The organism is Rhodanobacter glycinis (assembly GCF_006438785.1).
GTDB lineage: Bacteria > Pseudomonadota > Gammaproteobacteria > Xanthomonadales > Rhodanobacteraceae > Rhodanobacter > Rhodanobacter glycinis_A.
The window spans coordinates 110,893-165,446 of record NZ_RCZB01000007.1 but is presented as its reverse complement, the minus strand read 5'-3'; the positions used below and the strand labels follow the sequence as shown (position 1 = coordinate 165,446).

Below are 54,554 nucleotides of genomic sequence, written 5' to 3'. Positions count from 1 at the left end.
ATTCATTTCCGGCTCCTTGGCAGGGTGGGGAAGAGCTCGCGGCTCGCTGATTGTGAAGACGCGGCCCATGCTGTAGCGGGCCTCGCGCCCGCCACCATCGGCCCGGCAATGTATCGCCGGAGTGCGTTAAAGACGGATGAATTCGTCACGCTGGAGAGGCACCGACTACCGCAGCGTGTACTCTTTGTAGCCAGCCCCCGGCGGCACCGCCTTCCCATCGACCCGACCCAGCGAACGAGTCCCATGCAAGCCATTGAAACCCTGATCGACGACGCCTTCGAGCGTCGCAACGCGCTGACCCAGACCGAAATAGAGACCCATCTGCGACCTGCCGTCAGTCAGGTCATCGAGCTGCTGGAATCGGGTGAGCGCCGTGTTGCCGAACCGGACGGCCGTGGCGGCTGGACCGTGAACCAGTGGATCAAGAAAGCGGTGCTGCTGTATTTCCACATCAGCGACAACCAGGTGGTCGATGGTGGCCCGGCGCTGGCGTTCGACAAGGTGCCGCTGCGCTTCGCCCACGGCAACGATGCCGAACTGCAGCAGCTCGGCGCGCGCGTGGTACCGGGTGCGCTGGTGCGTCGGGGCGCTCACATCGCAAAAGATGCGGTGCTGATGCCCAGCTACGTCAACATCGGCGCGTACGTCGGTGCCGGCAGCATGATCGACACCTGGGCCACGGTCGGCTCCTGCGCACAGATCGGTGCGGGCGTGCACCTGTCCGGCGGCGTCGGTATCGGCGGCGTGCTGGAGCCGCTGCAGGCCAACCCCACCATCATCGAGGACAACTGCTTCATCGGTGCGCGTTCGGAAGTGGTCGAGGGCGTGGTGGTGGAGCGCGGCAGCGTGATCGGCATGGGCGTATTCCTCGGCCAGTCCACCCGCATCTACAACCGCGCCACCGGCGAAGTGGGCTATGGCCGTGTACCGGCCGGCAGCGTGGTGGTGTCCGGCAGCCTGCCGGCGAAGGACGGCAGTCACAGTCTGTACGCCGCGATCATCGTCAAGCAGGTGGATGAGAAGACGCGCAGCAAGACCAGCATCAACGAACTGTTGCGGAGCGGCGAATGAATCCCGTCGTTTATGGACTGCCGAATTGCGACACCTGCAGGAAGGCGCGCAACTGGCTCGCCCGCTTCGAGGTGGTGCACGACTTCGTCGACTACCGCGCGAACCCGGTACCGGCGGCCACGCTGAAGGACTGGGCGGCGAAGCTCGGCGGCTGGGACAAACTGGTCAATAAATCGTCGACGACCTGGCGTAACCTGCTGCCACAGCGCAAGAGCCCCGGCAGCGATCCGGAGTGGACGCTGTTGCTGAAGGAATACCCCGCGCTGATCCGCCGCCCGGTGGCGGTGCTGCCCGATGGCTCGGTGAGCGTCGGCTTCACCGACAACGGCTTCAAGAAACTGTTCGGGCGCTGAGATGCCGATGCGGCTTTCCAAAATTCTGCTGATGGCGGCGATCGCGTTGTGGCTGGCGCTGGTCGCGTTCGGCAACATCACCGACTACGGCAGCAACCTGGCCTTCGTGCAGCACGTGCTGGCAATGGATTCGATCTTTCCCGACGCCAGTATTCATTACCGTGCGATCCATTCGCCGTTGTTGCAGCACGCGGCCTATGTGCTGATCATCGCCACCGAAACGCTGGCTGCCGTGCTATGCGGGACCGGCGCATGGCGCATGTGGTCCGCGCGCTGTTCGTCGGCGGCGATGTTCCATCGGGCCAAGCACCTCGTCATAGCCGGCCTCACGCTCGGCCTGCTGCTCTGGCTGGCCGGCTTCATGGCGATCGGGGGCGAATGGTTCGGCATGTGGATGTCCACTTCGTGGAACGGGCTGGCGAGTGCATTCCGCTTCGTCGTGGTGCTTTTCGCCGCATTGATCCATCTGGGCCAGCGCGAAGACGAACTCGATGAGTGAGGTCGGGCCCGGTTCGCCGGTGTACCGATTCCGTTGCTACGCTTGCGTCCATTACTGCCTCGTGGTCATCCACCATGTCCGATGTGCTCGAACTCGCTTGTGAGCTGATCCGCCGCCGCTCGGTGACGCCGGTCGATGCCGGCTGCCTGCCCCTCATCGGCGAACGGCTGGTTCGCGTGGGGTTTCGCGTCGAACATCTGCGTTATGGGGAAGTCGACAACCTGTGGGCGACCCACGGCAGCGGCGGGCCAACCCTGGTCTTTCTCGGCCATACCGACGTCGTGCCGAGCGGGCCGGAAGCGACGTGGCAAAGTCCGCCGTTCGAGCCGACCATCCGCGATGGACGTCTATACGGCCGCGGCGCCGCCGACATGAAGGGCTCGGTGGCAGCGATGGTGGTGGCGCTGGAGCAGTTCGTGGCTGCGCATCCGGATCATCGTGGCCGGGTCGGCCTGCTGTTGACCAGCGACGAGGAAGGTCCGACCAATCTCGACGGCGTGCGCCGCGTGGTCGAGCACTTGCGCGCCAGCGGCGAGCGCATCGACTGGTGCGTGGTCGGTGAACCATCAGCGAAAGAGAAACTTGGCGACCTGATCCGCGTGGGCCGCCGCGGCTCGCTGTCCGGCTCGCTCGTGGTGCGCGGAGTGCAGGGCCACGTGGCCTACCCGGAGAAAGCGCTGAACCCGATCCACGCGTTCGCCCCTGCACTGGCGGAACTGGCCGCCGAGCGCTGGGACGAAGGCAACAGTGATTTCCCACCCACCTCGTTCCAGGTCTCCAACCTCAACGCCGGCACCGGCGCCAACAACGTGATTCCCGGCGAGCTCACTGCGTGGATCAACTTCCGCTACTGCACCGCCAGCCGCGCGGAAGACCTGCGCGCACGTACCGAAACCATCCTGCAACGACACGGCCTGGACTTCGCACTGGACTGGAACCTTTCCGGCGAACCGTTCCTGACTCCGCCCGGCGGCGTGTTGCGCGAAACCGTAGTGGCGATCTGTCGCGAACTGTGCGGCATCGACCCCGAACAAAGCACCGGCGGAGGCACCTCCGACGGCCGCTTCTTGGCGCCGATGGGTGCAGAAGTGGTGGAGATCGGTCCGGTCAACGCGACTATCCACAAGGTCGACGAATGCGTGGCGCTGGAGGAACTGGAGCAGTTGCCGCAACTCTACCGCACCGTTTGCGAGCGTCTGCTGGTCGAGACCTGACCGGGCGTGGTCCCTTGGTCGGCGGCTGCAGGCCGCTGTCGCGGTGTCCGCGTCAAATGGATCAGCGCATCAGGGTTGCTGCTTGCCGTCGACATCCGGCCGAACCATCCGTAGTGCGGTGTCGTCCGATTGGGCGTCCTTGAGTCCCTTGCGGAAATCGGCGATGGCGCTGCCCAGGTCGCGGCCGGCGTTGCGCAGCTTGCCGGTGCCGAAAACCAGCAATACCAGTACGAGCAGCACGGTCCAGTGCGAAAAGCTGTTCAGTCCAGGCATGCTCCGGATTTCCTGTTACGGCTGTGGGGAAGTGCGGGCCGACCGTTCGGGCAGCGCCGGCGGAAATGGCAGGTGCGGGCTTGCCGGCAGACCGGCGGATGCCGTGGGTCCGGCAAGGCATTGTGAATCGTGGCCGCTGGCTGCGGCCACCTGGGAGGGGCACCGATAGTCCAGTGTGGCCACCAGCGCCGGCGTGATCTCGTCGAAACCGAGCACGGCACCGCCATGCTCGCGGATGAAGGCCGCCGCCGCAGCGCGGGTGGCGAACGGCGCCAGGGTCGGTCCCATCGAGCCGGGGAGCGGCTGCCAGGCCACGTAGGACGAGCGGCGCGCATCGATGAAACTGATCGCGGCGTGGGCGGGCTGCTGCCAGTCGATGCGCGCGCTGTCCTGCACGAACAGTTCCTGCAGGTCGGCCTGGTTCTCCGGTTGCAGCACGTAGGCGAAGAAGTCGCGGGTGGAGTCGAACATCAACGGCTTGACGCGGCCGGTCACCCAAGCCTCCGCGCGCGGACCGGGCGAGCCGTCAAGGTACATGCCGCACACCGCGCAGGTGTCGTCCGGATGGATGTCGACGGCATGCTGCGCGGGGGCGGGGTTGCCGTCGCAGCCGGCGAACAGGGCCAGGGCGAGGGCCAGCGCCACCGCACGGAAGCTCATCGCGGAAAGGGTCATCATGCGGGTTCTCCTCAGATTTCCTTGCGCCGGAACGCGAGCATCGCCCACGCGAACGGCGCCACGGCCCAGCCCAGCAGTACCAGGCACAGCAGGGCGGGCGAGTAGGTGTGGTGGGCGGTCATGCCGGTCAGCAAGTCGTTGCCGGCGCCGTCGCCCAGCGCGGTGAGGTTGACCAGCCGGAATACGTCGACCGGGTTGAGCAGCAGCAGGTAGGGATACACCGCGCGCTCGACCGGGTTGCCGCCGCTGACCACCAGCAGCGCCAGCAGCGCGAGGTCGAACAGCACCACGCTGGCCAGCCAGCCGATCAGCGCCAGGCCGGCGGCGCGGGACTTGTCGGCGGTCTGCACGCTGATCAGGCAGGCCATCCCGACGAAGCAGGCACCCAGCAGCGAGGCGCTGAGGATGAAGCGGCCGATGTGCAGCCACGCCTGCAACGTCTGCGCGGGCGGCTGCATCAGCTGCATGATCGCCACCGCCAGGCCGAAACCCGCCAGCGTGGCGGCGGCCAGTGCGCCGCAGTGGCCGAGGAACTTGCCGGCGACCAGCTGGCCGCGCGCCAGCGGATAACTGAGCATCAGCAGCAAGGTGCCGTCGTCGCGCTCGCCGACGATGGTGTCGTAGGCGATCAGCAGGCCGATCAGCGGAATCACGAAGGCGCCCAGCGTGGTCAGGCTGGCCAGCGTGGCGTCGAACGAGGTGAAGCCGACCCGGCCGGCGGCGGCACTGCCGAACCAGGCGATGCCCAGCGCCAGCAGCGCGAACAGCACGGTGAGCGCGACCGTCCAGCGGTTGCGGAAGTCGTCGCGGAACTCCTTCCAGGCGACGATGAAAATGCTGTTCATGCGCGGGCCTCCGCGGCGGGGTGGGGACCGGCGCCGAGCCAGTCGTACAGCTGCGCCAGTGTCGGCTCGCGTACGTCGAGGTCGGCGATGGCGGGGTTGGCGAGAAGTTCGCGCAGCGTGCGCAGCTTGGCCTCGCGCGGCACCTGCAGCTCCAGTCGGCCGTCGGGCCGCGACTGCGCGGCCAGGCCGCGCGCGGCCAGCTGGGTCATCAGTTCGGCGCCGGCGTTCTCGTGCGGACGCAGCAGCATGTGGGCGGGCAGTGCCGCCTGTTCGCCGAGTGCGGCGAGGCTGCCGGCGGCGAGCAACTTGCCCTGGCGCAGGATCAGTGCACCGTCGATGTGCGGCTCCAGTTCGGCCAGCAGGTGCGAGGAAACCAGCACGCAGCGGCCGTCCGCGCGCAGCTCGCCGACGATGCGGTACAGCTCGCGGGTGGCCTGCGGATCGAGGCCGGTGGTCGGTTCGTCAAGCAACACCAGTTCCGGCGAACCGAGCAAGGCCTGCGCCAGGCCGAGGCGCTGGCGCATGCCCTTGGAGTAGGTACCGATGCGCCGGTCGGCAGCGTGCGCCAGGCCGACGCGTTCCAGCAGCGCCTGTGCCTGGGCGCGCGGCGCCTGCTTCAGCCGGGCCAGGTAGTCGAGCAGCTCGCGCCCGCTGAGGTTGGCGTAGAAGGTGGCGCTCTCGGGCAGGTAGCCGATGCGCCGGCGCAAGGCGTGCGCGCGCCACGGTGACTGGCCGAGTACGTCGAGGCGGCCACCGCTGGGTGCGATCAGGCCGAGGATCAGCTTGATCAGGGTCGACTTGCCGGCGCCGTTGTGGCCGAGCAGGCCGATCACCTGGCCGCGCGGCACGCAGGCGCTGACGCCGTCGAGCGCGGCGAGCATGCCGTAGCGCTTGGCCAGTGCCTCGAATTCAATCGCGGGGTTCATGGTCGGGCCGGAAGGAAGTGGGGGCTTGCATGAGCGGGTGGCTGTCCTGCACCGATGGCGGCGTGAATACCGGGAACGCGCGCTGCACGTAGCGCATCAGCAGCACCGCGGGGCTGGACATCAGGTTGCGTGCGGAGGGGTATTTCCACAGCAGCACGTCGACGCCGTCGTTGGGGCGGAACGGGATGTCCCCGATGCCGTCGGCGTCCAGGTCCCAGCCGAGGTAGTCGCTCCAGAAGTTGCCGCGGCTGTGCGCCGACCACTCCTGGGCGAGGTTCTGCACGTACTTCACCTGGATGCGGTTGTCCACGAAGCGGTTGCCCCACAGGCGGTTGTTCTCCGAACCGGCGGTCACGTGGATGCCGATCTGCGAGTCGGCGGCGAGGTTGTCGTGGATGGTGTTGAACTGCGACAGGTAGACGAACAACCCCTTGCCTTCGGTGCCGTCGATCAGCCCGCCCTGGGTGTCGCGCTGGCCGTTGATCCGGCGTATCTGGTTGCCGGCGATCTCGCTGTGCGAGATGTAGTTGAGCAGGAAACCGTAGGATTCGTCGTCCTCGGCGGTGTTGCCGATCACCTTGAGGTGATCGGACGACATCAGCGCATAGCCGGCCAGGTTGCCACGGCTGACGTTGTCCAGCAGCAGGTTGTGTTGCGAATACATGTAGTGGATGCCGTAGCGCACCTCGTGCACCACGTTGCGCGCGATGGTGTTGTGCGGGCTGACGTAGACGTAGATGCCGTCGCGCGAGTCGGCCACGTCGTTGCCCTCGATGGTGCAGCCGGTGTCGTTCCACATGTGGATGCCGTCGCCGCGGTCGGCCACGCGCAGCGAGCGCATGCCGCGGATCACGTTGTGCGTGACCCGCACGTTGGCCGCGCCGTCGAGGTAGACGCCGAACAGGCTCTCCTCGATGCGGTTGCCCTCGAGCGTGACGTCGCGCGCCTGGCGCTCGACGAAGATGCCGGCGTTCATCGCGGTGAGATCGGTGCCGCTATGGCGGATGGTCAGCCCGCGCACGGCGACCTGCGCGGCGCCGATGCGCACCACGTCGCCTTCGCCGCCGCCATCGAGAACGGCGCCGGGTTCGCCGACGAGGGTGACCGGCTTGTCCAGCCGCAGGTGCACCGGGTGCACGCCGGCCGGCACGCTGATGGTGGTGCCCGGCGGCGCCGCAGCCACGATCTGCTCCAGCGACTCGCGCGCATGCACCGGCGCCGCCGGCAGCAATGCCAGCATCAGGAACGCGAGGAAACGAAGTGCATGCATGGGAACGGAGATCCGCTCGTGCCGCCGCGCGCTGCGCGGCGGCACGACGCGGCTCAGGCCTCGACCAGCATCCGCCCGCTCATCTCCATGTGCATCGCATGGCAGAAGAACGTGCAGTAGTACCAGAACACTCCCGCCTTGTCGGCGGTGAAGGTGGCCGAGGCGGTGGCGCCCGGACTGATCTCCATGTTGATGCCGTAGTTGACAATGCAGAAGCCGTGGCTCACGTCCTCTACCGCATCGATGTTGGTCACCACCACGGTGACTTCGTCGCCTTTCTTCACCGTGAAACTGCCCATGCCGAAGATCGGCGCGGCCGAGGTCATGTACACGAACACCTTGCGGCCCTCGCGGATGACCTTGCTGTCGGTAAGCACGTCGATGCCGTGGCGCCTGGCCATGGCCACCGTCTCGGCGAAGAACGGATCGTCGCGGTCCCAGCTCTTCTTGACCTTGTCGATCAGCAACCGCCGGTGCAGCAGGATCACGTCGTGCGGCTCGGCGTACACCGGGCCGTCGGCGACCAGCTTCATGGTCTCGCCGGAAATGTCGATCAGCTGGTCATTGTCCGGATGCAGCGGGCCGGTGGGCAGGAAGCGGTCCTTGGAGAACTTGTTCAGCGACACCAGCCAGCGCCCGTCGGCGTCGCGCGTCTCGCCCATCGAGGTGTGGCAGTGGCCGGGCTGGTACGCCACGTCGATCTTCTGGCGCAGGTAGTTGACCTTCTTGCCGGCGTGGGCGGCGATCGCGTCCTCGATGTTCCACTTGGCGATCTGGCTGTCGATGAACAACGTGGTATAGGCGTTCCCGCGACCGTCGTAGGCGGTATGCAACGGACCCAGGCCCAGCTCGGGCTCGGCCACCACCGTGTCGCGCGGGTCCTTGAGCTTGCCGGCGAAGCAGTCGTCGATGCGGCTCCACTCCATGACGGTGACGGTGGGCGAGAGCTTGCCGTTGGCCACCACGTACTTGCCGTCGGGGCTGGCGTTGATCCCGTGCGGGTTCTTCGGGATCGGGATGTAGAGGATGAGCGACGAGCCGTGGCGGCCGTCCAGCACCGGCACCTTCGAGCTGCCGATGGTCTTGAAATCGCCCTTCTTCACCGCCGCCTCGATGCGCGCGATATTGAACACCACGGCCCAGTCGCGCTCGGCCTGCATCGTGCCGGGCAGGTCCATGCCGCCCTCGCTGTTGTAGCAGGTGGAGATGGCGTACTTGCCGGCGTAATCGGCCTCGGTGTTGTCCAGGTTGCCGTCCACCAGCACCTGCCAGACGACCTCCATGGTGTCGCCGTCGAGCGCGCTGAACATGGTCTGGTATTTCTTCGGATCGTCCAGATCGCGGCCATCGTTCGGCGCCGGGACCAGGAACTCGCCGTTGGCGAACACGTAGCCGGTGCGCGGCGCGCGCTGCACGCGCAGGCCGTGGATCGCCTGCACATTGGGCACATTGGTGATGCGGTCGGTACGCATCACGTCGCAACGGATGCGCGCGACGCGGGTGTGCGCCTTGTCGTTGATGAAGATGTAGCGGCCGTCGTAGTGGCCGTCGGTCTGGCTCATGTGCGGGTGGTGGCAATCGCCGCCGGGCGGGAAGTTCGGCCCGAGCACGCGCTTGCTCTCGTTGGTGACGCCCCAGCCGATGGTGAAGTCGGGGTTGAACACCGGGATGCGCATCAGCTCGCGCATCGAGGGCACGCCGACCAGGCGCACCTCGCCGGACTGGCCGCCGCTCCAGAAGCCGTAGTACTCGTCGAGCTGGCCGGGCGGCACGTGGTCGGAGGCGGCTTCGTGCTCGCCGTGCTCGCGCTGGCGTTCGCCATCGTGTCCGGCGGCGGCACCTTCAGCGCCGCCGTGATCACCCTTGCGACCGCAGCCCGCCAGTGCCAGTCCCGCCGCGCCGGCCAGGCCGGCCAGCGCGCTGTTCTTCATAAAGTTGCGACGCGCGGGGTCGGTGCCTTCCGCGTCAGCTTCGGGTTTGTTCTTCGATTCGTCGTGCATGGCTTTTCATCCGCAGAGGCAGGTGACGTGGGATCAGTCGGCGACGGGCGCCGGCTCTCGGGTTTCCGGCGCGTTCGCCGGGGTAATCAGTGCGATCGGCGTGGGCAACGGTCGTGCGGCGCGTTCGCGCTTTTTGCGTTGCTGTACCACCGGCGGACACTTGTGGTCGTTGACGCGGGTGACCTGGCAATCCAGGCAGTAGTGGCATTCGTTGAAGTCGATGCGGCCATCCGCGTGGATCGCCTTGACCTCGCACTCGTTGGCGCAGACCTGGCATGGGCTGCCGCACTCGGGGCGTCGGCGCAGCCATTCGAACAATCGCCAGCGTCCGGACACGGCCAGTCCGGCACCCAGGGGGCAGACATAGCGGCAATAGAACTTGTGGTTGAACGCGGATACGCCGATCAGCAGCACCGCGTAGAGTACGTAGCTCCACGAGCGCGCGAAGTGCAGCGTGAACGTGGTCTTGAATGGCTCGATCTCGGCGTAGTGCTCGGCCGTGTTGAGCGACTGTAGCGACATGCCGAACAGCACCAGCAGGATGACGTACTTGAGCGCCCACAACCGCTCGTGCACCACGCGCGGGAACTCGAACTGCGGCACGTGCAGCCGCTTGGCCGCCTTGTTCACCAGCACCTGCAGCGCACCGAACGGGCACAGCCATCCGCAGTAAACGCCGCGTCCCAGCAGCAGCAGGGTGGCGGCCACGAACACCCACAGGATGAAGATCAGCGGGTCCATCAGGAAGGTTTCCCAATGGAAGCCGTGCAACACCGACTGGATAAAGGTGAAAATGTTCACCACCGACAGTTGCGCCAGCCCGTACCAGCCGATGAATACCAGCGTGTAGATCAGGAAGCCCACGCGCAGGCGCTCGAGCAGCAGCGGACGCTTCACGATCCAGTCCTGGAACATCAGGATCAGCGTGAGCACGGACAGTCCCGCCAGCAGCACTGCGATGTCCAGCCGGCGCCCGTGCCACACCTTCACCCACAGCGGCGCGTCGGCCGGCAATGCGTCGGCAGCCGCTTCCGGGCGCGTGGTGTAGACCGCCGGCATGCGGTAGTCGCTGGTGAAGGTGTGGTAGATGCTCTGCAGCGGGCCGACCTGGCGGTTCACCATCAGCTGCAACGTCCACGGCCGGGTCGCATCGAAGCCGCTGCCGCTGTTGCGCACGATGAAGATCGCCTGCTCGGCGAACGCCGGCTTGCCGCGCAGCGGGGTGTCGTTCATCGACACCAGGTCGGTATCCTTGAACAGCACCAGCTTGCCGTCCTGCAGCAGGTGCACGCGGTCGAAGATGCCGCCGCGCACGTAGCCCAGTCCCTTGAACGAGTAGATGCCGTTGGCCATCACCGCGATCGCGGTGTCGCCGGGCTTGAGCTGTTTCATCAGCTCGGCGTGGGCCGCGGCCCCCAGCAGGTTTCTCCCCACCGTGGGCGGGGTGACGTCGGCGAAGTACAGATCGATGAAGGTGTCCGCGCCATGGCCGGCGGCCGGCGCGGTGGGGTCGTCGATCAGGCCGCTCTCCGGCTGGCCCTTGAACGCGTCGGTGACCGCCTGCCGGGCCAGCTGCAGATGGTCGATCGCGCCGTTGCCGGTCAGCGCCTGCCAGTCGGCCGGCACGAAGTAATCGCCGCGGACCTGCGCGGCGGCCGCGCCGGTGTCGGCCGCGCCGGCGATCAGCTTGCGCGAGGCGGCTACCTTCAGCGCCGAGTTCATGATCGTCTCGTTGGCGACCATCGAAGTCACCGTGGCGCTGCTGATCGCGTCGATGCGCACGCTGCCGCTGCCGCCGCCGCCGACCACGATACGGTCGTCCACGCGATGGCCGATGTAGCGGGCCACGAAGTCGTACAGTTTCTGCACCGGGATGCCGACCAGCAGGATCGGCTCGTGCTGCTCCAGCACGCGGGCGTCGCGGATGCTGCCGTCAGTGCCGATCGACATCAGGATGTTGATCGGCGCGCCCGAATAGGCCGGCACCGGCGCCACCATCACCGTCTCGAACGCGTAGCCGATGACCTTGTCGCCGCGATACACCGCCGCGGCGGGCGGGGTACCCTCGATGTCGCCGAAGCGGGTGGCGCCGGGGAATACCTCGTGCAGTTGCGGATGCTTCGCATCGATGCCGGCCAGCGCGACGGGCGCCAGCACAAGCAGCGACAGCACGAGCAGCAACTGCGCCACGAAAGAGCGGGTGCGCGCGACGCGCATCACGCCAGCTCCGCCGTGCCGGCGATCAGCGGCAGTTCGCGCGAGCGCCAGCGCTTTTCGCCGGTACGCGAGAACGCCAGCCACTGGTGATCCTGCGCCGCCATCAGCGCGGACAGCTGCGGCAGCTCCAGCGAGAACGCCGCCGTGCTCATGCCGTCGGCCAGCACCGAGCGCGGCGCCACCACGGTCACGCTGGAATAGCTCTGCGGCGAATAGCCGGTGCGCGGATTGACGATGTGGAACAGGCGCCGATCGGTGGAGAAGAACACGCGGTAGTTGCCGGAGGTCGACAGCGCCGCGTTGCGCACCCGCACCACCGCCGCCACCCGGCTCACGTCGCGCGGGTCGACGATGCCGACGTTCCAGTGCCGCTGCGGATCGTTGCCGCAGATCGCCTGGATGTCGCCGCCGGCGTCGATCAGGCCGTACTCGATGCCCGCCGCGCGCAGTGCCGCGATGCCCTGGTCGACCACATGGCCCTTGGCGATGCCGTCCAGCGTCACCGCCATGCCCGGTCGCAGCAGCCGTGCGCCGCGCGCGTCCAGCGCCAGGTCACGCCAGCCCACCAGTTGCTCGCGACGGTCGATCGAATGGTGTTCCTGCGCGTCGATGCCGGACACGCCACGCAAGGTTTCGAAATAGCGCAGCACCGGCAGCACGGTGACGTCGAACGCGCCGCCGGTCAGCGCCGACAGCGACAGCGCCTCGCGCAGTACCGCGTGCAGATTCGATGGCACCAGCGCCAGCCGGCCGTCGCGATTCAGCCGCGACAGCGGGCTAGCCGGGTCGAAGCGGGTCAGCTCGGCAGCCGTCGCGGCCATCCGTGCGAAGGCCGCCTCGATCGCCGCGCCCGCCGCCTGCACGTCGTCGGACAGGCAGGTGACCGCCACCGAGGTCTGCATCAGCGTGCGCTCGCGCCGAACCTGCCACAGGTTCTGCTTGCGCTTGAGCACTGCCCAGCCGCCGCCGGCCAGCAGGCCGCCGGCCAGGGCGAGTTGCCCGGTCTGTTTCAGCCAGCGCCGGCGCTCGGGCGAGCGCAGATCGCTGGGGTCGGAGGAGCGATGCATGGGATGCTTCCCGTGGTGGTGAGCGTGTGCGTGCTTGACGCGATGTGCGAGGGTTCAGGCCGCGCTGGCGGCCACTCGTGGCGGAGGTTGCGCGACGGCATCGCCGCGCCCGGCCTCGCGCACGCCAAGACGCCGCTGCAGCGCCGGGCTGGTGGTCGTGTACTGCAGGTTCACCTTGTCGCCGGGATGCAGGTGCGCATGCGCGGCGAACGCGCACAGCGCCGCCTCGTGGAAGCCGGAGAGGATCAGCTTCTTCTTGCCCGGATAGGTATTGATGTCGCCCACTGCGAAGACGCCGGGCACGGAGGTCTGGAACGTCGACGGATCCACCACCAGTTGCTGGCGTTCCAGCGCCAGCCCCCAGTCGGCAATCGGGCCCAGCGCCGGATGCAGGCCCCAGAGCACCACCAAGTGCGAAGCCTCGATGCGCTGGACCATGCCGCTGCGCGTGCGCACGCGTACTTGGGCCAACGCCTCGTCGGCAGTCTCCAGCCCGACGATGTCACCCTCGCACAACTGCATGCGGCCTTCGTCGCACAGCGCATGCATGCGCGCCACACTGGCCGGCGCTGCGCGGAAGCTGGATGAGCGATGCACCAGCACCAGGCTGCGCACCCGGTCGACCAGGGCCAGCGCCCAGTCCAGCGCTGCATCGCCACCGCCGGCGATCACGATGTCCTGGCCGTCGAACAGTGCCGGCTGCGCCACCTTGTAGTGCAGCGTGCGGTTTACCAGCGGTGCGGCTTCGGGCAGGTCGAGCGTGCGCGGCGCGAATGCGCCAAGGCCGCCGGCGACGATCACCGCACCGGCGTCGAACGCGAGCCCCGCGCTGGTGCGCAAGCTGAAGCGGCCGTTCGCGATGTGCTTGAGCGAGGTGACGGTGTGACCCAGATGGAACTGCGGCGCGAACGGACGGATCTGCTGCTGCAAGCGCTCGATCAACTCGCGCCCGCTGCACACCGGCACTGCCGGGATGTCATAGATCGGCTTGTCCGGGTACAGCTCGATGCATTGCCCGCCGGCATGCGGCACGGCATCGACCACGTGCGCATCCAGCCCGAGCAGACCCAGCTCGAAAACCTGGAACAGGCCGACCGGGCCCGCTCCGACGATGACGGTGTCGCAGTTGATCATGGGACGAATCCGCCTTGTTAATGGCGCGGATCATGCGCGCGCACTAAGGCGATACCTTTGACTTCAGTCAGACGAGCCCCGATCACCTGTGTGGTCGAATGCCGCACAGGCATGACCGGGTCCATGTTTCCGAGCCGGGGAGCCAGCCAGCGTGTCAGCGCATGGACGGGCGCAAGGTCAGCGTGTGCTGCGTCTGCCCCGGCAACAACGGAGTGGGCCGGCCTTCGACCCAGTCCTCGTGTCCCGCGCCGAAGTACGGCGACAACGGGTGGTCGCTCTGGCCGCCGGGCATGTTGAGGATGCCGTGGGCTTCATGGCCAGGCGACACGTCCAGGTGTTCGGAGGCGCCGAAGCCGGGCGAGGCGACGTGCGGCATGTTGTTGTCGCCGGGGATGGGCTGATCGGGCATGTCGATGAAACGGCCGAGCCAGGATGGCAGTGCGGCGGACAGCGGGTGGCGGATGCCGGCGCGGTTGCGTTCGCCCCAGTTGCGTGCGGCGAGGCCGCCGGGTTGCCGGCCTAGTTCGGCCACCACCTGACGGGCGGCATCGGTGAGCAGGGCGTGCCAGTCGGGGTATTTCGGATCGAGCAGATGCGCGGGCCGGGCGCGGACCAACGCCCATACGGCCGCCTCGGCGCTGTTCTCGCCGGGCCAGCTGAAGTCCGGGTAGCGCTGCTGCACCTGCGCAGCGAACGGAGCCAGCACGGCTTCGCCGACATGGTCGCGGAATGTGCGCACCAGCCGGTAATCGACGCTGTCGACGGCGGCGCGTTCCTGCCATTGCGCGATGAGCCGGCGCAACTGCTGCAGTGATCGGTCGGTGCTGTCGGCCAGGGTGTCCTGCAGCAGGCGCTGCCAGCGGGTGAGAAACACGGCGCGATCGTCCATCTGAATGTCGAGCAGGTTGCCGGGCGTGAAGCTGGCGCGAGTGTGCAAGTCATCGCGGATCTGCTGCGCGCGGGCACCGAGGTCGTGGCCGCCGTTGCCGAGCAGGGCCAGCGCTGCACCGTCGACGGTGCGGTTGTTCGCTGTCCATAGCCGTCCATCTGCCGGGTTCTCGATGCGCGGATAGTGCGTGGGCGATGCCCAGCCCTGCCAGCCGTTGCCCGACTGCGACCAGTCCGATGGCAGCAGCGGGTCGATGCTGGTGCGCAGCGGAATGCTGTTGCCGGCGAGCGTCCAGCCGATGTTTCCACCGCTGTCGGCGACCAGCAGATTCTGCGGCGGCATGCCGAGTTGTGGCGCCAGGTTCAACGCGCCGGAAACATCCGATGCGTGTTCGAGCTGCATCAGCGCGAGGTTGTAGCTGCGTGGACGGCCGGCGATCCATGCCAGCGCCAGCGGCGTGCCATCGACGTCCTTGCCCATGATCGGCCCCCAGCGGGTGTCTTCGACCTCGAGGATGACGTCGGGCCTGCCCTTGACGCGGATGTGCTCGGCGTGGCTTTCGATCGCGGCCCAGCCGTCCGGCACCTTGTAGCGCGTGGGGGCGGTGGAATCGCGCCGCACGCGCACCCAGTCCTGCCAGTCGCCGTAGCTGTTGGTGAAGCCCCACGCGATCTGCCCATTGGAGCCGACGATGATCGCCGGCGTGCCCGGCAGGCTGACGCCGTTGACGTCGCGCTGGCCGTTCGGTGCGGTGGGGTCGGGATAGCGCAGCCGGGTGCGAAACCAGATGTTGGGCACGCGCAGGCCCAGGTGCATGTCGTTGGCGAGCATCGCCGCGCCGCTGCTGGTGAGCGCACCGCCGATCGCGAAATTGTTGCTGCCGGGACGGGGTGCGTCGAGCGCCGGGGTGAGTGCGGCGGCCAGCGCGGTGGAGGATGCTGCCGGCGTGCGATGACGCAGGTCGAACACGTCTGCCGCGGGAATCACCGGCGAGCGCGACAGCCGCCCGCTCAGCGGCGCTTCCCAGTCGGGATCGGGCGCAAGCAGGAAATCCACCAGTGGTCCGGGCAGCGTCGCGCGCATCTGCGCCATGTGCAGTTCACGCTCATTGCGGCCATCGCCGTTCAAGTCCAGATACATCGCCGCGATCACCAGCAAGCAATCTTCCGAACGCCAAGGCTGCGGCTGGCTGCCCAGCAGCAGGTATTCCCACGGCCGCACGCGCAGGTCGGCGAGGCCCGCATTGACGCCGTCGCGATAGCGGTCGAGTTCGTGTTTCTGCGCTGGCGGCAGTTGCGCGTACGCCGCTTCGACCACCGCGCGCAAGCGATGGCGGCGATGGTTGAGGTCGACCTTGAGTGCGGCCGGGCCGACCAGTGCGGACAGCTCGCCGGCCGGCATGCGGCGCATCAGGTCCATTGCGAAGAAGCGTTCCTGCGCGTGCACGTAGCCCAGTGAATAGCTGATGTCGGTGCGGTTCTTTCCCTCGATGGTGACCGTGCCCAGCGCGTCGCGGCCGATGCTTACGGGGGCCGTCAACGCGGTTGCCTGGCGCGTGCCGTCGAGCCGGGCGCGGCTGCCGGCGAGCAGCCACCAGCCCGTCACAAACGCAGTCAGCAGCAACGCCAGCAGGGCAATCAGCAGCGCGCGCAGGATGCGCCAGCGCCGCGCCGTGACAGGGCCCGACATCAGGGCTTGGCGAACACGGCGAAGATGCCGGCGTAGGGTTTCACCATGAACGCCGGCGCGCCGGCGTAGCCTTCGCCGTCGACGTACAGCTGCGAGATGCTGCCGTCCAGGTAGAGCGCGTCGCGGCAACCGAGCTTGTCGCGGAACAGCCGTCCAAACGTGTGGAAGTTCACTGGCGCCTCGCTCACTGCAAAGATCACCTCGGTGGGGGTTTTCACGCAGACGCCGCTGCGCCATTTGAGGCTGGACGAATCATCGATGAACTGATCGTTGAGCTTGCCGTCGATCAGCAGCATCGGGCCCGACTGGGTGGCCCACTGCGCGCTCTTGCCGGCGGCCTTGAACGCGGCGCTGGTGCGCACCGCGGCATGGCCGTCCGGATACACCGCAAACACGCCGTTCGGCAGCAGCGAGAAATTTCCCGACGCGGGATTGCCGTGCGCCAGGTTCAGCGGCACCACCGTCTTGCCGTCCTCCACGTGCAGGCCCAACGGCGCAAATTGCCGGTCATAGATGCCGGCGTTGGCAGCGAACAACAGCCGCTGGCCGCGCGCCTCGCCCCATTGGCGCAGTGTCTCGATGCTGCTGAATGGCTGGCCGTTCTGCGGGTCGCGCCAGTGCAGGCTCAGGTGTTCACGCTTGAGATCCAGATGCACGACGCGGTAGTTCTGGCCTTCGAACGCCAGCGTGCCGCTGTCCAGCGCCCGCGCGGTGGGTGCGCAGCCGGGCATGCCGGTGAGCAGCAGCAGCGACAACAGCGCATGCCATGACCAGTGCGCACGACCGGCTCGGGGTATGAGTGAAGCGAGTGAATGCATCCGTCGATGGTCGCCGCCCTGTCGCGCGCGTGCAAGCCCGGCCGCGCCGCACGTTCAGGCCGGAGACCTGCGCGGAACGGCCGCTGCCGTTAAACTCGGTTTTTTGCGGTGCTTTCGCCATGCCCTACACCCCGATCGTGGCAACGCTCGGTTACGTGCTGTCGCCCGACCGCAGCGAAGTGTTGATGATCCATCGCAATGCGCGGCTGGATGACCAGCACCTGGGCAAGTACAACGGACTCGGCGGCAAGATGGAGCCGGGCGAGGACATCGCCACTTGCATGCAGCGGGAAATCCTGGAGGAGGCCGGTATCAGCTGCGAGTCGATGCAGCTGCGCGGCACGCTGAACTGGCCGGGTTTCGGCAAACACGGCGAAGACTGGCTCGGCTTCATCTTCGCGATCGATCGCTACAGTGGCACGCCGTTCATGAGCAACCCCGAAGGCACCCTGGAATGGGTCGCGCTGGAGCGCCTGCTGACTTTGCCGATGTGGGAAGGCGACCGCCATTTCCTGCCGCTGGTGTTCGATGCCGACCCGCGTCCGTTCCATGGCGTGATGCCATACAAGGACGGGCGCATGCAGTCGTGGTCGTACAGCCGGCTGTGAGTGACGGCGCCAGAATCATCCGCATCGTCGCCGCGGTGATCCGCAATGAAGCAGGGCGCAGCCTGCTGGTACGCAAGCGTGGCGCCACGATGTTCCAGCAGCCCGGCGGCAAGCGCGATCCCGGCGATGCAGACGAGCTGGCCACGCTGGCTCGTGAGCTGCGCGAGGAACTGGGCTGCGAACTCGTCGCCGGTTCGGCCCGCCTGCTGTGCCATTGCAGCGCGTTGGCGGCGAACGAGCCGGATCGCCGGGTCGAGGCGGCCGTCTATACGGTGAATGTGCGTGGCGAGATCGCGGCGCGGGCCGAGATCGAGGAGCTGTGCTGGATCGATCCGGCCGCGCCGAACGTACCGGTTGCCCGGCTGAGTCGCGAGCACATCCTGCCGCTGTTGCGGGGCGCCTCCATGTAGGAGGACACCTTGTACGCGACTGCTTCTGGCCGGAATTTACCGAAGAACAATCACACGGGATTCTGCAGGCCGGTGCCGCGGCGCGATCGCCGCGGCACCGACAGCACTCAGGGCTTGAACACGGTGAACGTGCCGTACGGTTTCAGTTGTGCGTCGATCGCCTTGGCATCGCCGACGACCACGATGCTCTGGTCCTTCGCGGCGAAGTACTTGCGACCCATCGCCTGCACCTGTTCCGTCGTCACCTTGTTTGCCTCGGCGACGTAACTGCCGAGGAAGCTCGGTGGCAGGCCATCGACCCAGTAGTTCGCCAGGGTGCCGATCAGTGCGCCCTGGATCTGGTTGCGCAGCAGGTAGATGCCGCCGACCAGGCGTTTGGCGCCGGTGAGCTCTTCTGCGCTGGCCGGCTGGCTGGCCATGCCGTCGTACAGCTTGGCCAGCTCGGCCAGCGTGGCGCCGGTGACTTCGTTGCGCACGTCGACGCTGGCCAGCGTGCTGCCGCCGACGCGGTTCGCGCTGAAACGCGACCACGGGCTGTACGAGTAGCCCTTGTCCTCGCGGATGTCCTGGGTGATGCGGCTGGTGAAGCCGCCGCCGAGGATGGTGTTGGCCACGGTCAGCGGAATGTAGTCCGGGTCGTTGGCCGGCACCGCCGGGCGGCCGTAGCGGATGTTGCTCTGCACCGCGCCGTCGCGCGGCACCAGCAGCCGTTGTGGCGCCGCCTCGCGTGGTGCCGGCGCGGTATCGGCCAGCGCCTTGCCAGTGGCTTTCCAGCCGCCGAACTGCTGCTCGACCAGACGGAACGCCGCGTTGGCGTCGATGCGCCCGACGATCACCAGCAAGGCACGATCCGGCCGGAAGCGGGCATCGTGCAGCGCCCTCAGCGAGTCGGGCGAGGCCGCCTGCACGCTGGCTTCATTGAGCGAGTCGCGCGAGTACGGATGCTCGCCGTAGGCGGCGTGGCCGAAGGCGCGCTGTGCCTGCCAATCCGGATCGGCCTCCTGCACCTTCAGCCCTTGCAAGGCGTTGGCCTTGGCCAGGGCAACCTCGTTCGCCGGAAAGCTCGGGTGCAGCGCGGTGTCGGCGACCAGTTCCAGCAGTTTCGATGCGTGCGAAGCCAGTGCGCTGGCGCGGATGTTGATCGAGTCGTCGCCCGTGCCGGCGCTGTAGTCGCCGCCGATCGCCTGCAGCGCCTCGGCGATATCGCGCGAGCTGCGGCTGGCGGTGCCCTCGTTGAGCAGACGCGCCATCATCTCCGACAGGGCCGGCGTGGCCGCCTCGTCGGCAGCAGTGCCGCCGAGCACGGCCAGCGCCACGTTGACCTTGGGCAGACCGTCGCGCGGCACCACCCATACGGTAAGTCCGTTCGTCAGGGTGCGCTGGGCGATCTGCGGCGTCGGCAGCGGCTTGTCCGGACCGTAGGCGGGCAGATCCTTCGGCAGCGGCGTGGCGGCCTGGGCGAATCCGGCAAGCGCCAGGCCGAGGGCGAGGGCAAGCGTCTTGAACGTCGTGTTCGTCTTCATGGCGGTCCTCACTTGGCAGATGTCTTGGCGGCGGGAGCGGGCGCGGCAGCCGCGGCGACCGGGCGACGCACGATCACACTGCGGTTGGCGTCGGTGAGATAGGCCCGGGCGACGCGCTTGATGTCATCGGAGCTCACCGCCTCGATCCAGCCGGGCATCCGGTTGGCGACGTTGGCATCGCCCCACAGCGTCTGCAGCTTGGCCAGCGTGTCGGCGCGGCCGAGGAAGGATTCCAGCCCGCCGTACCAGTCGGACAGCATCTTGGTCTTCACGCGGGTCAGGGTGGCGTCGTCGACGCCGTCGCTGGCGACCTTGCCGATCTCCTCGTTGATTGCGGCCAGCACCTGCTCCGGCGTGGCATTGGGCTTGTACAGCGCGAACAGCCCCAGCAGCGTCGGGCCGGCGTAGTCGCTGCCGTCGCCCAGCGGGAAGTTCACGCCGCCGTTGATGTTCAGCAGCAGCTCGCGGCCCTTGACCAGGCCCTGGTAGAAGCGTGAGGCATCGTCGCCGACCAGCAACTGCGACAGCACCATCATCGGCACCTGGTCCTTGCTGCCGCGTGCGGGCATCTTCCAGCCGATCGCAAGCGCCGGCACCTTGGCCAGTGCATCGGTCTGCTCTCCATGGCGCGGCTTGGTGTTCAACGGTTCGGCGACGTCCGGCCGCGGCGGCAGCGCGCGCGCAGGCAGGCTGCCGAAATACTTCTGCGCCAGCGCGAAGGCCTGCTCCGGGGTGACGTCGCCGGCGATGCCGAGTACCGCATTGGCCGGCTGGTAGAAGGTGTCATGGAAGGTCTTCACGTCGGCGATGCTGGCGTGGTCCAGGTCCTTGAACGAGCCGTAGCCGTCATGATTGTTGGCCCACTTGTCGAACGCGAGGCGGTTGAGGTCGGTCCAGTAGAACAGGCCGTAGGGCTGGTTCTTCACGTTGACGCGGATCTCCTCCTTCACCACGTTCTGCTGGTTGGCGAGATTCTTCGCGCTGAAGTCGAGCGACTTCATGCGGTCCGCTTCCATCCACAGGATCGGCGCCAGCGCGGACGAAGGCGCGGAGGCGATGTAGTTGGTGTAGTCGGCGCGGGTGGAGCCGTTGAACACGCCGCCGCCGCCCTGGATCACGCGTTCGAAGGTGCCCTTGGGCGCGTCGGGCGTGCCTTCGAACATCAGGTGTTCGAACAGGTGGGCGAAACCGGTGCGGTTCTGCGGTTCCAGTCGCATGCCGACGTGGTAGACCATGCTGATGCCGACGGTGGGTGAGCTGTGGTCCTCGGAAACCACTACGGTGAGCCCGTTGTCGAGCTTCTTCACCGTGACCGGCAGCTTCCAGGTATCGGTGTCGGCTGCGTGGGCGGCGAAGGCCAGGCATAGCCCGGCGACCAGTACGGATAGTCCTGAAGCGCGCATCTACGTCTCCTTGTCAACGCGAACGGAAGCCCGATCCTCCTGCGATCTGCCAGAGTTCACAAGTGACGAATGGGGGAGGAGGAACCGCCGCGCACGGGGGATTCCTGCCGCACAGAAGCACGGCGATACGCGAGATCAGGCGACGTCGGCGATCCAGGCCGGGCTGCTGAACTTGGTCTGTGCGAGCGCTTCGGCCTGGACAAGTTCGTCGGCGCGCACGTGATCGTCGGCGAGCCCGTGCAGTCGGCGGAAGGTGGCGATCATCCGCGCGATCACCGCTTCGCGCGGCAGGCCGGTCTGGCTGCGCAGCGGGTCGACCCGCTTGGCGGCGCTGGTGGTGCCCTTGTCGGACAGTTTCTCGCGGCCGATGCGCAGCACATCCAGCATCTTGCTGGCGTCGATGTCGTAGGCCATCGTCACGTGATGCAGCACTGCACCGCCGCGATGCACCTGCGCCGCGCCGGCGATCTTGCCGCCCTCGGAGGTGATGTCGTTGAGCGGCTGGTACCAGGCCTTGATGCCGAGTTCGGCCAGCGCCTCCAGCACCCACGCATCGAGAAAGGCATACGCCTCCTGGAACGACAGCCCCTTGACCAGCGACTGCGGCGCGTAGATCGAATAGGTGATCGTGTTGCCCGGCTCGATGAACATCGCACCGCCACCGCTGACCCGGCGCACCACTTCGATGCCATGGCGCGATGCCGCGTCGGCGTCCACTTCATTGCGCAGCGACTGGAAGCGACCGATCACCACCGCGGGTGCAGCCCATTCCCAGATGCGCAGGGTCGGCTTGCGACGACCGGCACCGACCTCGTGGGTCAGTACATCGTCCAGCGCCATGTGCAGCGTCGGTGATTGCGGAATCGTGTGGATCAGCTGCCAGTCGTGGTCGCGCCAATCGGTACGCATCATGCTTCGGCTTCCCTGTGCAAGGCGCGGCGCACGGCGACCGCGATGGCTTCCGGCGAAAGACCATACATCATCACGTCGGGCGGCATGGCGTCGCGCACGGCGTTGGTGAGCTCCGTTTCGGTGGCCTGTTCCGGCTGGCCTTCCAGTGTGGCGTTGATGGTATGCAGCGCGCTGTCCGGTTCGAGGAAGAAATCACCACTGAGATGCACGTCGGCGAGGCGGCCGTCGCGTACCTCCAGGTCGATCACCACCAGCTTGCCGCCGGGCATCTTGTATTCGCCGTGCATGGGTTGTTCCCTGTTTGCGCCGCGCCGCCCGTTCAGTGGCCGCCACGGCCGTGGAAGTTGCCGGTGCCGCCGCCGATCGAGATGCTGACGCCGCCGGTGGGGTGGTCACAGCTGCCGAACGCCTTGGTGAGGTTGACCGTACCGGTCTGGTAGCTGCCGCCGACGTGGTTGCCGCTGACCACGCCCATGCCGACGCTGCCATGAACCTGCGGCTGGTTGTAGCTGTAGTCGTCGCAGTCGGCGGTCGCGGCAGTGGCGGTGTCGTTGTTGCCCATGCGGCCGCTGGTATCGCCGTAGTACACGCCGGGTGCAGCGCTGGCTGGTTTGGCCGCCGTCGAACTGGCCGCCGGCAGGTCGCTGGGTGGCAGCTTGAGGTTCAGCGGCTTGGCCGTCTGTGCAGATACCGTAGCCACCAGCAAGGTGGTCGCGAGGGCGGTGAGGTGCCGTTTGATGTTCATGCGTACTCCGGGGTATGACGTGCTCAACGCGCCAGTGCGCGTTGACGTGCACCTCCACCTTCGAAGCGTGTGGCGGCAGGAAGTTCCTGCCGCCACACTTCAGCCGGTGGTTTCGATCCGTTCCACCCGGCGCAGCCCGCGCGGCAGTACGCCGCCGCGGGTGGCGCGGTTGCCGCCGTACTCGACCAGGTCCGCCCACTTCAGGGTGAGCTTGCGTTGGCCCGCATACATGGTGACCTCGCCCTTGCCCTCACTGACCACGGCCACGCCAGCCACACGCTCGTCGCCGCTGACGAGCTTCGCCTTGGGGATCTCGATCAGCTTGTTGCCCTTGCCCTTGTCCAGCTCGGGCAGCTCGGCCACCGAGAACATCAACAGGTGGCCCTCGGTGGTGACCACCACGATGCGGTCGCGCGCCGGGTCGGCGCTGATCTGCGGCGCCAGCACCTTGGCCTTGTCGTTGAGGCTGATGATCTGCTTGCCGGCCTTGTTGCGGCCGGTGAGTGATTCGAAGCGGGTGACGAAGCCGTAGCCGAAGTCGGTGGCGAGGATCAGCCGGGTGTCGTTGTCGCCGGCGATCACCGCGTCGAAGCTGGCGCCGGCGACCGGGCTGAAGCGGCCGGTCAGCGGCTCGCCGTTGCCGCGTGCCGAGGGCAGCGTGTGCGCCGGTGTGGAGTAGCTGCGGCCGGTCGAGTCGATGAACGCCACCTGCTGGGTGGTGCGCGCCTTCACCGCGGCGAGCAGGCCGTCGCCCTCGCGGTAGTTGAGCGCCTCGGCGTCGATGTCGTGACCCTTCGCCGCGCGCGCCCAGCCCTTCTGGCTCAGAACCACGGTGACCGGTTCGCTGGCGACCAGCGCGCTTTCGTCGAGCGCCTGCGCCGCTTCGCGCTGCACCAGCGGCGAACGGCGGTCGTCACCGAACTTGGCCGCGTCGGCGCGCAGTTCTTCCTTGATCAGGCCTTTCAACTTGGCCGGCGATTTCAGCAGCACGCTGATCTTCGCGCGCTCCTCTTCGAGCTGGTCGCGCTCGGCGGTGATCTTCATCTCTTCCAGCCGCGCCAGCTGGCGCAGGCGGGTTTCCAGGATGTAGTCGGCCTGTTCCTCGCTCAGCCTGAAGCGTGCCATCAGGACCGGCTTGGGCTCGTCCTCGCTGCGCACGATGCGGATCACCTCGTCGAGATTGAGGTAGGCGATGCGCAGCGCTTCGAGCAGGTGCAGCCGGCGTTCGACTTTCGCCAGGCGATGTTCCAGGCGCTTGGTCACCGTGCTGGTGCGGAACGTCAGCCATTCGCTGAGGATGCGCTTGAGGTTCTTCACCTGCGGCCGGCCATCCAGGCCGATCATGTTGAGATTGACGCGGAAGCTCTTTTCCAGATCGGTGGTGGCGAACAGGTGCGGCATCAGCTCGTCCGCATCGACGCGGCTGGAGCGCGGCACCAGCACCAGCCGGATCGGATTCTCGTGATCGGACTCGTCGCGCAGGTCCTCGATCATCGGCAGCTTTTTCGCGCGCATCTGCGCGGCGATCTGTTCGAGGATCTTCGACGGGCTGACCTGATGCGGCAGCGCGGTGATCACGATGTTGCCTTCCTCGCGCTGGTACACCGCGCGGGCACGCACCGAGCCCATGCCGCTCTCGTACATCGCCAGCAGGTCGGCGCGCGGGGTGATGATCTCCGCCTCGGTCGGATAATCCGGCCCGCGCACATGCTCGAACAAATCGGCGACGGTGGCGTCCGGATCGTCCAGCAGGCGGATGCACGCGCTGATCAGCTCGCGCAGGTTGTGCGGCGGGATGTCGGTGGCCATGCCCACCGCGATGCCCATCGAGCCGTTGAGCAAGACGTGCGGCACGCGCGCCGGCAGCCAGCTCGGCTCGTCCATGGTGCCGTCGAAATTCGGCACCCAGTCGACCGTGCCCTGGCCCAGCTCGCCCAGCAGCGCTTCGGCGATCGGGCTGAGCTTGCTCTCGGTGTAGCGCATCGCCGCGAAGCTCTTGGGATCGTCCGGCGAGCCGAAGTTGCCCTGGCCGTCGACCAGCGGGTAGCGGTACGAGAACGGCTGCGCCATCAGCACCATCGCTTCGTAGCAGGAGCTGTCGCCGTGCGGATGGAACTTGCCGATCACGTCGCCGATGGTGCGCGCGGATTTCTTCGGCTTGGCGGTGGCGGCCAGGCCCAGCTCGCTCATCGCGTAGATGATGCGCCGCTGCACCGGCTTCAGGCCGTCGCCGACGAAGGGCAGGGCGCGGTCCAGCACCACGTACATCGAGTAGTCGAGATAGGCCCGCTCGGCGTATTCCTTCAGCGGGATCTGTTCGTAATTGGCTTGCAGGTTCATGCGGGGATGTCTGTCGAGTAGCGCGCAACGCGCGGATAACCGGTCGATGGTGCCAGAACACGCCGGGCCGGGACAGCTTGCGGGAGCGTGACCGTTGTGCCGCAGCGGTCCCCGGGAGTCACCGGGTTTTGCCCTTGATCGCGGGCAACGGCGGCGCGCGCAGCGGGACCGGCGTGGATTGCACGATCGAGGTGGTGGTCTGGCCGTAGCGCAGGAAGCGATCGAGGATCAGGTCGAGATTTTCCAGCGCGTCCAGGTGCACTTTCATGATGAAGCAGTCTTCGCCGGTGACCCGGTGGCACTCGACGACCTGCGGCATCTTCTGCGCGAGTTCGGCGATCTTCGACAGCTGCCCGGGGACCGGGCGCACGCGCACATACGCCGTGATCGGCCAGCCCAGCGCCTTCGGATCCAGGTCGAGCCGGTAGCCGCGGATCACACCGGTTTCCTCCAGCCGGCTCAGGCGCTCCTTCACCGCCGGTGCGGACATGCCGATGCTGGCGGCGAGCTTGGTGACAGGCTGGCGTGGATCCTCCTGCAGCGCCTGCAGCAGGGCGACATTGCGGGGATCGGACACGAGGTTTGAAATCTGAGGCATATGGGGCATTCAACCTGCAGGAAGCGAAATATTGACCGTCAAATCCTTTCTTTGAGCATGGATCATGCGCCGATACTTTGTAAAAATGGAGTCATGGACAACGAGCAGGACACCTCGACTCTCCACCGGCTGGCGCCAACGCAGATCGCGCTTGGCGAGAGGGTGCCGCCGCATCTGTACTTCATCGTCAGCGCGGTCTTTCATTACCTTGGCCCAGCCTTCGCCGTACTGCTGTTTGCCCGCGTCGAACCACTCGGCGTCGCCTGGCTGCGGATCGCCAGCGCCGCGTTGATCTTCGCCGTGTGGCGAAAGCCGTGGCGTTATTTCATGCGGCAGGGCGCGGCGGCGCGCTGGAACATCGTGGGGCTGGGCGTGGTGCTCGGCTGCATGAACATCTGTTTCTATCTGGCGATCGACCGTCTGCCGCTCGGTACCGTCGGCGCGATCGAGTTTCTCGGGCCGATCGCGCTGGCACTGGCCGGCACGCGGACCCAACGCAACGTGGTGGCGCTCGCTGTCGCGGTGGCCGGCGTGTGGATGCTGACCCACGTGCGGCTCGCCGGAGCGCCGACGGGTTTCGTCTTCGCCTTCGCCAACTGCGCCTTGTTCATGCTGTACATCGTGCTCGGACATCGCGCCGCGAAGGATGGCGGCGGCGAGGGCATCGATCGTCTCGCCGCGGCGATGCTGGTGGCCTTGCTGGTGGCGATGCCGTTCGGCCTGCACGACGCGGCGGTGGCCCTGGTCAGCCCCGGGCTGCTCGCGGCCGGTATCGGCATCGGCATTTCGTCATCGGTGATTCCCTATGTCTGCGACCAGCTCGCGATGGCGCGACTGCCGCGTGCCACGTTCGCGCTGCTGCTTGCGCTGCTACCGGCCACGGCGAGCGTGATCGGCATCGTGGTGCTGCATCAGATACCAGGCACCATCGAGATGATCGGCATTGCGCTGGTCATCGTCGGGGTCAAACTGCACCGGACGAGCCGCCGGTGAATAACGTACATAACTGAGAAGCCATTAGGAGGATTCGCGATGGACTACATCAATCTGGGCAAGTCAGGCCTCAAGGTCTCGCGCATCTGCCTCGGATGCATGAGCTATTCGGCAACACCCACCGACGAGAGGCCATGGACGCTGGACGAGGAGCACAGCCGGCCCTTCATCCGGCGAGCGCTCGAACTGGGCATCAACTATTTCGACACGGCAAACATGTACTCCAAGGGCGACAGCGAGCAGGTGCTGGGGCGCGCGTTGCGCGATTTCGCCCGGCGCGAAGAGGTCGTCGTCGCCACCAAGGTGTTCTATCCGATGCGCGGCGATGCGAATGGCGGCGGCCTGTCGCGCAAGTCGATCATGACCGAGATCGATGCCAGCCTGCGCCGGCTCGGCACCGACTACGTCGACCTCTACCAGATCCACCGCTGGGACGATGCCACGCCGATCGAGGAGACGATGGAGGCGCTGCATGACGTGGTGAAGGCGGGCAAGGCGCGTTACCTCGGCGCCTCGTCGATGTCGGCGTGGCAGTTCGCCAAGGCGCTGTACATCGCCGACCTGCACGGCTGGACGCGTTTCGTCTCGATGCAGCCGCACTACAACCTGCTGTACCGCGAGGAGGAGCGCGAGATGCTGGCGCTGTGCGCGGACCAGGGCATCGGCGTGGTGCCGTGGAGTCCGCTGGCGCGCGGGCGGCTGGCGCGGCCTTGGGAGGGCGAACCGAGCACCGTGCGCGGCGGCTCCGACCCATGGGGTGACGGCGTGTATGCCGCGAGCAAGGCGGCGGACAAGGCCGTGGTGGATCGCGTCGGCGAGGTCGCCGCGCGGCTCGGCGCGCCGCGCGCGCAGGTGGCGCTGGCGTGGCTGCTGCACAAGGCCGCGGTCACCGCGCCGATCGTGGGTGCGACCAAGCCGCACCATCTGGAAGAAGCCGTGGCAGCGCTGGCGATCAGATTGCCGGATGCCGAGATCGAGGCGCTTGAGGCGCCCTACGTGCCGCATGCCGTCGCCGGCATCGACTGATCAAACCCATGTATCGGAGTGCGGCAGATGTCGAAGAACGTGCTTGCCCTGGGGCTGGATCCTGCCTTTGCCGATCTCTCGGAATTTCCCGAGCTCACCCCCGATCTCGTCAGGGCGTTCATCGATGCCCAGCTGGATCGATTGCGCGGCCTGGGTTACGAGGTGGAAAGCTGTCTCGTCGACGCGGGCGAAACCGCCGAAGCGGTCGTCGCGCGGCAGCTCCAAAGGCAGGGCTTCGACTGCGTGATGATCGGCGCCGAACTTCGTGCGCCATCGCTGTTGTTGTTATTCGAGAAAATCATCAACCTGATCCATGAGCATGTACCCGACGCGCGGATATGCTTCAACGCCTCACCGGCCGACACGGCGGAAGCGGTGCGACGCTGGATCTGATGGTCCGGGAGAAGCTTCGCAGCTCTCGCTATTGGCGAACAGCGTCCACGCCCAGCTTGTGCAACTGCGCCTGCACGCTGTCCGGCCCGGCCAGGTGTGCGGCACCGACGGCAATGAAGACGGTGCCGGGCTGCTGCAGCATCGTGGCGATCTTCGTCGCCCAGATTTCGTTGCGCTGCACGAGCAGCAGTTGATAGAGCTTCGGCTCCGTCTGGCGCATGTCTTCGTCTTCGAGCCGGGCGATGGTGGCGATGTCGCCGTTCTTCCACGCGCCGATCAGCTCGGTCAGTTCGATCGAGCCCTTGTCGATATCGCGCAGGGTCGAGCGCAGGAAGGCCAGTTCGACCGCCTTGGGCATGTCGGCCAGAAAGCGGATCTGCTGCTCGGCGGTTTCCAGCCCCAACACCTGCTTTCCGGCGCCTGCCATCTGACTCTTCAGCTGCTTGTCCACACCGTGTTCGGGATCGAGCCCGGCCTTCAGCAGCGGCGCCGTCGCCAGCGTCAGTGCCGCCAGCCACGGACGCATCACATTGAGCGCCGGCATGCCGCCGGGCACGCCGGCCTTGTTCGCCGCGATGCGCAGCCGCAGCTGTTCGGACTCGTTGAGCAAGCTTGATAGTGGATGCGCCGTGTCCAGTCCATAGCGCAGCACCAGCGCCATCATGTTCGCCTGGTCGTCGTCGGTCAGCTCGATGTAGAGCCTCTGGCTGTCCTCCACCGCCTGGTCCAGCGCCGGGTAATGCCAGTCGGTATCGGTCGGCAGCAGGTGCACGGTGCCGAACAGGTAGATCGTGGTGTCCGCATCTTTCACCACCCACAGCGCGGGGCGGGCGATGGCTGCGGCGGGGAGCAGCAGGAGCAGGCAGGCGAGCAGGCGCAGCGCGATCGTGGGTTTCATGCCGCGAGTGTCGCGGTGACGTGCAGCCAATTCAATCCCGGCGAGGTGGCGATGGCGCGCACCGTCGACCTGCGGAACCGGGGTGCCGGAGTTCGGCCCGTCTCCGCCGACCTCGGCAACCCCGGCGTCGGGATGGCGCACGTCCACGTCGATATCCGGAACCTCGGCGTCCGAGGTCCTGTACGTCCCGGCCGGGCTTCGCTACCTCCTTGCCGGACGCGGCGCTTCGGGGCGCGTGCGTATCAGGTCGGGGTTTCGTTGGTCAATGCGTAGGCGCTGCCGCGTGCCGGGTCGATCGGCCGCACCTCGCAAACCAGGCCGTAAGCCAGGCAGGGGTTTTCTGCCGTGATGCGTGCGGCCTCGTCCAGGCTGTCGGCCAGGATGAACCAGTAGCCGCCTACCACTTCCTTGGCCTCGGCGAACGGACCGTCCATGGTCGCCTGTCGCGACACCACCTTGCCCTCGCGCGCCAGCCGGTGTCCGGGCCCGATCCTGCCCTCGCTCACCAGTCGGTCGTACCACGCGTAGAAGCGGTCGATCGCCACCTGGATATCTTCGCGCGAGGCGTCCTTGTCCCACTGGCCGCGGGAGAGGATGAGGTATTCGGAGAGTGGAGTTTGCTTGCTCATGGTTCTCGTTCGCTAGGGTTGCGTGTGCGGAAGCAAAAGAACCGGCGCGGGAAATATTCTTCCCGTCCAGACGAATCTTGGCGACGCGGTGCGCCGTGCCAAGCCCCGGTCAGCTGCCCGAACGCCAGCGGGGCGGTTCGGCCTTCAACCAGCACACGGCCATCAGGCCGAGGGTGAGCAGCGCAAGGCTGATCACGAACATGAGGGGATCGGCTGACGGCCGCAGGAATCGAATGACAAGCGCAACACACCCCGCATAGACGGCGAGGCAAACCCAACCCTGCCACCGAACCGGCAGACCCCAGCCCCAGCCGTATCGCTTGGCGGGAAACCAATATTTGTTCTGGCTATCCATTTCGGCTCCCTGGGGAGAGGACGTAATGTCTGGATTCAAGTGAAACCTCACCACCTTGCGTCGTCAGGCGAGCTTAGCGCGGAAGTGGAAACACTCGATGCCAAAACCCTCGCGAAAATAAAACCGGTGGGCCTGCTCGCGCGTGACGCGCGAGATGAGCTGGATCTCGCTGCAGCCGAGCGCACGACCTTCGCTCTTGAGCCTGGCGATCAGTTGCGCGCCGTAACCGCGCGACCGCACACGTTCATCGCAGACGAGGTCGTCGACGTAGAGCAGGCTGCCGCAATACAGCATGTTCATGATCCGGTAGGCAGCGACCGCCCTGACCGTGCCCGTGTCCAGCAGCGCCAGCAGCCGAAGCCCTTCGCTGGCCATCAGGGCGCGGATCGCCGGCACATAGGTATCGTGGGCGAGATCGGGGCGCAGCTGTCGCATGACGTCGTACGTCGCGGCGATCTGTTCGTCCGATTCCATGTGGCCAATCGAGATGATCATCGCGTTGGTCGGTCGGGTGGGAGTGGCAGAGGGCTCAGGCACGCTCATCGTCGTTCGACACCATGCAGGAACCCGATCAAGCCGTCGAAATACACTTGCTGATCGTCGTACATCGCCAGATGGCTGCCCTTCGGGCAAAGCAGGAACTGTCCATGCGGCAGCTTATTCGCCATGCCGGCCATGTACTTCGGGTCCATCGTGTCGTATTGCGCGCCGATCACCAAGGTGGGGACGGTGATGCGGTGCAGCTCCCTGCTGCGGTCCCAATTCAGCAGTCGGCCGCTGGCGCCGAGTTCGCTGGGGCCCTGCATCAGCGTGTAGATCTGCTCGTTGATGTGGCCGAACGAGCGGGTCACCGGTTCGGGCCATTGCGCCGAGGGCATGCGCAGCACGTGCTTCTCGTAGTGCAGGGTGGTGAGAATCTGCATGTAGCGAGGATCGCTGGTGCGGTGTTCGGCTTCAAGCTTCTGCACTTCGGCCAGCTGCTGCTGATCCATTGCCGGCATCAGCACGTTCTTCGCGTAGACGTTGTAGGCCGGGATCGAATCCACCATGTTGGAGATCACCAGGCACTTCAGGTGCTGTTGGTATTTCAGCGCGTACTCGATGGCGAGCACGCCGCCCCACGAATGGCCGAGCAGGCAGAAGTTGTTCTTGTCCAGGTGCAGCGCCTGGCGCACCTGTTCCACTTCGTCGACGTAGCGGTCGATGGTCCATAGCGACGTGTCTCGGCCCTTATCGAGGATGGGCTGGTCGCTATAGGCCGAGCCGAGCTGGTCGTAGTAGTAATACTCGATGCCGGCACCGGGGAAGTAGCTGTCGAACGCTTCGAAGTATTCGTGGGTGGCGCCGGGGCCGCCGTGCAGCAGCAATACCTTCAGCTTCGGATTGTTGCCGACGCGCTTGGTCCAGACGTGGAACGTGCCTTTGGGCGTGGTGATCGGGATCATCTTGACGCCGCCGGCGAGCACGTCGTCGCGGCCGGTGTTGTCGAAGTAGCTGGAACCGGGAGTGCTTGTGGCTGGGGTGGCGCCGGTGGCCATGGCAGCGGTGGCGACCAAGATCAGGCCGGCCAGCAAGGTGGCGATGCGATGCTTCATCGGTATTCCCCAAGTGCAAGGTCAGATCGAACTATGCGTCGCGGTCGTGCTGCCGGCAACCACCGGGCAGCGCGCGCGGCTTCAGTGCGGCACGCGTCAGCGCGGTACGCGATAACCGCCGCGCACACCGCGCGGACTCAGCGTGATCTGCCACAGCTGGTCGCGGCGGCTGCGGAAGACCGCCGCGGAAACGGCGAGGTAATAGCGCCACATGCGCCGGAAGCGTTCGTCGTAGCTCGGCGGCAGCGTGGGCCACGCGGCCTCGATGTTCGCACGCCAGGCCATCAGCGTGCGGTCGTAGTCGGCGCCGAAATTGTGCCAGTCCTCGATCACGAACAGGTCCTCCAGCGCAGTCGTCACCTGGCTGGCAGCGGGGATCATCGAGTTGGGAAAGATGTATTTCTCGATCCACGGGTCTGTCTGGTCCGCTGCACTGTTGCTGCCGATGCAATGCAGCAGCGACAGGCCGTCGCCTTTCAGGCAGCGCCGCACGGTCTCGAAATACGCGCGATAGTTCTTGCCGCCGACGTGTTCGAACATGCCCAGTGAATACGCCGCGTCGAAATGGTCGTCGATGTCGTGATAATCCTGCAGCCGGATCTCGATCGGCAGGCCGGTGCACAGTTCGCGTGCGTAGTCGGCCTGCTCCTGCGACACGGTGATGCCGACGCCTTCGATGCCGTAGTGCTCGGCGGCATATTTCAGCGCCTCGCCCCAGCCGCAGCCGATATCGAGCACGCGCTGGCCGGTCTTGAGCTGCAGTTTGCGGCAGACCAGGTCGAGCTTGGCGGTCTGCGCATCGTCGAGATTATCGGCCCTGGCCCAGTAGCCGCAGGAATACACCATGCGCTTGCCCAGCATGGCGTGGAACAGGTCGTTGCCGAGGTCGTAATGCGCCTTGCCGATCTCGAACGCGCGCTCGCCGCGCTGCAGGTTGATGAAGCGCGCCTTGAGGTGGGCCAGCAGGGTGTCGAGGGTTTTCAGCTCCTGATCCAGCCCTGCGGTGAGCAGGCGGGTGCACAGCCCGGGCAGGTCGTCGGCATCCCACCAGCCATCCATGTACGCCTCGCCCAAACCCAGCGAGCCGTGCGCGAACACCTGGGCGTACAGGCGGTCGTCGTGCACTCGCAGGTCGATCGGAGCGGCGCCGTCGATGTGGATGCCGGCCTGGTTGAGCAATTCGCTGGCGCGGTTTTTCAGATCGTCCTGGCTCATGCGATGTCTCGCTTTGGGTGTTTCGTACGGATCAGTGCTCGCCGAGTACCGCGAAGCTTGCCGGCGAACGCGCATAGGTTGCGTCGACGCCGGCCGTGCGCACCAGTTGCAGCAACAGCTCGGCCTGATCCTCGAGCAACAGAAACTCGACCTTCACCGGCAGGTCGTCGGCCAGTTCGAAGAATTGCTCCTCGTGCAGCACGCCATGCCGGCCGAAGCCGGCGATCGCGCGGAATACCGAGCCGCCACCGAGGCCGTGGTGCTTGGCCTGTTCAAGCAGCCATTCGGACAGCAGCATGCCGTCGTGCTTCGCGCGCAGGTGGCAATAGAAATACAGGTGCACGCCGTGTTGCAGGTTTTCCTGGTTCATGCAGTTCCCCGGATCAATGGCGCAGCAGGTTGCGGGTGAGAAAGATGCCGAGCACGGTCATCGCCAGCGAACCGACCACATGCACCGCCACGTGGCCGCTGAACCACAGGTATTGCTGGCGCAGCAGCAGCGTGGCGGATTCGGCCGAGAAGGTGGAGAACGTGGTGAGGCCGCCAAGGAAGCCGGTGAACACGAACAATCGCAGTTCCGGCGACAGGGTCTGGAAGTGGTCGAACAAGCCCATCACGCAACCCATCATCAGGCCGCCGGCGAGGTTTGCCGCCAGCGTGCCCAGCGGCAGGGTGGGGAACAACGGGTTGAGCAGCATGCCCAAACCCCAGCGCAGCCAGCAGCCGATGGCGCCGCCGATGCCAATCGCAAAAAATCCGGTAAAGCCCACGAGCGCGTCTCCTGACAATGAATGTGTCCGGTTGCCGCGGAGGCAGGCACGCCTGCGCCGCCGGAAGCCGGTGGTGCAGGCATCATCAACTTCAACGCGGGTTGCACGAGAAGTGGTTTGTTCCGCGACGCAAGGTCATCGGAACGGGAGGCATGCCATCTCCCGAGCGGACATCCTAGTCGATCGGGCCGCCCCGTCGTCAAGCGCGATGCATCGAGGCGACCTCTATACTGCCCGGCCTCCCCGCCGCAGTTGCATGGCCATGAACCCACTCCATCGCCCCGTGCGGCGCAGTCTGCCATGGCTGCTGGCTGCGCTGTCGATGATCGGACCGTTCTCGATCGACGCGGTGTTCCCGGCGTTTCCGCTGATCGGCGCGCGCTTTGCGGTGGACGCCACCGCGCTGCAGCAGTTGATCAGCGTGTACCTGATCACTTATGCGGCGATGAGCCTTTTCCATGGCGCGATCTCCGACGCGATCGGGCGCAAGCCGGTGATGGTGGCCGGGATGCTGGTATATGCACTGGCTTCCGTGGGCGCGGCGCTGTCCACGTCGTTCGCGATGCTGCTGGCGTGCCGCGGCCTGCAGGGCATGTGCGCGGGTGCGGGCCTGGTGGTGGGGCGCGCGGTGATTCGCGACAGTCTCGAAGGCGCTGCCGCGCAACGGCTGATGTCGCAGGTGATGATGATTTTCGGCGTGGCGCCGGTGATCGCCCCGATGATCGGCGCACTGCTGCTGCCGCTGGGCGGCTGGCACGGCATCTTCTGGACGCTGGCCGGCTTCACCACGTTGCTGGCGCTGGCGTTGGCGTGGCAGCTGGAAGAAAGTCATCCACCCGAGCAGCGCAACCGGTTTGCGCCGCGGCCGCTGCTGGCCAGCTATCTGTCTTTCAGCCGTGATCGGCCGTTCTGGCCATTGCTGATTTCCAGCTCGGTCAACTTTGCCGGCTTGTTCCTGTACATCGCTTCGGCGCCGCGCATCGTGCGTGAACTGCTGCAGTTGTCGGCGGCAGGATTTTCGTGGCTGTTCATGCCGGTGGTGATCGGTCTGGTCGGCGGCGCATGGCTGTCCGGCCGAATGGCCGAGCGGCGCAGCGCGGGTTTCACGGTGAACCTGGGGTACGCGGTGATGTTGCTGGCGTGCACGCTGCATCTATTGCTGGCGTTGGTATTCCCTGCGCCGCGGCTGCCGTGGTCGATGCTGCCGCTGATCCTGCACGGCGTCGGCGTGCAGCTGGCGTTTCCCACGCTGACGCTGTTGCTGCTGGACCGTTTCCCGCAGAAGCGCGGCGGCATTTCCTCGGTGCAGGCATTCGTCAGCCTGTTGCTGTGCAGCTTTGTCGCCGGCGTGCTGTCGCCGCTGCTGTCGGTCAGCATGCTGCATCTCGCACTCGGTGCGTCGATGCTGACCGTCACCGGCGTATTGGCATGGTGGTGGTACCACGCGATCACCCGCCGTCCGCTGGATCAGTCAGCGGTAGTTGACGACCCGGCCACCGCGATGCAGGCGGAGATTGTCGAGCCGCGCTGAGCGGGAACTACGCCGATGGCGTCGACTGATCCGGGTTGGTCGGTGTGTTCTGCACGACGGCATCTGCCGACATCAGCACGGTGGCGCGTGCCAGCGCCTGCACCATCGAAGGCGAACGGTAGCTGCCATCGGCGAGCCAGCGCTGCCAGACCGATTCGTCCACTTTTTCGTTGACGCCGGAGCCCAGCATGCGATCGAACGGCGGCTTGAATTCCTTGTAGACGCCGTACATGAACTCCGCGTACGAATTGCGCGGCATGCCCATGTCGGCATCGGTGGCCGGAGCGATCAGTTCGTGGCAAGCCAGGCCGGCATTGATCGCCTTGCGCTGCAACCACGCCAGCGGCAGATCCGGTAGCGGATCGGGCTTGCGGCCGGCACCATCGCGATCGTTGCCGCCGCCGACGTCGGAGTGCGAGCCGATGAACCAGCGTTGTTCGATCTCGATCTGTTCGAGCTTCTTCGAGGTCAGGGTTTCGCCAGGTTTTATCGTATACGGATTGCGCGTCCACACCGCCGGCGCAAAGTCGGCGCGGTGTTCGTCCAGTGCCAGTGCCTGGTAGGCGTACCTGACGATCTTGCTGAGCTCGGTGTCGTGGAACTGATAGCGCGCGCGGGCATATGGGAACCATGAGGCGGTATCCGGAATGCCGAGCGATCCCACCGTATCCCAGACGCCGATGAAGTGGATGCCGATCTCGACCGAGCGGCCGGCACGGAAAGCCACCGCGGCTGGATCATCGGGCCTGGTCGCGATCTCACGATAGAAATCATAGGCGGCGGAAACATCGGCTTTCGTCACGCTGCCGTCGGCGCCGCACCTGATCAGGCCGCACTTGCGGATCATTCCACCGAGGCTGCGTGCGGTATAGGCGCCGCGACTGAATCCGAACAGGTAAACATCGTCGCCGGGCTGGCATGTTTCACACAGCCAATGATAGCCATCAAGCACATTGCCTGAGAGACCGTAGCCGAATGCGCCGCCGAGCAGATGGGTCAAGCCGGGTGATACCCCAACGCCTGGAATGTAGTTGACCCGTTGCTCGATGCCCGCAGGGTCGCGCGGCGCGATCAGCCGGCGCAGCCGCTCCACGTTGGTGTTCGATTCGGGCTTGTTCCAGGTACCGTCGAACAACAGCACCAATCTGCGTGTGGCCATGGTGGCCTCCGACCCGGTCGTGGTGGACGCGTTGGACTCTAGGCCGCGTCGACCGGCGCGGCCAGTGCCGGCCGGGAAGCTCGAGTCCCGCGCCCTGCCGTTTTCGCGTGGAGGGCAAGCGGCGTAGGCTGCGTGCTTCGCTGTCGACACTGGCGCAGGCCGCAAACGCATGGACATCCGCACGCAGGTGGGCAAGGCACAGGCTTTTCGCAAGATGCACGATCGCTCCGCGATCCTGCTGCTGCCCAATGCATGGGACGCAGGCAGTGCGCGCTTGTTCGCGCGGAGAGGCTTCGCCGCCATCGCCACCACCAGCGCCGGCATGGCCTGGTCGCTCGGCCATGCCGATGGCGAACAGGCGCCGCTGGGCGAAGTGCTGGACGCGATTGCGCGAATCACGCGCGTCGTCGACTTGCCTGTGACGGCGGACATCGAGACCGGCTATGGCGAGACGCCAGCGGAGGTCGCCACAACCGTGCAGGCGGTGATCGCGGCCGGTGCGGTGGGCATCAACCTGGAGGATGGCGCGCCCGGCCATGGTGCGTTGCGACCTTGCGCGATCGCTGCCGCGCGGATCCGCGCCGCTCGCGCCGCGGCCACCGAGGCCGGCGTGCCGATCGTGATCAACGCGCGGGTGGACAGCTGGATGCAGCACGACGAGGCCAATGCCACCGAACGCTTCACGGATGCGGTGCAGCGCGCGCACGCCTACCTGGCAGCAGGTGCCGATTGCATCTATCCGATCGGCCTGAGCGACGCTGTCACGCTGGCGGCGCTGGTGCAGGCGATCGACGCGCCAGTCAATGTCGCCGCCGGGCCGGGTGTGCCGGATCTGGCCGAGCTGGCCCGGCTCGGCATCGCGCGCGTGAGCACGGCGACGCGTTTCGCCACGATGGCGCTGGCGGCGGTCGACCACGCGGCCGGTGTGCTGCTTGAAGGCGGCCGCTTCGACTGCCTCGCCTCGGCGCTCACTTATGCGGACGCGCAGCGGCTGTTCGAGCGGGCGTGAACACGGCGTCGCATGTCGTCGCCGAAGCGCGTGGCGGAGGTTTTCAGGAACACCACATCGTGTTGACGGCCGCTTGACCACGCACGGAGGAGGGTGGACGCGCGATATCTTCAGATCAGCGGAGCCTTGTCATGCCATACAAAACCATCAGCGACCTGCCCGATTCCGTGCGTGATCACGTGCCGAAACACGCACAGGAGATCTACAAGGAGGCGTTCAACAGCGCGTGGGACGAATACGCCGACAAGGATGAGCGTCGCGGCGACGAATCACGCGAGGAAGCCGCGCACAAGGTCGCCTGGGCGGCGGTGAAGAAAAAATACCGCAAGGGCGACGACGGTGACTGGCACGCGAGCTAGCCCGGAAACGTCAGGATGTGCCGTGAGGCAGGCCGCGCTCCCGCAAAAATTCGCGCGCGTTGCCGGCGTCCTGCTCGAACCATGCGCGGGCCGAGCCGAGCCGGAACGAATAGCCCCATGCGTCCATGTCGGCCATCAACCGGTCGCGCCCCACGTCGGGCAATTGATCGGCCAGCACGATCTGCAGGTAGCAGGTGGCATCCTCTTCCTCGATCGAGTCGGTCGCGTCGGTATGGACGTCCAGACGTCTTTCAGGCGGCAGCACGATCAGATGGCCGGCTTCATGCAGCAACGAATGCACCGGAGTGTCGTCGCGGGCATAGACCGTGGTGCCGATGATGCCGGCTTCCTCGTCGCCCCAGAAACTTCCCGGAATCGGTTCGCCCGCAGAAACGCGCTGCAGTTGCAGGCCAAAGCGGAAAAGCAGGGCGGCGGGCGCGTCGAATCCGATCTGGCCCAGCCGCATCACGGTGCTGGCCGGGTCGCCGGATTCAATGCGGACAGAGTTGTCGGAGTGCATGGGTTGACGCAGGCGGCGGGGCGGGAAATGCCGCCAGGCGATGCGGAATCGCCCGGCGACAACGTCGGCAGCTGGTGCCGGCAACGCAGGAACGAGACTCAGCCGGTCTTGGCTTCGTTCTTGGCCGTCTGCTTGCCTTCCGGCAGAGTGACCGAGAGTTCGAGGATCTCGTGACCGCTGTCTCGCTCGAAATTGATGTTGATGGCGTCGAGGTCGACGTGAACGTATTTCTTGATCACCTCGAGCAGTTCGTTGCGCATCATCGGCAGGTAATCCGGAGCGCCACGGCTGGAACGTTCCTGCGCGACGATGATCCGAAGGCGTTCGCGGGCGACGGTGGCAGTGGCCTCCGGCTTGCGCTTCAGGAAATCAAGAATACCCATCGTGATCAACCTCCGAACACGCGCTGGAGAAAGCCCTTCCTGGGCACGTCGATGAAGCGCAACGGGCGCTCTTCGCCGAGGATGCGAGCCACCGTGTCGCTGTAGGCCTGGCCCGCATGTGAATTGACATCCACGATGACCGGGATGCCGTTGTTGGAAGCAGTCAGCACGTTCTCCGATTCCGGGATCACCCCGACCACTTCGATACCGAGGATTTCCTCGACATCCTTGACGCTGAGCATTTCGCCGATGGCGACGCGGGCAGGGTTGTAGCGGGTCAGCAGCAAATGCTGGGTGACCGGGCCTTCGCCGCGCTCGGCACGTCGGGTCTTGCTGGCGAGCAGGCCGAGGATGCGGTCGGAGTCGCGCACCGAGGACACTTCCGGGTTGACCACCACGACGGCGTGATCGGCGAAGTACATCGCCAGATGCGCGCCTTTCTCGATGCCGGCCGGCGAGTCGCACACAACGTAGTCGAAGCCGTCTTCGGACAGGCCGTCGAGCACTTTCTCGACGCCTTCCTGGGTCAGCGCGTCCTTGTCGCGGGTCTGGCTGGCGGCCAGCACGTAGAGGTTGTCGTGGCGCTTGTCCTTGATCAGCGACTGCTTCAACGTGGCTTCGCCATGCACGACGTTGACGAAGTCGTACACCACGCGGCGCTCGCAGCCCATGATCAGGTCGAGGTTGCGCAGGCCGACGTCGAAGTCGATGACGGCGGTTTTCTTGCCGGCCATGGCCAGGCCGGTGGCGAGTGAGGCGCTGGTCGTCGTCTTGCCGACGCCGCCTTTGCCGGAAGTGACAACGATAATCTCAGCAGTCAAGGGCCCATCTCCGCATGATTGTTCTTGTTGTAGGTGATCACAGCTTGGCGATCATCAGCTTTTCGCCGTCGAGCCAGCATTGCACGGACTGGCCTTCGAGGTCGTCAGGAATCTGTTCGAACACGCGATATTGCCCGGCAATCGCCACCAGTTCGGCGCGGAAATCGGAGACGAAGATGCGCGCCTTCGCGTCGCCCTGTGCACCGGCCATGGCACGCCCACGCAGGCCACCGTAGATGTGGATGTTGCCGTCGGCGATCACCTCGGCACCGTTGGCGACGGCGCCGATGACGATCAGGTCGCGGTCGCGCGCATAGACCTGCTGGCCCGAACGCACCGAGCCCGCATGCTGCTGGGCGCCCTGCATGCTGCCGGGTGCCGGCGCAGAGAGGATCGGCTCGCGCTGGACCTGCGCGACGGGTTCGGCGCGCGCGGGTGTCTCGACGGGGGCCGGGCCGCCGTTGGCCGGTTCGTAGGCGGCGCGGAATTTCGCGATCAGCGGCAAGCCCATTCGCTTGGCCAGTGCCTCGGTTTCGCTGGTGCCGTAGGCGATGCCCACCGGCAGCATGCCGGCGCTGCGCACCGCTTCGAGCAAGGCATCGACAGCGCCATCGTCGGGCAGGGCGAGCAGGTGGCTCAGGTCCAGCACCACCGCGGCGCGGGCAAACATCTGCGGCGCGGCACGCACGCGGCGCTCGAGTTCATCGCACAGTGCGGCAGCGTCGACCCGGCGCACGCGCACGCAGGCAATGCCGACCTGGCCGAAACGCAGGTCACAGGCGTCCGTGGTATCCATCCTTGCATTCATGGGCGCCGCTCTCCGGCGAGGCGGCGCGGCGTGGAATCACATACGGGAGAGCGTTCGCGCTCGGCCAGCCAGGGCACGTCCGGCAGTCCGCCGTGATCGAGCCAGGTGTCGCGAACATAGGCGTAGCTGGGCAGATCCCTGGCCAGCAGGCTGACTTGCGGACCGTGCTCGCCCATGCGCTGCTGGCCCACTTCCTGAAAACCATAGGTGCCGTGGAACAGCACCACCACGTCGTCGCGCGGTTCCAGGAATACCTCGCAGGCGAGCAGCGGCACGCGCACCTCGGCGTAGCTGTGCACGTCGCAATAGAAGATGCGGCCCAGACCGTGTCGGCGATAGGCGTTCGCAATCACGATGCGGTCGATATAGAGAAACTGCGGATAGTGTTCGGCGAACCAGCGGTAGTTGGGGCTTTCGTAATCGCCGCCTTCGCGCAGGGCGACCAGGAAGCCGGCCAGATGGCCGTCGATCTCGGCGACACGGAAATACTCGGCGTGCTCGTAGAAGTAGCGCAACTGGCTGGCGTCGAGGGCGAGGATGGAGCGACCGGCAGCATTGTTGAGTGCCAGTACGGCATCCAGGTCGTGCTCGCGCACGTCGCGGATGGCAAGGGCCATTCGTTGCTCCGCAATGGTGGATTCGGGGACAAGGTCGACCAGCAGCCTTGCGCAATGGCCCATTATGACATGCGGCCGACACCCTTACATCTGGCAATGGCACATGTAAAAGCTTCGTAAAACGATGGCCGGCAACCCGGTCGGCCATGACTTCTCGCGCATTGCACGAAACGGCTGCACAGCCAATGATGCGAGGTATGCGCTGGCCATTCCTCAACCACATCCGACTGCTCCGCTATGCGGGCTTCTTCACCTATCTGTCGGTAGGGACCCCGTTGATCACCAATTGGGCCACCGAGCGGCTCAATCAGCTGCAGCGTCCGAATTTCTCATTGTTGCTGTGGACGCTGTGCTATCTGATCTTCGGCCTGATGTACTGGATGCTGACCAGCAATCTCGGTTCGCGCCGTTACCCGATCCTGAAATTGCTGGGCCTGGCCTTGATGACGGCGGCCGCGGTGGCGGTGGGCTGGTACAGCCATAGCGGGCTGTCGGCCATGCTGATGGTGGTTGCCTCGCTGGTGCTGCCGTGGTTGTTGCCGTTCTGGCTGAGCGTTTTCTGGCTGTTGCTGCAGCATCTGAGCCTGGTGGCGATCTTCGTCACGTTTCCCGAATACGATCACAGTGTCGCGCTCGGTTTCCTGCAGGCCAGCATCTACCTGGGTATCTCGGTGCTGGTGTTCATCACCTCGATGGTGGCCAGCCAGCAGGCCGAGCAGCGCGAGGCGCAGCGCCGGTTGAATTCGGAATTGCGCGCCACCCGCGCGTTGCTGGCCGAGTCCAGCCGGATCGCCGAACGCATGCGCATCGCGCGCGACCTGCACGATCTGATCGGCCATCACCTGACTGCACTGAGCCTCAATCTCGAAGTAGCCAGTCACCTCACCAACGAGGCCGCCGGTGCGCATGTGCGCAAGGCGCAGAGCACGGCCAAGCTGTTGCTGGCCGACGTGCGCGAGGTGGTCAGCGAATTGCGCCAGGACGATGCGATCGACCTGACCCAGGCGCTGCGCAGCCTGACCGAGGGCGTACCCGGCTTGAGTGTTCACGTGGTCATGCCGCCGCGCTTCAGCGTGGAGGATCCACGTCGCGCGCAGGTGCTGCTGCGCTGCGCACAGGAGATCATCACCAACACCGCCAAGCATGCCGGCGCGCGCAACCTGTGGCTCAATTTTGCCTATGCCGCGGAAAACCTGCTGGGGCTGCATGCGCGCGACGACGGTCGCGGCGCCGAGCAGGTCGAGCCGGGCAATGGCCTGTCCGGCATGCGCGAACGGCTGGCCGAGTTCGGTGGCAGCGTGACGCTGGATACCGGTTTGAGTCAGGGCTTTGCACTGACCGTGCGACTGCCGCTGGGTGAACACAAGGCGCTGGCCCACGCGCCGTCACGGTTTGAACCACCCGCGCTGAATGTGTCGTAATGTTGGTGGTTCGCCTCGGCATGCAAGAATGCGCCATCGCTGAAAACGGTATATTCCGCCGGTTTCCACTACCACTCCCTGAGTCACGTTTGTTCGAGGATTCGCGATGATTTCCGTTTGTCTCGTCGACGACCAGAATCTGGTGCGCCAGGGGGTTCGCTCGCTGCTGGATCTGGCCGAGGACATCCGCGTGGTGGCCGAGTGCGCCGATGGTGCTCAGGCCGTGCAGGACATACCGCGGGTCAAGCCGGACGTGGTGCTGCTGGATCTGCGCATGCCGAACATGAGCGGGCTGGAAGTGCTGCAGGCGCTGTCCGCACGCAACGAGCTGCCGCCCACCATCATCCTGACCACGTTCGACGACGATCAGCTGGTTCTGCAAGGCCTCAAGGCCGGCGCGCGCGGCTATCTGCTGAAGGACGTCTCGCTGGAACAGCTGGTGGAGGCCGTGCGTACGGTGGCCGCGGGCGGCTCGCTGGTGGCGCCGATGGTCACCCAGCGCCTGATGGCTGGCGTGGCGCGGATGCAGAACCATTTCACCAGCCTGGAACAGCCCGATCCGCTGACCGAGCGCGAAACCGAGATACTGCGGCTGCTTTCGGGCGGCTACAGCAACAAGGAGATCGCCAATTCGCTGAAAGTGGCCGAGGGCACGGTGAAGAATCACGTTTCCAATATCCTGTCCAAGCTTGGGGTGCGCGATCGCACCCGCGCGGTGCTGAAGGCATTGGAAATGGGCATCGTCTGAGCCCGCAGGGGGAGCGGCCCGAACGCGGCATGCTGACCGCCGGGCGCGTGCTGCGGCTTGCTTTCCGGCGTTGCGGATGGGGCTGCAACAGCGGATAGCGTTCCAGCCCGTGAGCAAGTAACATCCGTAGCTTCGGCGTTTGCCGACCCCCTGCCATGGCCCTCGGATGATCTCTCGGGCAGGCCCTTGTGATGGCCGGGGCGACATCTCGTAGGTATGGCGTAAAGACGCTTCGGAGAACTCTGGAATGATGCGTGTCTTTGAATTTCTTGTTGCCCTGGTCATCGTTGCTGCACTCGGTGTCCTGGCGGCTGTGGTCATGCCCGGTAGCGGCCATGTGGAACGCCAGCTGGTCATCGGCAAGGACATGCGTCAGGTCTATGACGTGCTCGACAACTTCCGTCGGCTGCCCGATTACTCGGTGCTGCGCTCGCTCGACAAGGACGTGCAGTTCAATTTTTCCGGCAAGGCCTATGGCCCGGGTTCCGAGATCAGCTGGGTCAGTGCCGATCCCAAACTCGGCAACGGTGGGCTGACCATCGCCAGCGCCACGCCGGAGTTCGACAAGATCGACAGCAACACCAAGGGCGCCAGCATCGTCTGGAACCTGGACAACAGCTGGCGCGGACTGGACAAGCATTTCACGCTGGACCTGGAGCGCAAGGGCAGCCGTGGCCAGCTGACCCAGGTGACCTGGTCGTATGACGTATCCTACGGCTGGAACCTGATCAACCGCTTCGCCAACCTGTATATCCATGGCGATCCCGATTCGTTCATCCAGTTCAGCCTGAACAACCTGCAGAACGTGCTGGCTGGCGTACCGAACATCGACTACAGCCAGTTGATCCCGTACATCGAACAGACCCAGCCCACCCCGGTGCTGCTGGTGTCCACTTCGATCGCGCGCAAGGATGGCCTGGATGGCCTGGACGAAGCCGTCGCCAAGGCGATCACCGAGATCCAGGCAGCCGCCAAGAAGCTTGGCGTGAACGTGACGGGTCCGCGGATCCTGATCACGACCAATTATGGCGATCAGACCTACACCTTCGATGTGGCGCTGCCGATCGATTCCAGCACGTTGACCGTCAACGGCCAGAGCGAACAGCTGACCGCAGCGATCCCGCCCTCGCTGGATGCCACCGCGGCACCGGCCGAGGCCAGCAGCGCCGCGGCTACCGCTGCGGCCGACAATGTTGCCGTGGGCAGCCGCGACCGTTACGGCCGCCTGGCGGTGGACAGCAACGTGCGCGCCACGCTGGCATTTGGTGGCTCGGCACTCAAGGGCGTGTGGAACGGCACCTTCGCCGGCGTACCGCAGACCCGCGACATGCTGAAAGCCTACGCACAGACCCATGGCTACAAGTTCGACGACGTGGTCAACCGCGCGTACGACATCGTGGTGACGCCGGAAGTGAAGGACGCTGGTGGCAACATCACCAGCTACGCCAAGTACAACGTCTTCCTGCCGATCACCAACGCGCCGGAGAAGACCCCCGAGCAGGAAGCCGGGCTTCAGCCGCCGTCGCTGGAAGACGAGAGCGCACCGGCTGCATCCGGTTCGACTCCGGCTCCGGCAAGCAGCGCAGCGCCGGCCGAGGCGGCCAGCGCCGGCGGATAAGCCCGCTGCGACTGCTGAATATCGAGAGGTCCTTCCGAAAGAAGGGCCTCTCTTTTTTCATGGCTGCAGATGCCGATACGGCAGGTCCCTTGATGAAGCCGAACTTTGTCGGCGTCTTGCGGTACATTGCAGGGCGATCCACGGCGCCTCCTGCCGGCGCTCGATGCTCCGCCACCACCCACACCGGACATGATCGAAACCGACCAGCTCACCCGATGCTATGGCAACCTGACCGCAGTGGACGCGCTGAGCATTCGTGTCGAACCTGGTCAGGTACTCGGTCTGCTGGGACCCAATGGCGCCGGCAAATCCACCGCGATGCGCATGATCGCCGGGTTCCTGGTGCCGACTTCGGGCACCGCGCGGGTCTGCGGCTACGATGTCAGCCGTGAGCCGCTGAAGGCGAAACGCGCGCTCGGCTACCTGCCGGAGGGCGCGCCCAGCTACGGTGAAATGACGGTTCGCGAGTTTTTGCAGTTCATTGTCCGCATGCGTGGGTTCAAGCCGGATACCGGTTATCGCCGCTTCGAGGCGGTGGTACAGCAGCTGCAACTGGAGGACGTGTTGGGACTGTGCATCGATACGCTGTCCAAAGGCCTGCGTCGACGCGTGGGACTGGCGCAGGCGATCCTGCACGATCCACCGGTGCTCATGCTGGACGAGCCTACCGACGGCCTTGATCCGAACCAGAAACATGCCGTGCGTCAGCTCATCGACGTGATGGCGCGCGAGCGCACCATCCTGATCTCCACGCATCTGCTGGAAGAGGTACATGCGCTGTGCAACCGGGTGGTGATCATTGCCCGCGGCAAGCTGCTGGCCGATGCTACCCCGGCCGAGCTGGAGGCGCGCTCGCGCTATCACGGCGCGGTGTCGTTCAGCGCGCCGGGCAGCGGCATGTCGCAGGAAATGCTGGGCCGCCTGCCGCAGGTGGCGGCGATCGAGGTTGACCCGCTGGACGGCCGCATCACGGTGTTTCCGAAACCCGGCGAGCGCATTCTCGAGCCGGTCGAGACGCTGCTGCGCGAACAGGGGCTGGAGGTCTCGGAAATCCAGCTCGAGCGCGGCCGGCTGGACGAGGTGTTTCGCCAGATCACCACCGCGGAAAGCAGCGTCACCGGGAGCTGCGCATGAATCCGGTCAACGCCGTGCTGCGGCGCGAGTTGCGCAGCTATTTCGTGACGCCGGTGGCCTATGTGTTCCTGGTGATCTTCCTGGTGCTGGCCGGCATCCTCACGTTCTACGCCGGCGACTTCTACGAGCGCGGGCAGGCCGATCTGCAGCCGTTCTTCGTGATGCATCCCTGGCTGTACCTGATCCTGGTGCCAGCGATCACCATGCGCATGTGGGCAGAGGAAACCAAGGGTGGCACGCTGGAGTTGCTGCTGACCCTGCCATTGACCCTGTGGCAGGCGATGCTGGGCAAGTTTTTCGCGGCGTGGCTGTTCATCGGGCTGGCGCTGGTGCTGACCTTTCCGATCTGGATCACCGTCAACTACCTGGGCTCGCCGGACAATGGCGTGATCCTGGCCAGCTATCTCGGCAGCTGGTTGATGGCCGGTACATTCATCGCGATCGGCGCCTGCTTGTCGGCCTTGACCCGCAGCCAGGTGGTGGCGTTCATCCTCACTGCGCTGGTGTGCGTGCTGCTGATCCTGGTCGGGCAGCCGCAGGTGCTGGATTTCTTCTCCGGCACCTTGCCGCGCAAGTTGATCAACGCGGTGGCGCACCTGTCGATGCTGCGTCATTTCGAGGCGATCGCGCGCGGTGTGCTGGACGTCCGTGACCTTCTGTATTTCCTGCTCAGCATGGTCGGCTGGCTGGTCGCCGGCGTACTGCTGCTCGACCTGAAGCGGATGCGCTGAAGCCATGTTCCGGTTGCGTCTTCACCCCGTGTTTTCCACGCCGCTGCGGCTCAGCCGGCGAACTGTCCTGTACGGTGCGCTGGTGCTGCTGGCACTGGTATCCGTACCGCTGATCGTGGCCAGCAGCCGCTGGTTGCATGCGTCGCGGATCGATCTCACCACCGACCAGCTGTATACGCTGACGCCCGGTACGCTGCATATCGTCGATACGCTGAAGCGGCCGCTGCGGCTGACCTTGTACTTCTCCGACCACGCCACCCGCGACTTGCCGCAGTTGCGCAGTTACGAGCAGCGCGTGCGCGAGATGCTGCAGGAGATGGTGGCGCGTTCGCATGGCCACGTGCGCCTGCAGATCATCGACCCGGTGCCGTACTCCGACGACGAGGCCAGCGCCGAGGGCAGTGGCCTCACCGCGGCCAATGGCGGCAGCAACGGCGAGCGGGTATTTTTTGGTCTGTCCGGCAGCGCCATGTCCGGCGGTGCCGACAGCGATGTCGCCGATGACCGTGTGCCCGAAAAGACGCTGGCGATCCCGTTCTTCGATCCCGCCCGCGAAGCGTTCCTCGAATACGATATCGCCAAGCTGCTGTATGAGTTGAACCAGACCAGCAAGCCGCCGATCGGCGTGATCAGCTCGCTGCCGATCGACGGCAACCCGGTGCTCAGCGAGCAACCATGGACGGTGATGCAGCAGCTCAACCAGTTGTTCGACGTGCGGACGGTGGATCCGGCGACGCTGCGCCATGTCGATGACAACATGCAGGTGCTGCTGCTGATCCATCCCCGGCGGCTGTCGCCCGATGCGCAGTACGCGATCGACCAGTACGTGTTGCGCGGCGGCCACCTGGTGGTATTTGTCGATCCCGATGCGGAGCTCGACAGCGCCCCCTACAACCCCGACAGCACCACGTATCCCGATCACGGGTCGGATCTGCCGCGATTGTTCGCCGCCTGGGGCGTGCGCTACGACCCGCACAAGATCGTGCTCGACCGCGCCCGTGCGCTGCAGATCGAACTGGCCGGCAGCAGCCTCAATCATCCGGCCATGCTTGACCTCGGGCCGCAGGAACTCAACCGCAACGATGTCGTCACCGCCAGCCTGCAGCGCATCAATGTCTCCACCGTCGGTTACTTCGACCTGGCTGCGGATGCGCGCACGCGACTGATTCCACTGCTGCAGAGCAGCGCCGAAGCCGAGCTGGTGCCGACACAGCAGGTGCTGGATGCAAGCAACGACCCCACCACGCTGCTGCAGGATTACAAGGCCGACAACGCCCACTACGTGCTGGCGGCGCGCCTGCGCGGAGTCTTCGAGAGCGCGTTTCCCGCGCGTGCCGGCGAGCCCGGCCACCTGGTGCACTCCGCGCCGAATGCCGAGGTGATCCTGGTGGCCGACACCGACCTGCTCAGCGATCGGTTGTGGGTCGAGCCGCAGACCATTCTCGGCCAGACGATGATGCGGGTCTTCGCCAACAACGGCGATTTCGTCACCAACCTGGTGGACAACCTCAGCGGTTCGTCGGCCTTGCTGTCGATTCGCGGGCGCTCCACCTCGCAGCGGCCATTCACACGGGTGCAGGCATTGCGCAACGTGGCCGACCAGAAGTTCCTGCAGAAAGAGCGCGAGCTGGAGCAGGAGCTGGCCGATACCCGCCGCCGGCTGGATGAGCTGCAGCCGGCCAAGGGAAGCCACGGCAGCACGGCCACGGCCGAGCAGCGCCGCGAGATCGAACAGTTCCGCCAGCGCCAATTGGCGATCAACAAGGAATTGCGTGACGTGCAGCACCAGCTCAACGCCGAGATCGACGCGCTGGGCCTGCGCGTGAAGGTCATCAACATCGTGCTGGTGCCGGCGCTGGTGGTGCTGATCGGCCTGCTGTACGGCTGGCGCCGCAGCCGGCACAGCCGCCAGCGACGGTGAAAGCGGCAATCTGCCGCAACCGCGGGCTGCCGCTGCGGCAGACGTCGCCAACCCGCGGCATTATGCTGGGCGGTGGCCGGCTGTCGCCGGTGTGGATGAATGCGCTGGTGCAGCTGCCGTGATCGCAACCTTGCTGAAGTGGATCGTGCCGTGGGAGTTTTCGTGGGTGTTTCTCGCGGGCTTCCTGCTGACGTGCGTGCTGTATCTGCGCGGCAGCCGCCGGCTGTCGGTGAGCTTCAGCCGCAAGCTGGCGTTCTGGGCCGGCATGGCGATCATTTACCTGTCGCTGCACACGTATCTGGATTTCTATGCCGAGCATGAGTTCTTCATGCACCGGATCCAGCAGCTGCTGCTGCATCACCTCGCTCCGCTGCTGATCGTTACCGCGTTCCCCGGCACGGTGCTGCGCGCCGGCATGCCGCTGGCGTGGCGGGTGCACGTGCTGCAGCCGCTGCGCCGCTGGTGGCCATGGCGCATCATCAGCGGCGTGCTGCTGAATCCGACAGTGGCGACGCTGCTGTTCATCGCCTTCATCCTGATCTGGCTGATCCCGTCGATGCAGACGCTGGCGATGCTGGACTGGCGCATCTACCGTTTCATGAACTGGAGCATGTTGATCAGCGGCTTCGCCTACTGGTCGCTGGTGCTCGACCACCGGCCACATCCGCCGGGGCGGATGACTGCCGGGCTGCGCGTGCTGTCGCCGGCGATCACGATGACGCCGCAGATCCTCGCCGGCGCGATCATCACGTTCTCCAAGACAGACCTGTATCCGATCTTCGAGATCTGCGGGCGCGCATTCACCTTCAACGTGCTGACGGGTCAGCTGATCGGTGGCGTGATCATCTGGGTGCCATCGGCGTTGCTCGAATCGATCGGTGGCCTGATGGCTCTGCGTCAGTGGTTGCGGCTATCACGCAACGGCCGGTTGCCGCGCCGGCCACCGCACACATCCAGGCGGCGCACGCCCACCGTGGTCGACACGGTGGTACCGGATTGAGCTTCGCGCGGAGTCAGTGACCGTTGGTGTGTGGCATCGCGGCATGCTCCATCGGCGGCATGGCGTGGCCTTCGCCGGCGTCCATGGCGTTGGCCGGACGCGCGATGAAATCGGTGGCCAGCGTGCTGCCGTCAGTGAACTTGAGCGTCAGCTGGATCGTGTCACCGGGTTTCACGGGTACACTGGGCTGCATCAGCATCAGGTGATAGCCCGCCGGCGCCAGCACCGCCTTGCCATGCGCCGGCACGGTCACCGCATCGACCATCGCCATGCGACTCATGCCGCCTGCGGTGGAGCTCTGATGTAGCATCACGTCGGCATATATCGTGCTGCTTGCGCCGCTCAGTGCGGCGGGCAGGTCGCCGTCGTTCTGCAGCGTGACATAGGCGCCGGCTGGCAAGTCGCCGGGCAGCACGCGGATCCAGGCATGGCTGGCATGGACGTGTTCGGCAGCGGTGGCATGGGCGCCTCCGGCCAGCAACAAGCCAGCGAGCAACAGGGACAACATGGTGGATTTCATCGATGGGTTCCGGTGTCGAGCAAGAGGTGCAGGTCGTGCACGAGATCGTCCTGCGAAGCGGATGGCGTGGCCAGCACGCGTGCCCGGCCGTCACGGTCGAACACGTAGATCGCCGAGCTGTGGCTGACCTCGTAGTTGCCATCGGCCGAGCCCGGTTCCCGGGAAAACGCCGAGCGGTAGCGCTTGCTCAACGCCTCGATCGCGCGCGCTTCGCCAGTAAGGCCGACCGCGCGCGGATCGAAGGCATTGACGTAGGCATGCATGATCGCCGGCGTGTCGCGCGCCGGGTCGACGCTGACGAACAATATCCGCGCGCCATCGGCTAGCGGGCCCAGCCGCTGCATCACCACGTGCAGTTGTGCCAGGGTGAGCGGACAGACGTCCGGGCAATGGGTGTATCCGAAATACAGCAGCGCCACCTTGCCGCGGTAGTCCGCGCCGGTCACCGGCTTGCCGAGGTCGTCGGTAAGCTTGAAATCGAGATCGGGCATGTGGCCGCTGATGTTGGTCAGTCGCAACGGCAGCGGCTCATCATGTTGGCAGCCAGCCAGCAGCAGGCCGGCGACCAGCAGCAGGGCAGGGAGAAATGCGCGGCAGAGCTTCATGCGAGAATCCGGATGATCAACCGGTCAAGCATACGACAGTGGTCGGGATGCACGGTCAGGCAAACGGGAAATTCCGCGATGATGCGACAACCTGTCAATCCGCGAGCAGGTCTGCTGGCCGGCCTCGCCGGTGCCAGTGCGGTGTTGCTTGGCGCATTCGGTGCGCATGCCTTGCAGGGCGTGCTCGATGCGAGCCACAGCGAGCTGTGGCACACCGCGGTGAACTATCACGTCTGGCATGCGCTGGCGCTGGCGTTGGTAGTGGGGCTCGGGTGTGGTCGCAGCGGGCGTTTCGCGGCCGCAGCGTTTGCCATCGGCATCGTGCTGTTCAGCGGCAGCCTGTATGCGCTGGCGCTCGGTGCGCCACGCTGGACCGGCATCATCACGCCGTTCGGCGGACTCGCCCTTATCGCTGGCTGGATCGCGCTGGGTCTGTCGATATCGCGCGGTAACGATTAGTTCTTGCACGCGTCACTGCACTGTCATCGAGCGGTGGGACGCTGTCGGCATGAGCATGCAGATGGCCCTTCGTCGCAGCGCGCGCCCGCATACGTGGGTGCGGGGGTCCTGGCGACTTGTGCAATGGCTGACGTTAGCCGTGCTGGCTGCCTGGATGCTGCATCTGTACTGGCCGTCGACAGCAACCGATGACGCCGCCTCGCCCCCGGCCCCGGTGTCGCCGTTGGTGCACTGGAAAGATGCCGGTCATGACTGGCTGCTGGTTGTCGACCAGGCAACCCATGAGCTAGTGGTCTATGACGCCAATGACGGCCGCCCGCTGCAGCGCGTGGGAACTGTCAGTGGCGCTGGGCCCATTGATTCCATCTTCGGTGAGGGCAATTGGTTGATCGCCACGAGCCAGCAGCATCCACTCGTGCAGGTTCTCAGCCTGCCCGGACTGCAGCCGGTCACGCTTGCGGCTCGTTGATACGCAGCGAGCGCATCAGCCACCCGCCAGCGGCGCCGCGACATGCAGCATGAGGTCGGCGCAGAAGTGCGCCAGCATCGCGTGCTCCAGCCCGTACTTCCAGAACAGGCTGCCGGTCATCACGCCTACCAGTGCATTGAGCAGCACGATCCGCGCGATCGGCAGTGGGGCGTGCGCCACGCCGGTCGCGAAAGCTGCAGACAGGTGGCCAGCCCCGAACAGCAGCGCGGCGAGCACGATGGCGAGCACAAACATCCACGACCGGGCTACGCGCCGATTGCATCGTGCCAGCAGCCACACCAGCGCAGCGACCAGAAACAGGCGGCATTCTACCTCTTCCACGATGCCGCCGTAGAACGACGCCAGGAACCCGCGCCATGCCCAGCCCGTCGCGGTGGTAGCATCACCGGCTTCTTTCGGGCCGAGCAGCAATAGTCCGGTGACCACCAGGCCGGCCAGTACGCCGAGCACGATTGCCAGCCACCAGCGTGCATGCCGTGAAGGATCGCGCGGGCGCCGGTAGATCCATGCACGCAACCACGGTGCATCGAGGCCGTACGGCGCACCCAGATACAGCCCAAGCCACGCGAGCAGCCAGCACAGCAGACCGGCCCGTGCCGTTTGCGTTGCGATCACTGCCGGCAGCGGCAACGGCAGTGCGGCCAATTGCTGCGGCATCAGCACCAGCAGATAGGGCCACAGCGCCAGTGTTGCCAATACGCCGGCGATGCCGAACAGCAGGGCAAGTTTCAGATTCGGGCTACGCATCGGCAATGCAGAAGGAATGGTGGACATGGGGATGTTCCTGGTGGGGATCGTTCCGCGCTGCCGCTTTAACTGGAAAGTGGGATGGCCTGATGAAGTCGGCTTCGATGAATCAGTTGTCGTCGTCGGTCGCTGGCTCGCTCTTGCCCGGCTTCAGCCGGCCGGCCTTGCGCAGCGCCTCGCGCAGCACGTATTCGATCTGCGCATTGACGCTGCGCAGTTCGTCGTCGGACCAGCGTTGCATCGCGTCCAGCACGACGGCACTGATGCGCAATGGATAGGCTTTTTTTTCGGCAGCCATGCCGGCTCAGTGCCGCATGCGTCCACGCCTTGCGGCATGGCTCGCAATGAACACGATCAGCAGGATGGCGATCAGGCTTCCCATGACAATCTCCCTCAGTACAACGTGCCGGTATTCAGCACCGGCTGGGTGCCGCGCTCACCGCACAGCACCACCAGCAGGTTGCTGACCATCGCCGCCTTGCGCTCTTCGTCCAGATGTACCACGCCACGCTGGCTGAGCTGGTCGAGCGCCATTTCGACCATGCTCACCGCGCCTTCGACGATCTTGGTGCGCGCGGCGATGATCGCGCCGGCCTGCTGCCGCTGCAGCATGGCCTGGGCGATTTCCTGGGCGTAGGCGAGGTGGCTGATGCGTGCCTCGACCACCTGCACGCCGGCCTTGCCGAGACGGGCCTGGATCTCGTCGCGCAGGTGCGAGTTGATCACGTCACCGTGGCTGCGCAACGACGGCTTGCCGTCATCGTGGGCGTCGTACGGATAGCTCTGCGCCATCTGACGCAGCGCCGACTCGCTCTGGATGTGCACGTAGTTTTCGTAGTCGTCGACACAGAACACGGCTTCGGCGGTGTCCAGCACCTGCCACACCACCACCGCACCGATCTCGATCGGATTGCCGTCGTTGTCGTTGACCTTCAGCTTGCCGCTTTCGAAGTTGCGCACGCGTAGCGAGATGCGCTGCTTGGTGTAGAACGGATTGGTCCAGCGCAAACCTTCCTGCCGCACTGTGCCGGCGTACTTGCCGAACAGCTGCAATACCTGGCCTTCGTTGGGCGCGACCTGGAAATAGCCCTTGAGCAGAAAGGCGTCGAGGGCAAGCAGGACCACGCCGGTGAGCAACGGTGCCACGGCCGGCGTCTCCGGCTGGGTGTGGAGGGCCGAGATGAGCAGCGCCACGCCGATGCCGGCCAGTACGAGGCACAGGCCGATGAAGGGGATGCCTGCGACGGAAAAACCATTACGTTCGTTCATGGGTTGTCTCCCTGAGGTGCGGAAATTAGATATCATTATGATATCAAATACAAGCCCCCATTCGGCACCGTCCTCAAGGGTAGGAAGCTGCCGCCCGGCGCGTGGGTGGCACGGCCGCATACAATGCCGTTTTGCCTGCACCGGAGAACCCGATGAAGCCATTCGGCACCCCTCATTCCGACCACGCGCTGCGCGTCCTGCTGCTCGGCGCCGGCGAACTGGGCAAGGAGGTGGCGATCGAGTTGCAACGCTACGCTGTGGAGGTGATCGCGGTGGATCGCTACGCGAATGCGCCGGCCATGCAGATTGCCCATCGCAGCCACGTGATCGACATGCTCGACGGCAAGGCATTGCGTGCGGTGATCGAGCTGGAAAAGCCCGACCTGGTGGTGCCGGAGATCGAGGCGATCCACACGCCGACCCTGATCGAGCTGGAAAAGGAAGGGCAGCGGGTGATTCCCACCGCCCGCGCGGCGTGGCTGACGATGGACCGCGAAGGCATTCGCAGGCTGGCCGCCGAGGAACTGAAACTGCCGACCTCGCCGTACCGTTTCTGCAACGACGAAACGCAGTACCGCGACGCGGCGGCCGCGATCGGCTACCCGTTCGTGATCAAGCCAGTGATGAGTTCGTCCGGCAAGGGCCAGAGCGTGGTGCGCAACGCCGACGAATTGCAGCACGCGTGGGACTACGCGCAGTCCGGCGGTCGTGCCGGCAAGGGCCGCGTGATCGTCGAGGGCTTCGTCGATTTCGATTACGAGATCACCATGCTCACGGTGCGGCACACCGATGGCGTGAGCTTCTGCGCACCGATCGGCCATCGCCAGGAAGACGGCGACTATCGCGAGTCGTGGCAGCCGCAGCCGATGAGCGATGCTGCGCTGGCCGAGGCGCAACGGCAGGCGGCGGCGGTCACCGGTGCGCTGGGCGGCTGGGGCGTGTTCGGCGTGGAGTTCTTTGTCAAGGGCGACGCGGTGATCTTCTCCGAGGTCAGTCCGCGTCCGCACGATACTGGCCTGGTCACGTTGATCTCGCAGGAGTTCTCCGAGTTCGCGCTGCACGCGCGGGCGATCCTCGGCCTGCCGATTCCGGTGATCCACCAGTACGGGCCCTCAGCCTCATGCGCGGTACTGGTCGAGGGCGACAGTGCGGCACCGCGTTATCACGGTTTGGCAGAGGCGCTGACCGAGCCCGATACGCAGCTGCGCATTTTCGGCAAGCCCGAGGTGAAAGGCCGCCGGCGCATGGCGGTGACGCTGGCGCGCGCCGATACGCTGGAGGCGGCGGTCGGCAAGGCAGTACGTGCAGCAGGGCATCTGCGTATCGAG

At 65.9% G+C, this 54,554-nt stretch carries 60 protein-coding genes and 1 riboswitch (2 of these 61 only partly in view); of the genes, 22 read left to right on the top strand and 38 right to left on the bottom strand.

Annotated elements, in window-relative coordinates; translation table 11 throughout:
- Positions 1-6, bottom strand: partial view of an NADPH-dependent FMN reductase gene (locus EAH75_RS18830; protein ID WP_140654649.1) — the 5' end (the start) only. 549 nt of this gene lie to the left of the window's left edge; 6 of the gene's 555 nt are visible here — the first part of the coding sequence; it begins with the start codon at positions 4-6; its stop codon lies off the left edge, out of view.
- A gap of 237 nt (positions 7-243) precedes the next feature.
- On the opposite strand from EAH75_RS18830, the gene dapD reads away from it, so the two are divergent.
- The 4 genes from dapD (at position 244) to dapE (ending at position 3,137) form a co-directional block, all read left to right on the top strand.
- Positions 244-1,071: a 2,3,4,5-tetrahydropyridine-2,6-dicarboxylate N-succinyltransferase gene (gene dapD, locus EAH75_RS18825; RefSeq protein ID WP_140806505.1), complete on the top strand. Its 828-nt coding sequence runs from the start codon at positions 244-246 to the stop codon at positions 1,069-1,071.
- On the top strand, positions 1,068-1,424 hold the full coding sequence (locus EAH75_RS18820; RefSeq protein WP_140654645.1) for a Spx/MgsR family RNA polymerase-binding regulatory protein: 357 nt from the start codon (positions 1,068-1,070) through the stop codon (positions 1,422-1,424). Before dapD ends, EAH75_RS18820 begins: the two co-directional genes overlap by 4 nt.
- A gap of 7 nt (positions 1,425-1,431) precedes the next feature.
- Positions 1,432-1,923 carry a DUF2165 family protein gene (locus EAH75_RS18815; RefSeq protein ID WP_241668995.1) on the top strand — a complete coding sequence of 164 codons (492 nt, stop codon included), beginning with the start codon at positions 1,432-1,434 and terminating at the stop codon, positions 1,921-1,923.
- A 74-nt stretch (positions 1,924-1,997) separates the two neighbouring features.
- Positions 1,998-3,137: a succinyl-diaminopimelate desuccinylase gene (gene dapE, locus EAH75_RS18810; RefSeq protein WP_140654641.1), complete on the top strand. Its 1,140-nt coding sequence runs from the start codon at positions 1,998-2,000 to the stop codon at positions 3,135-3,137.
- 69 nt (positions 3,138-3,206) lie between these two features.
- On the opposite strand, the gene tatA is transcribed toward dapE, so the two are convergent.
- The 11 genes from tatA to EAH75_RS18755 form a co-directional block, all read right to left on the bottom strand.
- Entirely contained in the window at positions 3,207-3,410 is a 204-nt protein-coding gene (gene tatA, locus EAH75_RS18805; protein ID WP_140806503.1) for a twin-arginine translocase TatA/TatE family subunit, read from the bottom strand.
- Positions 3,411-3,425: 15 nt separating this feature from the next.
- The gene (locus EAH75_RS18800; RefSeq protein ID WP_140806502.1) at positions 3,426-4,088 is read right to left on the bottom strand and encodes a nitrous oxide reductase accessory protein NosL; all 663 of its coding nucleotides are present in this window, start codon (positions 4,086-4,088) and stop codon (positions 3,426-3,428) included.
- 11 nt (positions 4,089-4,099) lie between these two features.
- On the bottom strand, positions 4,100-4,933 hold the full coding sequence (locus tag EAH75_RS18795) for an ABC transporter permease (protein ID WP_140654635.1): 834 nt from the start codon (positions 4,931-4,933) through the stop codon (positions 4,100-4,102).
- Positions 4,930-5,859, bottom strand: a complete 930-nt coding sequence (locus tag EAH75_RS18790; protein WP_140806500.1) for an ABC transporter ATP-binding protein — start codon at positions 5,857-5,859, stop codon at positions 4,930-4,932. Before EAH75_RS18790 ends, EAH75_RS18795 begins: the two co-directional genes overlap by 4 nt.
- Complete coding sequence (locus EAH75_RS18785) at positions 5,843-7,129, bottom strand: nitrous oxide reductase family maturation protein NosD (protein WP_140806499.1); 1,287 nt, start codon at positions 7,127-7,129, stop codon at positions 5,843-5,845. Before EAH75_RS18785 ends, EAH75_RS18790 begins: the two co-directional genes overlap by 17 nt.
- Positions 7,130-7,182: 53 nt before the next feature.
- Positions 7,183-9,129 (bottom strand): TAT-dependent nitrous-oxide reductase, encoded by a 1,947-nt coding sequence (gene nosZ / locus EAH75_RS18780; RefSeq protein ID WP_140806498.1) that lies wholly within the window; start codon positions 9,127-9,129, stop codon positions 7,183-7,185.
- Positions 9,130-9,162: 33 nt separating this feature from the next.
- Entirely contained in the window at positions 9,163-11,346 is a 2,184-nt protein-coding gene (locus EAH75_RS18775; protein ID WP_140806497.1) for a NosR/NirI family protein, read from the bottom strand.
- Positions 11,346-12,413, bottom strand: a complete 1,068-nt coding sequence (locus EAH75_RS18770) for an FAD:protein FMN transferase (RefSeq protein ID WP_140806496.1) — start codon at positions 12,411-12,413, stop codon at positions 11,346-11,348. The genes EAH75_RS18775 and EAH75_RS18770 overlap by 1 nt, the downstream gene beginning before the upstream one ends.
- A gap of 54 nt (positions 12,414-12,467) precedes the next feature.
- On the bottom strand, positions 12,468-13,547 hold the full coding sequence (locus EAH75_RS18765) for an NAD(P)/FAD-dependent oxidoreductase (protein ID WP_140806495.1): 1,080 nt from the start codon (positions 13,545-13,547) through the stop codon (positions 12,468-12,470).
- A gap of 154 nt (positions 13,548-13,701) precedes the next feature.
- Positions 13,702-16,125 carry a penicillin acylase family protein gene (locus EAH75_RS18760; RefSeq protein ID WP_140806494.1) on the bottom strand — a complete coding sequence of 808 codons (2,424 nt, stop codon included), beginning with the start codon at positions 16,123-16,125 and terminating at the stop codon, positions 13,702-13,704.
- Positions 16,125-16,856 carry a phosphodiester glycosidase family protein gene (locus EAH75_RS18755; RefSeq protein ID WP_240046317.1) on the bottom strand — a complete coding sequence of 244 codons (732 nt, stop codon included), beginning with the start codon at positions 16,854-16,856 and terminating at the stop codon, positions 16,125-16,127. Before EAH75_RS18755 ends, EAH75_RS18760 begins: the two co-directional genes overlap by 1 nt.
- Positions 16,857-17,062: 206 nt before the next feature.
- Between EAH75_RS18755 and EAH75_RS18750 the strand changes: the two genes are divergently transcribed.
- Complete coding sequence (locus tag EAH75_RS18750) at positions 17,063-17,551, top strand: NUDIX hydrolase (RefSeq protein WP_140654617.1); 489 nt, start codon at positions 17,063-17,065, stop codon at positions 17,549-17,551.
- A complete protein-coding gene (locus EAH75_RS18745; protein WP_343182734.1) occupies positions 17,530-17,961 on the top strand; it encodes an NUDIX hydrolase in 432 nt (143 codons plus the stop codon). The genes EAH75_RS18750 and EAH75_RS18745 overlap by 22 nt, the downstream gene beginning before the upstream one ends.
- A 107-nt stretch (positions 17,962-18,068) precedes the next feature.
- Here EAH75_RS18745 and EAH75_RS18740 read toward each other — a convergent pair whose 3' ends face one another.
- From EAH75_RS18740 to EAH75_RS18710, 7 genes are all read right to left on the bottom strand, one after another.
- A complete protein-coding gene (locus EAH75_RS18740) occupies positions 18,069-19,484 on the bottom strand; it encodes a M16 family metallopeptidase (RefSeq protein ID WP_140806492.1) in 1,416 nt (471 codons plus the stop codon).
- A gap of 8 nt (positions 19,485-19,492) precedes the next feature.
- Positions 19,493-20,887, bottom strand: a complete 1,395-nt coding sequence (locus EAH75_RS18735) for a M16 family metallopeptidase (RefSeq protein WP_140654613.1) — start codon at positions 20,885-20,887, stop codon at positions 19,493-19,495.
- Between the two features lie 135 nt (positions 20,888-21,022).
- Complete coding sequence (locus tag EAH75_RS18730) at positions 21,023-21,799, bottom strand: lipoate--protein ligase family protein (protein WP_140654611.1); 777 nt, start codon at positions 21,797-21,799, stop codon at positions 21,023-21,025.
- Positions 21,796-22,086: a biotin--protein ligase gene (locus EAH75_RS18725; RefSeq protein ID WP_140654609.1), complete on the bottom strand. Its 291-nt coding sequence runs from the start codon at positions 22,084-22,086 to the stop codon at positions 21,796-21,798. The genes EAH75_RS18730 and EAH75_RS18725 overlap by 4 nt, the downstream gene beginning before the upstream one ends.
- A 32-nt stretch (positions 22,087-22,118) precedes the next feature.
- Complete coding sequence (locus EAH75_RS18720) at positions 22,119-22,544, bottom strand: hypothetical protein (protein ID WP_140806491.1); 426 nt, start codon at positions 22,542-22,544, stop codon at positions 22,119-22,121.
- Between the two features lie 99 nt (positions 22,545-22,643).
- Entirely contained in the window at positions 22,644-24,884 is a 2,241-nt protein-coding gene (gene parC / locus EAH75_RS18715) for a DNA topoisomerase IV subunit A (protein WP_140806490.1), read from the bottom strand.
- A 118-nt stretch (positions 24,885-25,002) separates the two neighbouring features.
- Positions 25,003-25,482 carry an Lrp/AsnC family transcriptional regulator gene (locus tag EAH75_RS18710; RefSeq protein ID WP_140654603.1) on the bottom strand — a complete coding sequence of 160 codons (480 nt, stop codon included), beginning with the start codon at positions 25,480-25,482 and terminating at the stop codon, positions 25,003-25,005.
- 93 nt (positions 25,483-25,575) lie between these two features.
- On the opposite strand from EAH75_RS18710, the gene EAH75_RS18705 reads away from it, so the two are divergent.
- From EAH75_RS18705 to EAH75_RS18695, 3 genes are read left to right on the top strand one after another with little or no spacing between them, the layout of a single operon-like run.
- The gene (locus EAH75_RS18705; RefSeq protein ID WP_140654600.1) at positions 25,576-26,475 is read left to right on the top strand and encodes an EamA family transporter; all 900 of its coding nucleotides are present in this window, start codon (positions 25,576-25,578) and stop codon (positions 26,473-26,475) included.
- 39 nt (positions 26,476-26,514) lie between these two features.
- Entirely contained in the window at positions 26,515-27,501 is a 987-nt protein-coding gene (locus EAH75_RS18700) for an aldo/keto reductase (protein WP_140806489.1), read from the top strand.
- A gap of 27 nt (positions 27,502-27,528) precedes the next feature.
- On the top strand, positions 27,529-27,894 hold the full coding sequence (locus EAH75_RS18695) for a cobalamin B12-binding domain-containing protein (RefSeq protein ID WP_140806488.1): 366 nt from the start codon (positions 27,529-27,531) through the stop codon (positions 27,892-27,894).
- A gap of 28 nt (positions 27,895-27,922) precedes the next feature.
- Here EAH75_RS18695 and EAH75_RS18690 read toward each other — a convergent pair whose 3' ends face one another.
- The 8 genes from EAH75_RS18690 to crcB all read right to left on the bottom strand — a co-directional run bounded on the left by EAH75_RS18690 (position 27,923) and on the right by crcB (position 33,356).
- Positions 27,923-28,792 carry a TraB/GumN family protein gene (locus EAH75_RS18690; RefSeq protein ID WP_194150635.1) on the bottom strand — a complete coding sequence of 290 codons (870 nt, stop codon included), beginning with the start codon at positions 28,790-28,792 and terminating at the stop codon, positions 27,923-27,925.
- A gap of 242 nt (positions 28,793-29,034) precedes the next feature.
- On the bottom strand, positions 29,035-29,421 hold the full coding sequence (locus EAH75_RS18685) for a YciI family protein (RefSeq protein ID WP_140654591.1): 387 nt from the start codon (positions 29,419-29,421) through the stop codon (positions 29,035-29,037).
- Between the two features lie 109 nt (positions 29,422-29,530).
- Positions 29,531-29,776, bottom strand: coding sequence for a hypothetical protein (locus EAH75_RS18680; RefSeq protein ID WP_140806486.1), 246 nt, complete (start codon positions 29,774-29,776; stop codon positions 29,531-29,533).
- 63 nt (positions 29,777-29,839) lie between these two features.
- Entirely contained in the window at positions 29,840-30,319 is a 480-nt protein-coding gene (locus tag EAH75_RS18675) for a GNAT family N-acetyltransferase (protein ID WP_241668994.1), read from the bottom strand.
- The gene (locus tag EAH75_RS18670) at positions 30,316-31,371 is read right to left on the bottom strand and encodes a proline iminopeptidase-family hydrolase (protein ID WP_140806484.1); all 1,056 of its coding nucleotides are present in this window, start codon (positions 31,369-31,371) and stop codon (positions 30,316-30,318) included. Before EAH75_RS18670 ends, EAH75_RS18675 begins: the two co-directional genes overlap by 4 nt.
- 96 nt (positions 31,372-31,467) lie before the next feature.
- Positions 31,468-32,586 carry a cyclopropane fatty acyl phospholipid synthase gene (gene cfa / locus EAH75_RS18665; protein WP_140806483.1) on the bottom strand — a complete coding sequence of 373 codons (1,119 nt, stop codon included), beginning with the start codon at positions 32,584-32,586 and terminating at the stop codon, positions 31,468-31,470.
- A gap of 31 nt (positions 32,587-32,617) precedes the next feature.
- Positions 32,618-32,956, bottom strand: a complete 339-nt coding sequence (locus EAH75_RS18660) for a DUF190 domain-containing protein (protein WP_140654583.1) — start codon at positions 32,954-32,956, stop codon at positions 32,618-32,620.
- A 13-nt stretch (positions 32,957-32,969) separates the two neighbouring features.
- Positions 32,970-33,356: a fluoride efflux transporter CrcB gene (gene crcB, locus EAH75_RS18655; RefSeq protein ID WP_140806482.1), complete on the bottom strand. Its 387-nt coding sequence runs from the start codon at positions 33,354-33,356 to the stop codon at positions 32,970-32,972.
- A gap of 69 nt (positions 33,357-33,425) precedes the next feature.
- Positions 33,426-33,528: riboswitch (Fluoride riboswitch) on the bottom strand.
- A gap of 90 nt (positions 33,529-33,618) precedes the next feature.
- Here crcB and EAH75_RS18650 point away from each other — a divergent pair.
- The gene (locus EAH75_RS18650; RefSeq protein ID WP_140806481.1) at positions 33,619-34,887 is read left to right on the top strand and encodes a multidrug effflux MFS transporter; all 1,269 of its coding nucleotides are present in this window, start codon (positions 33,619-33,621) and stop codon (positions 34,885-34,887) included.
- A 7-nt stretch (positions 34,888-34,894) separates the two neighbouring features.
- Here EAH75_RS18650 and EAH75_RS18645 read toward each other — a convergent pair whose 3' ends face one another.
- A complete protein-coding gene (locus EAH75_RS18645; RefSeq protein ID WP_140654576.1) occupies positions 34,895-36,046 on the bottom strand; it encodes a DUF2235 domain-containing protein in 1,152 nt (383 codons plus the stop codon).
- 169 nt (positions 36,047-36,215) lie between these two features.
- Between EAH75_RS18645 and EAH75_RS18640 the strand changes: the two genes are divergently transcribed.
- Positions 36,216-37,055 (top strand): isocitrate lyase/PEP mutase family protein, encoded by an 840-nt coding sequence (locus EAH75_RS18640; protein WP_140806480.1) that lies wholly within the window; start codon positions 36,216-36,218, stop codon positions 37,053-37,055.
- Between the two features lie 131 nt (positions 37,056-37,186).
- A complete protein-coding gene (chaB, locus tag EAH75_RS18635; protein ID WP_140654572.1) occupies positions 37,187-37,414 on the top strand; it encodes a putative cation transport regulator ChaB in 228 nt (75 codons plus the stop codon).
- A gap of 10 nt (positions 37,415-37,424) precedes the next feature.
- Here the strand turns inward: chaB and EAH75_RS18630 are convergent, their stop codons facing one another.
- The 5 genes from EAH75_RS18630 to EAH75_RS18610 form a co-directional block, all read right to left on the bottom strand.
- Positions 37,425-37,934, bottom strand: a complete 510-nt coding sequence (locus tag EAH75_RS18630) for a hypothetical protein (protein WP_140806479.1) — start codon at positions 37,932-37,934, stop codon at positions 37,425-37,427.
- Positions 37,935-38,032: 98 nt separating this feature from the next.
- Positions 38,033-38,317, bottom strand: coding sequence for a cell division topological specificity factor MinE (minE, locus tag EAH75_RS18625; protein ID WP_140654568.1), 285 nt, complete (start codon positions 38,315-38,317; stop codon positions 38,033-38,035).
- Positions 38,318-38,322: 5 nt separating this feature from the next.
- A complete protein-coding gene (minD, locus tag EAH75_RS18620; protein ID WP_140654566.1) occupies positions 38,323-39,138 on the bottom strand; it encodes a septum site-determining protein MinD in 816 nt (271 codons plus the stop codon).
- Between the two features lie 37 nt (positions 39,139-39,175).
- A complete protein-coding gene (gene minC, locus EAH75_RS18615) occupies positions 39,176-39,946 on the bottom strand; it encodes a septum site-determining protein MinC (RefSeq protein ID WP_140654564.1) in 771 nt (256 codons plus the stop codon).
- The gene (locus tag EAH75_RS18610; protein ID WP_140654561.1) at positions 39,943-40,563 is read right to left on the bottom strand and encodes a GNAT family N-acetyltransferase; all 621 of its coding nucleotides are present in this window, start codon (positions 40,561-40,563) and stop codon (positions 39,943-39,945) included. The genes minC and EAH75_RS18610 overlap by 4 nt, the downstream gene beginning before the upstream one ends.
- 197 nt (positions 40,564-40,760) lie before the next feature.
- On the opposite strand from EAH75_RS18610, the gene EAH75_RS18605 reads away from it, so the two are divergent.
- From EAH75_RS18605 to EAH75_RS18575, 7 genes are all read left to right on the top strand, one after another.
- Positions 40,761-41,984: a sensor histidine kinase gene (locus tag EAH75_RS18605; protein WP_140654559.1), complete on the top strand. Its 1,224-nt coding sequence runs from the start codon at positions 40,761-40,763 to the stop codon at positions 41,982-41,984.
- 106 nt (positions 41,985-42,090) lie between these two features.
- Entirely contained in the window at positions 42,091-42,732 is a 642-nt protein-coding gene (locus EAH75_RS18600; RefSeq protein WP_140654557.1) for a response regulator, read from the top strand.
- Positions 42,733-42,979: 247 nt separating this feature from the next.
- The gene (locus EAH75_RS18595; RefSeq protein WP_140654555.1) at positions 42,980-44,350 is read left to right on the top strand and encodes a polyketide cyclase; all 1,371 of its coding nucleotides are present in this window, start codon (positions 42,980-42,982) and stop codon (positions 44,348-44,350) included.
- Between the two features lie 189 nt (positions 44,351-44,539).
- A complete protein-coding gene (locus EAH75_RS18590; protein ID WP_140806477.1) occupies positions 44,540-45,484 on the top strand; it encodes an ABC transporter ATP-binding protein in 945 nt (314 codons plus the stop codon).
- Positions 45,481-46,215 (top strand): ABC transporter permease subunit, encoded by a 735-nt coding sequence (locus tag EAH75_RS18585; protein WP_140654551.1) that lies wholly within the window; start codon positions 45,481-45,483, stop codon positions 46,213-46,215. Before EAH75_RS18590 ends, EAH75_RS18585 begins: the two co-directional genes overlap by 4 nt.
- 4 nt (positions 46,216-46,219) lie before the next feature.
- Positions 46,220-48,136 (top strand): GldG family protein, encoded by a 1,917-nt coding sequence (locus EAH75_RS18580; RefSeq protein ID WP_140654549.1) that lies wholly within the window; start codon positions 46,220-46,222, stop codon positions 48,134-48,136.
- 118 nt (positions 48,137-48,254) lie between these two features.
- A complete protein-coding gene (locus EAH75_RS18575) occupies positions 48,255-49,136 on the top strand; it encodes a cytochrome c oxidase assembly protein (protein WP_140806476.1) in 882 nt (293 codons plus the stop codon).
- 13 nt (positions 49,137-49,149) lie between these two features.
- On the opposite strand, the gene EAH75_RS18570 is transcribed toward EAH75_RS18575, so the two are convergent.
- Both EAH75_RS18570 and EAH75_RS18565 read right to left on the bottom strand, forming a co-directional pair.
- Positions 49,150-49,656 carry a copper chaperone PCu(A)C gene (locus EAH75_RS18570; protein ID WP_140806475.1) on the bottom strand — a complete coding sequence of 169 codons (507 nt, stop codon included), beginning with the start codon at positions 49,654-49,656 and terminating at the stop codon, positions 49,150-49,152.
- Positions 49,653-50,261 carry an SCO family protein gene (locus EAH75_RS18565; protein WP_140654543.1) on the bottom strand — a complete coding sequence of 203 codons (609 nt, stop codon included), beginning with the start codon at positions 50,259-50,261 and terminating at the stop codon, positions 49,653-49,655. Before EAH75_RS18565 ends, EAH75_RS18570 begins: the two co-directional genes overlap by 4 nt.
- A gap of 81 nt (positions 50,262-50,342) precedes the next feature.
- On the opposite strand from EAH75_RS18565, the gene EAH75_RS18560 reads away from it, so the two are divergent.
- Complete coding sequence (locus EAH75_RS18560; protein ID WP_140806515.1) at positions 50,343-50,720, top strand: DUF423 domain-containing protein; 378 nt, start codon at positions 50,343-50,345, stop codon at positions 50,718-50,720.
- Between the two features lie 49 nt (positions 50,721-50,769).
- Positions 50,770-51,189, top strand: a complete 420-nt coding sequence (locus EAH75_RS18555; RefSeq protein WP_193557821.1) for a hypothetical protein — start codon at positions 50,770-50,772, stop codon at positions 51,187-51,189.
- Positions 51,190-51,204: 15 nt separating this feature from the next.
- On the opposite strand, the gene EAH75_RS18550 is transcribed toward EAH75_RS18555, so the two are convergent.
- The 3 genes from EAH75_RS18550 to EAH75_RS18540 form a co-directional block, all read right to left on the bottom strand.
- Positions 51,205-51,984, bottom strand: a complete 780-nt coding sequence (locus EAH75_RS18550; protein WP_140654541.1) for a CPBP family glutamic-type intramembrane protease — start codon at positions 51,982-51,984, stop codon at positions 51,205-51,207.
- An 82-nt stretch (positions 51,985-52,066) separates the two neighbouring features.
- A complete protein-coding gene (locus EAH75_RS18545; protein WP_140654539.1) occupies positions 52,067-52,255 on the bottom strand; it encodes an Arc family DNA binding domain-containing protein in 189 nt (62 codons plus the stop codon).
- A gap of 95 nt (positions 52,256-52,350) precedes the next feature.
- A complete protein-coding gene (locus tag EAH75_RS18540) occupies positions 52,351-53,226 on the bottom strand; it encodes an SPFH domain-containing protein (RefSeq protein WP_140654537.1) in 876 nt (291 codons plus the stop codon).
- A 152-nt stretch (positions 53,227-53,378) separates the two neighbouring features.
- Between EAH75_RS18540 and purT the strand changes: the two genes are divergently transcribed.
- Positions 53,379-54,554: the 5' portion of a formate-dependent phosphoribosylglycinamide formyltransferase gene (gene purT / locus EAH75_RS18535; protein WP_140654534.1), read on the top strand. It continues 6 nt past the right edge of the window; only the first 1,176 of its 1,182 coding nucleotides appear in the window; its start codon is at positions 53,379-53,381; its stop codon lies off the right edge, out of view.

Coding starts and splice junctions, on each gene's coding strand:
- EAH75_RS18640 (WP_140806480.1), top strand. CDS start 36,216: ATGGACATCCGCACGCAGGTGGGCAAGGCACAGGCTTTTCGCAAGATG.
- dapE (WP_140654641.1), top strand. CDS start 1,998: ATGTCCGATGTGCTCGAACTCGCTTGTGAGCTGATCCGCCGCCGCTCG.
- EAH75_RS18580 (WP_140654549.1), top strand. CDS start 46,220: ATGTTCCGGTTGCGTCTTCACCCCGTGTTTTCCACGCCGCTGCGGCTC.
- EAH75_RS18710 (WP_140654603.1), bottom strand. CDS start 25,482: ATGCCTCAGATTTCAAACCTCGTGTCCGATCCCCGCAATGTCGCCCTG.
- EAH75_RS18630 (WP_140806479.1), bottom strand. CDS start 37,934: ATGCACTCCGACAACTCTGTCCGCATTGAATCCGGCGACCCGGCCAGC.
- EAH75_RS18555 (WP_193557821.1), top strand. CDS start 50,770: ATGAGCATGCAGATGGCCCTTCGTCGCAGCGCGCGCCCGCATACGTGG.
- EAH75_RS18605 (WP_140654559.1), top strand. CDS start 40,761: ATGCGCTGGCCATTCCTCAACCACATCCGACTGCTCCGCTATGCGGGC.
- EAH75_RS18695 (WP_140806488.1), top strand. CDS start 27,529: ATGTCGAAGAACGTGCTTGCCCTGGGGCTGGATCCTGCCTTTGCCGAT.
- dapD (WP_140806505.1), top strand. CDS start 244: ATGCAAGCCATTGAAACCCTGATCGACGACGCCTTCGAGCGTCGCAAC.
- EAH75_RS18680 (WP_140806486.1), bottom strand. CDS start 29,776: ATGGATAGCCAGAACAAATATTGGTTTCCCGCCAAGCGATACGGCTGG.
- EAH75_RS18785 (WP_140806499.1), bottom strand. CDS start 7,129: ATGCATGCACTTCGTTTCCTCGCGTTCCTGATGCTGGCATTGCTGCCG.
- EAH75_RS18795 (WP_140654635.1), bottom strand. CDS start 4,933: ATGAACAGCATTTTCATCGTCGCCTGGAAGGAGTTCCGCGACGACTTC.
- EAH75_RS18760 (WP_140806494.1), bottom strand. CDS start 16,125: ATGTCGGGCCCTGTCACGGCGCGGCGCTGGCGCATCCTGCGCGCGCTG.
- EAH75_RS18560 (WP_140806515.1), top strand. CDS start 50,343: ATGCGACAACCTGTCAATCCGCGAGCAGGTCTGCTGGCCGGCCTCGCC.
- EAH75_RS18570 (WP_140806475.1), bottom strand. CDS start 49,656: ATGAAATCCACCATGTTGTCCCTGTTGCTCGCTGGCTTGTTGCTGGCC.
- EAH75_RS18585 (WP_140654551.1), top strand. CDS start 45,481: ATGAATCCGGTCAACGCCGTGCTGCGGCGCGAGTTGCGCAGCTATTTC.
- EAH75_RS18730 (WP_140654611.1), bottom strand. CDS start 21,799: ATGATGCGTACCGATTGGCGCGACCACGACTGGCAGCTGATCCACACG.
- minC (WP_140654564.1), bottom strand. CDS start 39,946: ATGAATGCAAGGATGGATACCACGGACGCCTGTGACCTGCGTTTCGGC.
- EAH75_RS18690 (WP_194150635.1), bottom strand. CDS start 28,792: ATGAAACCCACGATCGCGCTGCGCCTGCTCGCCTGCCTGCTCCTGCTG.
- EAH75_RS18545 (WP_140654539.1), bottom strand. CDS start 52,255: ATGGCTGCCGAAAAAAAAGCCTATCCATTGCGCATCAGTGCCGTCGTG.
- EAH75_RS18800 (WP_140806502.1), bottom strand. CDS start 4,088: ATGATGACCCTTTCCGCGATGAGCTTCCGTGCGGTGGCGCTGGCCCTC.
- nosZ (WP_140806498.1), bottom strand. CDS start 9,129: ATGCACGACGAATCGAAGAACAAACCCGAAGCTGACGCGGAAGGCACC.
- EAH75_RS18725 (WP_140654609.1), bottom strand. CDS start 22,086: ATGCACGGCGAATACAAGATGCCCGGCGGCAAGCTGGTGGTGATCGAC.
- EAH75_RS18775 (WP_140806497.1), bottom strand. CDS start 11,346: ATGCGCGTCGCGCGCACCCGCTCTTTCGTGGCGCAGTTGCTGCTCGTG.
- EAH75_RS18815 (WP_241668995.1), top strand. CDS start 1,432: ATGCGGCTTTCCAAAATTCTGCTGATGGCGGCGATCGCGTTGTGGCTG.
- EAH75_RS18705 (WP_140654600.1), top strand. CDS start 25,576: ATGGACAACGAGCAGGACACCTCGACTCTCCACCGGCTGGCGCCAACG.
- EAH75_RS18740 (WP_140806492.1), bottom strand. CDS start 19,484: ATGAAGACGAACACGACGTTCAAGACGCTTGCCCTCGCCCTCGGCCTG.
- EAH75_RS18720 (WP_140806491.1), bottom strand. CDS start 22,544: ATGAACATCAAACGGCACCTCACCGCCCTCGCGACCACCTTGCTGGTG.
- EAH75_RS18540 (WP_140654537.1), bottom strand. CDS start 53,226: ATGAACGAACGTAATGGTTTTTCCGTCGCAGGCATCCCCTTCATCGGC.
- EAH75_RS18735 (WP_140654613.1), bottom strand. CDS start 20,887: ATGCGCGCTTCAGGACTATCCGTACTGGTCGCCGGGCTATGCCTGGCC.
- EAH75_RS18610 (WP_140654561.1), bottom strand. CDS start 40,563: ATGGCCCTTGCCATCCGCGACGTGCGCGAGCACGACCTGGATGCCGTA.
- EAH75_RS18755 (WP_240046317.1), bottom strand. CDS start 16,856: ATGCCCGGCTGCGCACCCACCGCGCGGGCGCTGGACAGCGGCACGCTG.
- EAH75_RS18700 (WP_140806489.1), top strand. CDS start 26,515: ATGGACTACATCAATCTGGGCAAGTCAGGCCTCAAGGTCTCGCGCATC.
- cfa (WP_140806483.1), bottom strand. CDS start 32,586: ATGAGCCAGGACGATCTGAAAAACCGCGCCAGCGAATTGCTCAACCAG.
- minE (WP_140654568.1), bottom strand. CDS start 38,317: ATGGGTATTCTTGATTTCCTGAAGCGCAAGCCGGAGGCCACTGCCACC.
- EAH75_RS18675 (WP_241668994.1), bottom strand. CDS start 30,319: ATGAGCGTGCCTGAGCCCTCTGCCACTCCCACCCGACCGACCAACGCG.
- EAH75_RS18750 (WP_140654617.1), top strand. CDS start 17,063: ATGCCCTACACCCCGATCGTGGCAACGCTCGGTTACGTGCTGTCGCCC.
- EAH75_RS18645 (WP_140654576.1), bottom strand. CDS start 36,046: ATGGCCACACGCAGATTGGTGCTGTTGTTCGACGGTACCTGGAACAAG.
- EAH75_RS18590 (WP_140806477.1), top strand. CDS start 44,540: ATGATCGAAACCGACCAGCTCACCCGATGCTATGGCAACCTGACCGCA.
- EAH75_RS18790 (WP_140806500.1), bottom strand. CDS start 5,859: ATGAACCCCGCGATTGAATTCGAGGCACTGGCCAAGCGCTACGGCATG.
- EAH75_RS18820 (WP_140654645.1), top strand. CDS start 1,068: ATGAATCCCGTCGTTTATGGACTGCCGAATTGCGACACCTGCAGGAAG.
- EAH75_RS18595 (WP_140654555.1), top strand. CDS start 42,980: ATGATGCGTGTCTTTGAATTTCTTGTTGCCCTGGTCATCGTTGCTGCA.
- chaB (WP_140654572.1), top strand. CDS start 37,187: ATGCCATACAAAACCATCAGCGACCTGCCCGATTCCGTGCGTGATCAC.
- EAH75_RS18670 (WP_140806484.1), bottom strand. CDS start 31,371: ATGAAGCATCGCATCGCCACCTTGCTGGCCGGCCTGATCTTGGTCGCC.
- EAH75_RS18685 (WP_140654591.1), bottom strand. CDS start 29,421: ATGAGCAAGCAAACTCCACTCTCCGAATACCTCATCCTCTCCCGCGGC.
- EAH75_RS18650 (WP_140806481.1), top strand. CDS start 33,619: ATGAACCCACTCCATCGCCCCGTGCGGCGCAGTCTGCCATGGCTGCTG.
- EAH75_RS18565 (WP_140654543.1), bottom strand. CDS start 50,261: ATGAAGCTCTGCCGCGCATTTCTCCCTGCCCTGCTGCTGGTCGCCGGC.
- EAH75_RS18765 (WP_140806495.1), bottom strand. CDS start 13,547: ATGATCAACTGCGACACCGTCATCGTCGGAGCGGGCCCGGTCGGCCTG.
- EAH75_RS18660 (WP_140654583.1), bottom strand. CDS start 32,956: ATGAACCAGGAAAACCTGCAACACGGCGTGCACCTGTATTTCTATTGC.
- tatA (WP_140806503.1), bottom strand. CDS start 3,410: ATGCCTGGACTGAACAGCTTTTCGCACTGGACCGTGCTGCTCGTACTG.
- EAH75_RS18770 (WP_140806496.1), bottom strand. CDS start 12,413: ATGCATCGCTCCTCCGACCCCAGCGATCTGCGCTCGCCCGAGCGCCGG.
- EAH75_RS18600 (WP_140654557.1), top strand. CDS start 42,091: ATGATTTCCGTTTGTCTCGTCGACGACCAGAATCTGGTGCGCCAGGGG.
- EAH75_RS18550 (WP_140654541.1), bottom strand. CDS start 51,984: ATGTCCACCATTCCTTCTGCATTGCCGATGCGTAGCCCGAATCTGAAA.
- parC (WP_140806490.1), bottom strand. CDS start 24,884: ATGAACCTGCAAGCCAATTACGAACAGATCCCGCTGAAGGAATACGCC.